The sequence below is a fragment of the Curtobacterium oceanosedimentum genome (genome assembly GCF_020297365.1).
Classification (GTDB): Bacteria; Actinomycetota; Actinomycetes; order Actinomycetales; family Microbacteriaceae; genus Curtobacterium.
In genome coordinates this window covers 75823-133187 of the sequence record NZ_JAIXIG010000003.1, presented here as the reverse complement: position 1 = coordinate 133187, position 57365 = coordinate 75823, and the positions used below count along the sequence as shown (strand labels likewise).

Here is a 57365-nt window from a genome sequence, read left to right as displayed (position 1 = left end):
GCCTGGCAGTATACCGGCGCGCCGCCCGCTGCCGCTAGGCTTCTGCGCGTGCTGCTCTCCGACCGCGACATCACCGCCCAGCTGGCCGCAGGCCGCATCGGTCTCGACCCGTACGACGCGTCGCTCGTCCAGCCGTCGAGCATCGACGTCCGGCTCGACAAGTTCTTCCGGCTCTTCGACAACCACAAGTACCCGCACATCGACCCGGCGGTGGACCAGCCCGACCTGACCCGGTTGGTCGAGACGGACCCCGACGAGGCGTTCGTGCTGCACCCCGGTGAGTTCGTCCTCGGGTCCACGTTCGAGGTCGTGACCCTGCCGGACGACATCGCCGCGCGGCTCGAGGGCAAGAGCTCGCTCGGTCGCCTCGGCCTGCTGACGCACTCGACCGCCGGGTTCATCGACCCGGGCTTCTCGGGGCACGTCACGCTCGAGCTGTCGAACGTCGCGACACTGCCGATCAAGCTCTGGCCCGGCATGAAGATCGGGCAGCTCTGCTTCTTCCAGCTGTCGAGCCCGGCGGACAAGCCCTACGGCTCGGCCGAGTACCAGTCGCGCTACCAGGGGCAGCGCGGCCCGACGCCCTCGCGTTCGGCGCTGAACTTCCACCGGGCGGACGTGTCGGGGGAGCGCTGACGCCCGGAACCCGCAGACCGAACTGAAATGTTCAATGCTGTGTATCGTTGCAGCATGTCCGCGGTTCCTCCACGACCTGCACCGCCACTGTCGGCGGCAGCGCTCATCCGTGACGCGCGCGAGCGCGCCGAGCTGACCCAGGTCCAGCTCGCGCGCCGCGCCGGGGTCACGCAGAGCGTCATCAGCACGTACGAGAACGGTCGACGGGAGCCCTCGCTCGCCGCGTTGCAGCGGATGCTCCGGGCGGCGGGGTTCACGACCACCATCGACCTGCAGCCGGTCGAGGAGTCCCCGCCGCTCCGCGAGCGCGTCGCCGCGGCGCGCGACGACCTGGTCGCCGTCGTCGAACGGTTCGGCGGCAGGAACCCCCGCCTGTTCGGCAGCGTCGCCCGCGGCCAGGACGGCCCGGACAGCGACGTCGACCTGATGATCGACGTCGACGACGGGCTCGGCATCTTCGCGCTCATGCGCATCCAGGACGCCGCCGAACGGCTGCTCGGGGTGCGCGTCGACGTGGTGGACGCCGCGGGGATGCACCCCGAGGTCGTCCGGAGTGCGGTGCCGCTGTGATGGCGGAGGACGGATCGCGTCGCGCCGTCGGCGACCGCCTCGACGACGTGATCCGCGCCTGCGAGGCCATCCGCCGCTACGTCGGCGACCCACGGTTGCCGGAGGACCTGGTGCACGACGCGGTGCGGATGCGGTTGGTCGAGATCGGTGAGGCGGTCCGGGTGCTGCCCGCCGCCGTCACGGCCGGTGAGCCGGACATCCCGTGGTCACGGGTCTCGGACCTCGGGGAACGGCTCACCCGCCGGTACTTCGACACCACGCGCGCCGTCGTGTCCGGGACGGCGCGCACCGATGTCCCGCACCTGGCCGCCGCCGCGGCGCGGCTGCGCGCCACGCACGGGTGACCCCACGCCGGACGGGAGGCACGGATCACGACGTGCGCCGCGCCTCCCGTCCGCCGTGGGGCCGGCCCCGGACGACGCAGGACGGCCCCGTCTCGCCGAGGCGAGACGGGGCCGTCCGTGGTGCGGGGGAGATCAGCCCTTCTTGGCGAGCTCCTCGAGGGTGTCGTTGCCCTCGTAGGCCTCGACCGCGTTGTCCTTGGTGACGAGGACCGGGGTGAGCTCGATCGCGGGGACCGTCTTCACGCCGTTGTAGTTGTTCGTCTTGTCCATCTTGGTGTCCGGCTTGTCGCCCTTCGCCAGGGTGGAGACGAGGTCGACGGCCGCCTGGGCCTCTTCCGTGGTGTTCTTGTAGATCGTCGAGTACTGCGTGCCCTGCATGATGAGCGGGATCGACGCGGTCTCCGAGTCCTGCCCGGTCACGACGGGGGTGTCCTTGCCGGCGGCCTTGGTCGCGGTGAGGATCGCACGGGCGAGCGTGTCGTTCGGCGAGAGGACGCCGTCGAGCTCGGTGTCACCCGTGTAGTACTGCGCGAGCAGGTCGGTCATGCGCGACTGGGCCTTCTGCGCGAGCCAGCCCTGCGTGACGACCTTCTGGAAGGTGGTCTGACCGGAGACGACCTTGATCGTGCCGTCGTCGATCTTCGGCTGCAGGACGTCCATCGCACCGTTGAAGAACACGGTGGCGTTGGCGTCGTCCGGCGAACCGGCGAAGAGCTCGACGTTGTACGGCTTGTCGCCCTTCTTCTCCTCGAGGCCCTTGAGCAGCGCCTCGGCCTGGAGCTGGCCGACCTTGAAGTTGTTGAACGCCACGTAGTAGTCGACGTTCTTCGTGTTCAGGATGTTGCGGTCCCAGGCGATGACGACGGCGCCGCGGTCCTTGGCGGACTTGACCTGCGCGGTCAGCTGCGAACCGTCGGCGGCACCGATGATGACGGCCTTCGCGCCCTTGGTGATCATGCCCGAGATCTGCGACTGCTGGTCCGGGACCGGGTTGCCGGCGTTGGCGTACTGGATGTCGGCCTTGAAGCCGGCTTCCTCGATCGACTTCTCGAACGCGGCGCCCGCGAGGACCCAGTTCTGCGAGGTCTTGGCGGGGAGCGCGACGCCGATGAGGTCGCCCTTCTTGATGGTGCTGCCGCCATCGCTGCCGGAGTCACCGGAGGTGCCACGAGCCGAGCAGCCGCTGAGGGCCAGGCCCGCGATGAGCGCCAGGCTGAGGCCGGCGACGATCTTCTTGCGCATGTGATTGCTTTCTCTTCGTTGAGGAGGTGGGGCCGGAGCCCCGGTGTGGAGTGTGGGACTAGGGGAGGGTGATCTTGTCCGGTTGGTCCTCGATGGACCGCGGCTGCTGGGCGGCCACCGTGTTGTCCTCGGTGTCCTTCCGCTGGAACTGCCGCAGCATCCCACCGATCAGGGACGGACGACCCTGCGACTTCGAGTAGACGTCGAAGGCGACGGCGACGAGCAGGACCAGGCCGCGGATGATCTGCACCTGGTTCGACTCGAGGCCCATGAGCTGCAGACCGTTCGACAGCAGCGCCATCACGAGGCCACCGATGATCGAGCCGGAGATCGTGCCGACACCACCGGCGACGGCTGCACCACCGACGAACACGGCGGCGATCGCGTCGAGCTCCCAGCCGGTGCCGTCCGCGGGGCCGGAGGCACCCGAGTAGGCGACGAACACCATGCCGGCGATGGCGGCGAGGACGGACATGTTCATCATGACGAAGAAGTTGACCTTCTTCGCGGAGACACCGGACAGGACGGCGGCGTTCGCGTTGCCACCGACGGCGTAGACCTGGCGACCGAAGATGGTGTTCTTCGTGACGAAGCCGTAGACGATGGTCAGCACACCGAGGATGATCGCGACGATCGGGACCGAGGTGCCGATGGGGCCGGCGGCGAACAGGTAGGTCGCGACGAGGGTGACGGCGACCAGGATGCCGGTGCGGACGATCGAGACCCACAGCGGCGGGACCTCGGCCTGCATCTTCTTGCGGCGGGCACGGCCACGGGCCTCGATGATGATGAGGGCGAGGATCGTGACGAGCCCGATGAGCAGGGTGCCGTTGCTGAAGCCGAAGTCCGGGCCGAAGTCACCGAGGAAGCCGGCGCCGATCGGGATGAAGTCGTTCGGGACGGGGACCGAGGTCGAGTTGCCGATGATCTGGTTCACACCGCGGAAGATGAGCTGGCCGGCCAGGGTCACGATGAAGGCCGGGACCTTCACGAACGCCACCCAGAAGCCCTGCCACGCACCGATCGCGGCGCCGCAGGCGAGACCCAGCAGGATCGCTGCCCACACCGGGAAGTCCCACACGGCCATCGACTGCGCGACGACGATGCCGACGACCGCTGCGACCGAACCGACCGACAGGTCGATGTGCCCCGCGATGATCACCATGACCATGCCGAGCGCCAGGATCAGGATGTAGGAGTACTGCAGGAACAGGTTGATGACGTTGGTCGGCTCGAGGATGAGCCCGTTCGTCGTGATCGAGAAGAAGATCAGGATCGCGATGAGCGCGATGACCATGCCGTACTGGCCGATGCTGTTGCCCTTGCCGAAGAGCAGTTTCAGGTTGTTCATGAGGCGGTGGCGCCCTTCCGCGCGGAGGTCATGCTGCGCATGAGCGATTCGGGATCGGCCTTGTCGGCCGGGAGGTCAGCGGTGATCTGGCCCTCGAAGATGGTGTAGATGCGGTCGGACAGACCGAGCAGTTCGGGGAGCTCCGACGAGATGAGGATGATGCCCTTCCCCTCGGCCGCGAGCTGCTGGATGATCCCGTAGATCTCGAACTTGGCGCCGACGTCGATACCGCGGGTCGGCTCGTCGAGGATCAGGATGTCCGGGTCGGTGAACATCCACTTCGACAGGACGACCTTCTGCTGGTTGCCGCCGGACAGCTTGCCGACGTTGTCCTCGACGCTCGGCACCTTGGTGCGCAGCATCTTCCGGTACTTCTCGGCGACCGAGTACTCCTCGAGCGAGTCGACGACACCGGCCTTCGAGATCTTCGGCAGGTCGGCGGCGACGGTCGAGCGCTTCACGGTGTCGAGCAGGTTGAGCCCGAGCGCCTTGCGGTCCTCGGAGACGTAGCCGAGGCCGTTGTCGATGGCCTGCTGGACGTTCGTGACCTTGATCTCGCGGCCGTCCTTGATGATCTGGCCGTCGAGCCACGTGCCGTAGGAGCGACCGAACAGGCTCATCGCGAGCTCGGTGCGCCCCGCACCCATGAGCCCGGCGAAGCCGACGATCTCGCCGCGGCGGACGTGGAAGTTCGAGCCCTTGCAGACCAGCCGCGACGAGTCGAGCGGGTGCTGCACGGTCCAGTTGCGGACCTCGAAGAAGGTCTCGCCGATCTTCGGGGTGCGGTCCGGGAACCGCGACTCGAGCGAGCGACCGACCATGCCGCGGATGATGCGGTCCTCGTTGACGCCGTCCGCCTTGACGTTGAGCGTCTCGATGGCCTTGCCGTCACGGATGATCGTGATCTCGTCGGCGATCTGCTCGATCTCGTTGAGCTTGTGGCTGATGATGATGCTCGCGATGCCCTTGGCCTTCAGCCCGACGATCAGGTCGAGCAGGTGCTGCGAGTCGTTCTCGTTGAGCGCGGCGGTCGGCTCGTCGAGGATCAGGAGCTTGACGTCCTTGTGCAGGGCCTTCGCGATCTCGACGAGCTGCTGCTTGCCGACACCGATGTTCTTGATCTGCGTGTCGGGGTCGTCGGCCAGGCCGACGCGGGCGAGCAGGTCCTGCGCACGCAGCTGCGCGGCGGTCCAGTTGATGACGCCACCGCGGCTCGGCTCGTTGCCCAGGAACAGGTTCTCGGTGATCGAGAGCTCCGGGACGAGCGCCAGCTCCTGGTGGATGATGACGATGCCGGCCTGCTCGGACTGCTTGATGTTCGAGAAGCGGACCTCTTCGCCCTCGTAGACGATCTCACCGCTGTACGTGCCGTAGGGGTAGACGCCGGACAGGACCTTCATCAGGGTCGACTTGCCCGCGCCGTTCTCGCCGCAGATCGCGTGGATCTCGCCGGCGCGGACGCTGAGCGAGACGTCGGACAGCGCCTTGACACCAGGGAACTCCTTGGTGATCGAGCGCATCTCGAGGATCGTCTCGGGTGCGGTGATCGACCGGGTCTCGAGGCCGGTGTCGATCGGGGTTGACGCCACAGTGCATCTCCTTCTGCCGCTTCGACGCGGCAGTGTGTTCGGTGGTTCTGCTGCGGCAGCGAGTGCACAGGCGGGCCTGTGTGGACTTCGTTGTCGCGTCCGGATCCGGCTCGGTGCGACGCTCATGTGAACGGTCACATCGGCAGGACGGAGGCAATTTACGCACAGCCTCGGTGCGGCTGTCAATTCGGATTGGTCGCGTTTTCGTAACGGCCTGCGCGATCCGGCGGGAACGTCCCCCGGCCTGGGGGCAGGGCGGCGCGCAGCTGCCGTCCGTTGCGTGGTTCCGCACGTCGGACGGGAGGCCCGTGGCGGGCCCGCCACGCGCCTCCCGTCCGACGCCGGGCGCCTGCCGGGCCGCTCAGTGGCTGCCGGACCGCTCAGTACCTGTCGACCCGCTCAGCGCCGGTCGGACCCGCTCAGCGGCTGCGGGGCGCGGCCGACGAGGCGCGCACGACGAGCTGGGGGACGATGTCGATCGGCCGGAGCAGGTCGCCGTCGCCCGGCAGCAGCAGGTCGACGCAGCGGCGGCCGAGCTCGGCGAAGTCGACCTGCACGGTGGTGAGCGGGGGCCAGAAGTGCTTCGCCTCGGGGATGTCGTCGTACCCGACCACCGACAGGTCGCCGGGCACGTCGAGCCCGTAGGAGCGCGCGGCGTGCATCACCCCGAGCGCCATCTGGTCGTTCGAGCAGAAGATCGCGGTGCAGTCCCGCCACCGGAGCAGCTCGCGACCGGCGTGGTAGCCGAAGTCGGCGGTCCAGTCGCCCAGGATCGGCGGCACGACGGTCATGTCGCGGTCGGACATCTCGCGCAGGAACCCCTGCATGCGGGCGTCCGCCTCGATCCAGTCCCGCGGCCCCGCGATGTGCCGGACGTACTCGTGCCCCAGGTCGAGCAGGTGCGCCGTGGCGAGCCGGGCGCCCTCCATCTGGTCGACCCACAGCGCGGTCGGGTCCTCGCCGACGCTGGCGCGCATCGTGACGTACGGCGTCTTGATGCCGAGTTCGGCGATCAGGTCGAACACCCGTTGCTGCGGGGCGATCACCACGATGCCCTCGACGTCCAGGTCGAGCAGGTGTCCGAGTCCTTCGCGCACCGCCGTGTCGGTCGCCTCGGCGATGTTCGCCGTGGTGACCGAGTAGCCGCGGAGCATCGCCGCGTCCTCGATGGCCTGCAGGGCGACGGCGGGCCCGTAGTGGGCACGGCGTGCCGTCAGCACGCCGATGGTGTGCGTGCGGCTCGTCACCAGCGCCCGCGCGGCGCGGTTCGGCCGGTACTGCAGCTGCTCCATCGCCGCGACGACCTTGTCGCGCGTCTCCGCCCGGATCGCGTCCGAGTTGTTCAGCACGCGCGAAACGGTCTGGTGGGAGACCCCCGCCACCCGCGCGACGTCACGGATGCTGGGCGAACGCGGTTGCTGTGTCCGCGGTGACGCCATTGCTGCTCGTTTCCGCCCGGGGCCGTGGCACGTCGATGTGCACGTTCACATTCCGGGCCAGATCATTATGCACGTCCGGCGCACGGACGCCAGCTGTGCGTCGATCGACCGGACGCTCGGCACCGGTCGCGCCCACGGCGGTCGGGCGCGACCGTCGAGCGCGGCGGGGGTCAGCGGGTGACGTGCAACCCGGCGGTCTCGAGCTCGGCGAGCTGCCACCCGAGCCACGGGCTCCAGGCGAACGGCGCGCCGGCGACGGCGGACCTGAGAGCATCCTCCGACACCCACGCCCGCTCGGCGACCTCGTCGTCGGCGGGCGCCGGGGTGTCGTCGGTCACCGCGCGGAAGACCGGGCAGACCTCGTTCTCGACGATGCCGGAGGCGTCGACCGCGCGGTACCGGAACTCCGGCAGCACGACCTCGACGTCGCGCACGGTGATGCCCAGCTCACGCTCGGCACGGCGGGCGATGGCGTCCTCGAAGGACTCGTCCGGGCCGGGGTGGCCGCAGAAGGTGTTCGTCCAGACACCGGGCCAGGTCTTCTTCGACAGTGCGCGCCGGGTGACGAGAACGTCCCCGTCGACGTTGCGCACGTGGCAGGAGAACGCCAGGTGGAGTGGCGTGTGGTCGGTGTGCACCGTGAACTTGTCCGCCGTGCCGATCGGGGTACGGTCGTCGGCCAGCAGCACCACGGATTCAGGGAAAGAAGTCATCTGTGTCGATAGATTAGGCCAATGAGCGAGGAAGCGACCACTGTGCCGCACATCGACCTCGCGCTCGTCGACGACTGCCTCGAGCGCTTCTTCGCCGTGTCCTCGGCCCGCGCCGAGCGGTACGGCCGACCCTCCGAGGAACTCTGGCGGGTGCTCCGCAAGGCGAGCATGGGCGGCAAGCGCTTCCGACCGCGCATGGTCCTGACGGCCTACGCCGGCATGGGCGGCTCCGACGTGCACGCCGCGGCGAACGTCGCCGCCGCCTACGAGCTGCTGCACACGGCGCTCGTGGTGCACGACGACGTCATCGACCGCGACTGGTCGCGGCGGGGACAGCCGAACGTCGCCGGGTCCTTCCGTGACACGGGCACGACCGGCGGGCTCCCGCTGCCCACCGCCGAGCACCGCGGGATGAGCGCGGCCGTGATCGCCGGCGACCTCGCGCTCGCCGGTGCCCCGCGCTTCATCGAGGCGTCCGGCGTCGACGGCGACCGACGGCAGCGGCTGCTCGAACTGCTCGACGAGGCCGTGTTCGCCAGCGCCGCCGGCGAGATGACCGACGTCGACCTGGCCCTCGGGGTCATGCCGACGGTCGACGAGGTCCTGGCGATGGAGCGTGCGAAGACGAGCGTGTACTCGTTCGAGGCGCCGCTGCAGTCCGGTGCCGTGCTCGCGGGCGCCGACGAGGACGTCGTCGCCGCGCTCGGTTCCTTCGGTCGCGAGATCGGCATCGCGTACCAGATCGTCGACGACCTGCTCGGGGTGTTCGGCGACGAGACGATGACCGGCAAGAGCGTCCTCGGCGACCTCCGCGAGGGCAAGCGCACCATGCTCATCGCGTACGCGGCGACCACCGACTGCTGGCCCGACCTCGAGCCGTACCTGGGCGACCCGGACCTGACCGAGGCCCGGGCCGACGAGGTCCGTGCGACCCTGGTGACCTGCGGTGCCCGCGCAGCTGCCGAAGCGCGGGTCGCCGAGCACACCGCCCTGGCCCGGGCCGAACTCGCCCGGCTGCCGTACCACCTCGCCGACCACCTGGAGGCCCTCGTGACCGAACTCGTGGAGCGCGCTCGGTGACCCACAGCACCACCACGGCGCCCGGGTCCCGCCCGGGGCGCCTGCAGCTCTACGACGCCACGGCCGAGGCCGCTTCCGGCGTCGTCATCGACCGCTACTCCACCTCGTTCGGGCTCGCGAGCCGCCTGCTCACGCGCGACACCCGCGAGCACATCCGGAACGTGTACGCCCTGGTCCGGGTGGCGGACGAGGTCGTCGACGGTCCCGCCACCGAGGCCGGTCTCGACCGCGACCTCGCCCGCACCGTGCTCGACGAACTCGAGGCCGACACCGAGCGGGCGATCGCGCTCGGCTTCTCGGTGAACCCGGTCGTGCACGCCTTCGCCCGCAGCGCCCGCGTCACCGGCTTCGGTCCGGAGCTCACGCGGCCGTTCTTCGCCTCGATGCGGATGGACCTGGAGCGGACGGAGCACGACGACGCCTCGTTCGACGCGTACGTGTACGGCTCGGCCGAGGTCGTCGGGCTCATGTGCCTGCGCGCCTTCGTGTACCGCGCCGGCCGGCCGACGTTCGACCAGGCCGAACTCGTGGCCGGTGCGCGCGCGCTCGGTGCGGCCTTCCAGAAGGTGAACTTCCTGCGCGACCTGCACGCCGACTTCGAGGTGCTCGGTCGCTCGTACTTCCCGGGCGTCGACATCCGCTCGTTCGACGAGGCCACGAAGGACCGCCTGGTCGCCGACGTGCAGGCAGACCTCGACCACGCGGCGCGGACGATCCGGCTCCTGCCGGCCGACGCCCGCAACGCGGTCGGTCTCGCCCACGCCCTGTTCCAGGAACTCAACGACCGGCTCGCGCGCACACCGGCGAGCCGCCTGGTGACGACGCGCGTGCGCGTCCCCAACACCGTGAAGGCCCGCCTCGCCGCGCAGGTCCTCGCCGGACGCGCACCGCTCCGGTCGCGCGCCACCACCCACCGGCCGGGAGGCCCGTCATGACCCCGCCCCGCGCCTCCCGACCCGAGACGGTCGCCCCCACCACCCGGCGCGCGGTCCCCGCGCGCCGTGCCGTCGTCGTCGGCGGCGGCATCAGCGGCCTCGCCGCCGCCGCGCTGCTCGCGCGCGACGGCTTCTCGGTGACCGTGCTCGAGCAGCGCACCCAGCTCGGCGGCCGCGCCGGCTCCTGGGAGCGCGACGGGTTCCGGTTCGACACCGGCCCCTCGTGGTACCTCATGCCCGAGGTCTTCGACCACTTCTTCCAGCTGCTCGGCACCTCCGCCGACGCCGAGCTCGACCTGGTCCGGCTCGACCCGGGCTACCGCGTCTACAGCGAGGGCCACGACGAGCCCATCGACCTGCGGGCCGACCGCGAGGCCAACATCGCCCTGTTCGAGTCCGTCGAGCCCGGTGCCGGTGCCCGGATGCGGAAGTACCTCGCCTCGGCCGAGGACACCTACGCGATGGCCATCCGCCGGTTCCTGTACACGACGTTCCAGGACCTCACGAAGCTCGCCGCCCCGGACGTGCTCCGACGCCTGCCCAAGCTCGCACGGCTCCTGCTGCAGCCGCTGTCCTCGCGTGCCGCGTCGGCGGTGCGGGACCGTCGCCTGTGGCAGGTCCTCGGGTACCCGGCGGTCTTCCTCGGCACGAGCCCGTACGCCGCGCCGAGCATGTACCACCTGATGAGCCACCTCGACCTGGCCGACGGGGTGCTCTACCCCAAGGGCGGCCTGACCGAGGTGATCTCCGCCGTCGAGCGGGTGGCACGTGCCGAGGGCGTGACGATCACCTCGGGTGCGACGGTCGAACGGATCCTCGTCGAGGACGGCGTCGCCACGGGCGTCGTGCACCGCGACCGCGACGGGGTGCAGCACACCGTGCCGGCCGACCTCGTCGTGAGCGCCGCCGACCTGCAGCACACCGAGATGCAGCTCCTGGCGCCCGAGCACCGCACGCACGGCGCCGACCACTGGAAGCGGCGCGACCCGGGGCCGAGCGCCGTGCTCGTGTACCTCGGCATCGACGGTCCGACGCCCGGCCTGCTGCACCACACGCTGGTGTTCACCGCCGACTGGAAGGCGAACTTCGGCGCGATCTTCGGCAAGGACCGGCACGTGCCGGACCCCGCCTCGATCTACGTGTGTGCCCCCTCGGAGACCGACCCGTCGGTCGCGCCCGAGGGGTCGAGCAACCTGTTCGTCCTGGTGCCCCTGCCCGCCGACCTGTCGATCGGCAAGGGCGGCATCGACGGTGCCGGCGACGCACTGGTCGAGCAGATCGCCGACCGTGCCATCGACGTCGTCGCGGAGCGGGCCGGTGTGCCGGACCTGCGCGACCGGATCCGTGTGCGCCGCACGATCGGGCCCCGGGACTTCGCCGACGACCTGAACGCCTGGAACGGCTCCATGCTCGGGCCGGCGCACACCCTGCGGCAGAGCGCGTTCTTCCGCGAGAAGAACGCGTCGAAGAAGGTCGAGGGGCTGTACTACGTCGGTGCCTCGACGATCCCCGGCATCGGTCTGCCCATGTGCCTGATCAGCGCCGAGGTCCTGCTCAAGCGGATCCACGGCGACACCAGCACCGAACCGCTGCCGACGCCGCTGCGTGCTCCGCGGGACCGGGCCGAGCAGGCCTGATGCCCGGGCTCTACCTCGCCGGCCTCGTGGTGTCGCTGGTCGGCATGGCCGTGCTCGACGCGCGCTTCCGGCTGTTCTTCTGGCGGGCACCGTGGCGGGCCGCGGCCGTGACGGTGGTCGGCGTCGCGTTCTTCCTGGTGTGGGACGTCGCCGGGGTCGCCGCCGGGATCTTCTTCATCGGGCCGCAGAACCTGCTGACCGGCGTGCTGCTCGCGCCGGAGGTCCCGCTCGAGGAACTCTTCTTCCTGCTGCTGCTCTGCTACTCGACGATGAACCTGGTCGGGTTCGTGCGGCCCCTCGTCGCGCGCTCGGCCGGACGGCGGCGGTCGTGAACGGCTCCGGCGCCTACGCGCTCCTCGCCGTGCCGTTCTTCGCTGTCACCGCGGTCGTCGCGGTCGTCGCCGGGATCGTCGCGGCCCGGCGGGCACGCGCGGCCGGGCGGGCACCGGCGAACGGGCGTCGCGTCGCGGTGCTGACGTCGGTGATCGCCGGCGTCGCGCTCCTGCTGATGACGGTCGTGTTCGACAACGTCATCGTCACGCTGCGCATCGTCGCCTACGACCCCGCACTCATCAGCGGTGCGAAGATCGGGGCGATCCCGGTCGAGGACCTCGCCTACGCGGTGTCCGCCATCGTGCTGCTGCCCAGCCTCTGGGTCCTGTTCGACCGGACCGGCGGACACGGCCGGACGGGCGCACGCGACCGGTCCGGCGCGCGCCCCGCGCCCGACCCGACCACAGCACCAGCGGAGGACCCGAAGTGAACGCCAGCACCGCCTCCAGGCCGTCGACCGCGCGCGCCCTGTTCGTGTCGTCGCGACCGATCAGCTGGGTGAACACCGCGTACCCGTTCGGTGCCGCGTACCTGCTCGGCAGCGGGGTGGGGGTCGACGGCGGTGGTGAGTTCTCGCTCGTCGCGTTCCTGGTCGGCGTCGTGTACTTCCTGGTGCCCTACAACCTGGCGATGTACGGCATCAACGACGTCTTCGACTACGAGTCCGACCTGCGGAACCCGCGCAAGGGCGGGGTCGAGGGAGCGCTGCTCGACAAGAGCGTGCACCGCACGACGCTGTGGGCCGTCGTCGTCACGAACGTGCCGTTCCTCGTCGCCCTCGTGGTGCTCGGGGCGGTGTCCGGCAACGGTCCGTGGTCGTGGCTCGTCCTGGCGATCAGCGTCTTCGCGGTCATCGCGTACTCGGCGCCGGGGCTGCGCTTCAAGGAGAAGCCGTTCCTCGACTCGCTGACCTCGTCGACGCACTTCGTCTCGCCCGCGGTCTACGGGCTGGCGCTGGCCGGGCCGCACTGGACGGGTCAGCTCGTCGCGGTGTGCGTCGCGTTCTTCCTGTGGGGCGTGGCCTCGCACGCGTTCGGCGCGGTACAGGACGTCCTGGCCGACCGGGCCGGGGGCATCGGCTCGGTCGCCACGGTGATCGGCGCGCGGGCCACGGTGCGCCTGGCCTTCGTCGCGTACCTGGTCGCCGGGGTCGCACTGCTGTTCTCGGCGTTCCCGGGGCCGATCGCCGCGGTCGTCGTGGTGCCGTACGCGCTCAACGTGCTGCCGTGGTGGAACGTGACGGACGACGGTGCCGAGGCGGCGAACGCCGGGTGGAAGCGGTTCCTCTGGATCAACTACCTGGCGGGGTTCATCGTGACGATGGCCCTCATCACGTACACCTTCGCGCACTGAGGCGGGAGGCGTCGGGGCGCCGGTCGCGTGACTCGCGGCATGCGCCGTCCGCGCCCCGCGGCGGGCATCGCGCCCCGACTCTCCGGGGCGCGATGCCCGTGGCCGGGCGCGAACGCCCGGGGCGCGATGGGGCGCGTGCCGTCCGCGCCCCGCACCGCCCCCGCCTGACAGACTGGACGGACGCACCGCGGCGCCCGTGGTGCGACACCAGCCACGAAGGAGTGCACGCATGACGGTCCGGATCATCCACGTCGGTCTCGGAGGGTGGGGCGGCAACTGGGCCCGCACCGCCATCCCAGAGGTCTCCGAAGTGGAGGTGGTCGGGCTCGTCGACCCGGTCCCGGCGACGCTGGAGGCCGTCCGGGAGGACCTCGACCTGCCCGGGGCTGCCGCGTTCTCGTCGCTGACCGAGGCCCTCGCCGGGGTCGAGGCCGACGCCGTCGTCATCACCGCCCCCGCCGTCACACACGTGCCGCTCGCGCTCGAGGCCCTGGACGCCGGCAAGCACGTGCTGGTCGAGAAGCCGTTCGCGAACACCACGGACGAGGCCGTCACCGCGGTCCGCCGTGCCGAGGAACTCGGCCTCGTGCTGCAGGTCAGCCAGAACTACCGCTGGTACCCGGCGCCCCGGGTCGTGCAGGACCTGCTGGCGTCGGGCACGGTCGGCGAGCTCTCCGCGATCACCGTCGACTTCCGGCAGTGGGACAACGACCAGCCCGCCGAGACGTACCCGCACTACCGGTTCCCGCACGCGATGATCAACGACATGGCGATCCACCACTTCGACCTGCTGCGGATGATCACCGGGCAGGAGGCCGTCCGGGTCTTCGCCAAGGCCAGCTACCCCGCCCACAGCAAGTACCAGGACGAAGCGGTCGCGTCGATGATCATCGAACTCGACGGCGGCACCGTGGTGAGCTACCGCGGCAGCTGGCTGAGCCGCGCCCCGCGCACGGCCTGGGCCGGCGAGTGGAGCATCCAGGGCGAGGACGGCGAGGTCTGGTTCACGAGCCGCAGCGGTGCGCCGAACGCGGTCGAGGGCGACCGGGTCACCGTGCGCAGCACGCAGGACGACGACGCCGTGCCCGTCGAGCTGCCCGTGCTCGAGCACACCGACCGGCAGGGCGGGCTGCAGGCGTTCGCGCGCTCCGTCGAGGGCGGTCCGGCCCCGGCGACGAGCGGCCGCGACAACCTGCGGAGCCTCGCGCTCATGGAGGCGGCCACCCGCTCGGCCGCGTCCGGTCTGCCCGAGGACGTCGTCGTCCCGTCCTGACCGCGGCCTGGAGGCGCGGGGCGGGCCCGCCCCGCGCCTCCCGTCCGGCGGTGGTCGCGCCGGCTAACGCCGGTGACGGTTCGCGCTCACCGACAGTCCACGCGTCGGAGCGTCCGTGAGGTGTCGCCGAGCCCGTGGACCTGCGAGCAGGTCGCTGCGTCAGGCGGCTCCGGCCGCCCGCCGCGCCTGCGCGACGGCCCGCCGCGCGCCGAGCGACCACGCCGGGCCGTGGCCCGGCAGCACGTGCTCGGCCTCGGTGTCCGCCAGCCGGTCGAGCGACGCGACCGCGGTGTCGACGTCGGCGGTCGCGGCGGGGGCCACGATGCGCGGTCCGATGCCGCCCGTGTACGGGTCGAAGGTGACGAGCGCGTCGCCCGCGATCACGGCGTCGCGGTCGGCGAAGTGCAGCGCCACGTGCCCGTCGGTGTGTCCCGGTGTCTCGATGATCCACGGGGAGCCCGGGACCTCTGCTCGGGACTCGAGCGGCTGCGTGTCGGCGATGCCCTCGACGGTGGCGGCGCCGGCCAGCAGCATGCGTCCGAGCGGCCCGAGGCCGCCGGGGTGCAGCGTCACGAAGCCGAACCGGTTCGTCTGCGGCCGGTACGAGTACGGGTGCTCGGCGAGGTGCCGGTCGCCCGGGTGCACGTACACCGGGGTGCCCCACTCCCGGTGCATCCGCGCCGCGGTGCCGACGTGGTCGAAGTGCCCGTGGGTGAGCAGGAGCGCCTCGACCCGGTCGGGTGTGTACCCGAGGTCGTGCACGGCGAGCAGCAGGTGCGGCCAGACGGCGGGCAGCCCCGCGTCGACCACGAGCAGGCGGTCGCCCGTCTCGACGAGGTAGGTGTTGGTGTGTGCGATCTCGAGGCGGTGGATCCCCTCGGCGACGTCCCGGAAGAGCATGACGCGCACGCTAGCCGCGACTGGCTGAGCACCCCCGCGGCCCCGGACTGGTAGGCAGAGAGCATGCCGAAGGACAGCATCCCCGAGCTCGAACTCGCGAACGTGCGCACGCGCGAACGCCTGACGGACAGCGTCTCCGAGATCCGACGCCGCTCGGACGTGCCCGCCCGCACCCGGCTCGCCGTCGCGAAGGCACGCCAGCGGTGGCACCGCGACCCGACGCCCCTCGTGGCGATGGGCGTGACGGCCGCGACCGGCCTGGCCGCGATCATCCTCGGCGCGCGCATCGGCCGGAGCCCGGCGGGACACCTGGCCCAGCCGCCGGCATCGTCGGCGTTCACCGCCCTGCTGCCGTTCGGCGCACGTGGTGGACTCGACCTCGACCAGACCCGCTCGGACCGGAAGGGTCGGAAGGCTCGGAGCAAGGCGGCCGAGGAGGCGCTCGAACGCGACCCCGCGCACAAGCTGCGCAACAAGCAGCGCATCGGCATCGCCGCGGTGCAGCGCCAGGCGACGAAGAACCGCAAGAAGGCAGCGAAGCGCGCCAAGGCGGCCGCGAGGGTGAAGGGCTAGACCGATGGCACGCGACGCGCAGAAGCCCGCACCCGACGACCCCCGCAAGCCGGACAGCCCGACCGACCTGACGAAGCCGTCGTTCACGTACACGCTCAAGAAGACGCTGCGCGAGTTCACCGGTGACCAGTGCACCGACCTCGCCGCGAGCCTGACGTACTACACCGTCCTCGCGCTCTTCCCCGGGCTGCTGGCGGTCGTCTCGATCCTCGGCCTGGTGTCGAACCCGAAGGACACCATCGACACCCTGCTCGACGTCGTGACGAACGTCGGTGGCGGACAGGTGGCTGAACTCCTCCGCGACCCGGTCGAGGGGCTCGTCCGCTCGCCGGCCGCCCCGATCACGTTCATCGTCGGTGTGCTCGGTGCCCTCTGGTCGGCCTCCGGCTACGTCGGCGCCTTCGGCCGCGCGATGAACCGCATCTACAACGTCCGCGAGGGTCGTCCGATCTGGAAGCTCCGCCCGACCATGCTCGGCGTCACCGTCGCGACCGTCGTGCTGCTCGTCCTCGGGCTGCTCGTGCTCGTCTCCGGCCCCCTGGCGCGGAGCTTCGGCGACGTGATCGGGCTCGGCGATGCCGCGGCCCTGGTCGTGTCCATCGTGCAGTGGCCGATCCTGCTCGTCATCATGATCGCCGTCGTCGCGATCCTGTACTACTGGTCGCCGAACGTGCGGCAGTCGAAGTTCAAGTGGGTCAGCGGCGGCGCGGTCCTGGCGATCGTCATCTGGATCGTCGCGAGCGTCGGGTTCGGGTTCTACGTCGGCAACTTCTCGAACTACAACGCGACGTACGGCTCCCTCGGCGGGGTCATCGTCTTCCTGCTGTGGATCTGGATCACGAACAACGCGCTGCTCTTCGGCGCCGAGTTCGACGCCGAGCTCGAGCGCGGCCGCCAGCTGCAGGCCGGCATCAGGGCGGAGGAGGACATCCAGCTGCCCGAGCGCGACACCCGCCAGATCGAGAAGCAGGACGAGCAGCACGCCAAGGACGTCCTCGAGGGGATCAAGATCCGCGAGAGCGCCGGGCGCACGAAGGACTGACGGGGCCCTCCCGGGCGGGGGCGTTACGGTTCCGCCGTGCCGTCCTTCCTCGAGGGGCTCCCGTTCCGGTGGCTCGTCCTCGCACTCTTCGCGATCGTGTTCTGCCGTGCACAGGCGACGTACTGGGTCGCACGGCTCGCGGTCACGGGCGCCTCGAGATCGCGGTGGGGCGGGTGGCTGCGGTCGCCCGCCGTCCGTCGAGGCTCGGCGTTGCTCGAGCGCTGGGGACTCCCGGTCGTCACGGTGAGCTTCGTCGTGGTCGGCCTGCAGACGGTGATGAACGCCGCGGCGGGTCTGGCCCGGATCGCCTGGTGGCGGTACACGGTCGCCATGGTGCCGGGCTGCGTCGCGTGGGCGCTCCTGTACGCGACCGTCGGCCTGGCGGTGTTCTGGGCCGTGGTCGCGGCGCTGGCCGGGTCGCCGTGGGGCATCGCGGCGCTCGGGGGACTGGTGGTCACCGCCGCCGTCGCGCTGACGGTCGTCCACAGGCGTCGCAACCGCTCAGGAGGCCCGGCCCGGCTTCCGTAGGCTGGCCCGCGTGACGACAGAACCGCTCCAGAACCGTCCGGTCGCCCTGGTGACCGGAGCCACCCGCGGCATCGGCCGCGCGATCGCCGCCGACCTCGGCCGCACCCACCACGTGCTCGTGGGCGGGCGCTCCGCCAGCGCCGTGGACGCCCTGGTCGCGGAGCTGCCGAGCGCGGCGCCCTTCGTCGGCGACCTCGGTGCGGGTGACCTCCCGCCGCTGCCGGAGCGGCTCGACGTGCTCGTGCACTCCGCCGGCGTCGAGCAGGGGACGACCGTCGCCGAGACCCCGCGCGCCGTGTGGGAGCAGGTCTTCGCGACGAACGTGTTCGCGGTCGCCGAGCTCACCCGGGTGGCGCTGCCGGCGCTCCGGGCGGCCCGGGGCATCGTCGTGCCGATCAACAGCGGCTCCGGCTTCCACTCCGGCCCCGGCGGTGGCGTGTACGCCGCGTCGAAGTTCGCGCTGCGGGCCTTCGCCGACGCCCTGCGCGAAGAGGAACGGGCGGACGGCGTCCGGGTGTCGAGCGTGCACCCGGGCCGCACCGACTCGGACATGCAGCGGCAGCTCGTGGCGAAGCTCGGGGAGTCCTACGACACCGACTACTACCTGGCGCCGGAGGACGTGGCCGCCGCGGTCCGCACCGTCGTCGACCTGCCGGAGCGCGGCACCGTCGAGTCGCTCGCGATCCGACCGACCCGACGGCGCTGAGGACCTCGCCGCCGTCGGGCTACCGAAGCTCGATCCGCTCGTCGAGGTCGAGCCGGTCCAGGAACGTCTCGTCGTGGCTGACCACGATGAGCGCTCCGCGGTAGGCCCGCAGCGCGTCGACGAGCTGGTCGACGCTCGTCAGGTCGAGGTCGTTCGTCGGTTCGTCGAGCACGAGCAGCTGCGGTGGCGGGTCGGCGAGCACCAGGGTCGCGAGCGCCACGCGGAACCGCTCCCCACCGGACAGATCTCCGGCCCGCCGGTCGACGGTGTCGCCACGCACCAGGAACCTCGCGAGTCGGTTCCGCACCTCGGCGACGGGGACGTGCGGGGCGTCCCGGCGCACGTTGTCGAGCACGGTCGCGGTGTCGTCGAGGGTGTCCTTCTGCTGCGGCAGGTACGCGATCCGGTCGACGTGCGCGACGGCGGTGGTGTCCGGCAGCGGGTGCGCACGGGCCGCGGGGTCGCCGACGAGCTGCTCGAGCAGGGTGGACTTCCCGACGCCGTTGTCCCCGGTGACCGCGATCCGCTCCGGCCCCTGCACGATCGTCCCGCGTCCGCGCAGGGTGATGGTGGCGATGCGGCGCGATGCCGGCACCTCGGGGTCGGGCAGGGCGACGTGGATCGACTCGTCGTCGCGCAGACGGAGCTCGGCCGCGCGCACGGTCGCGAGTGCCTGCTGCTCGGCGGAACCGTGCGCGACCCGGAGGCGTCCGGCGGTCTCCTGCGCTTTCTTCCGCTGTTCGTTGGCCAGGATCTTCGGCATCGACCGGCCCGCCTCGGCACCGGCCTTCGCGCGGCGGGCGATCTTCGTCTCCGCCTCGATGCGCTGCCGCTTCTCGGCACGGTGCCGCTGCTCGGCGACCCGCACCTCGCGTTCGACGGCGGCCTGCTGCACGGCCAGGTGGTCCTGGAACGCACTGAACGTGCCACCGAACACGGTCATCGAACCGGCGCGGAGCTCCACGGTCTCGTCGACGTGCTCGAGCAGCTCACGGTCGTGACTCACCACCACGAGCGTCCCGCGCCAGTCGTCGACGACGTCGAGGAGCAGCCCGCGGGCCCGTCGGTCCAGGTTGTTCGTCGGTTCGTCCAGGAACGCGATCGGCCGACCGCGCAGCCGGACCCCGGCGACGGCGACGAGCACGCCCTGCCCGCCGGACAGCGTCGACAGCGGCCGGTCGAGGTCGCTGCCGTCGAGTCCGACGCGTTCGAGCACCGCGGCGGCACGCTCCTCGAGGTCCCAGTCGTCACCGACCGCGTCGAGCTGCGCGGGGTCGGCGTCGCCGGCGAGGACGGCACGCAGCGCGGTGAGCGTGGGGCGGACGCCGAGCAGGTCCGCCACCGTGGCGGCCTGGCCCGGGGTCGACGGCGGCGACAGCCGCTGTGGCAGGTGGTCGACGGGACCCGACGTCGAGATGGTGCCCGACGTGGGGTGGAGCCGGCCGGTCGCGAGCCGGACCAGCGTGGATTTGCCGGCCCCGTTCCTCCCGACCAGGCCGGTGCGACCGCGCCCGAAGGCGGCGGACAGGTGGTCGAGCGCGACGGTGCCGTCGGGCCAGGCGAAGGTGACGTCGTGCAGGACGACGGACGGACTGGTGGGCATGGAGGTGTCTCCCCGGTGTCGGTGCTGGGCGCACGACACCGAGCCCACCCGAGCGGGCGAGGAGCGCCCGACGGGGCGCGCGATCACGGTGTCAGCGCGTGGGCTGAGCGGTACCGGTGATCGACAGCAATCCGTCTGCTTCCGTCGGGGACCCCCGTGACCGCCATCCGATCCGCCGGTCGGTCTCCCGCCCCGGGGGCCTCGCGATGACGACGAGGTGGCACCCACGGTAATCCCGCACGCACGCACCCGCAAGGGATGACAGGCTGGGGGCATGCCGGAGAACCTGTTGCCGACCCCGTCGTCGAACCCCGAGACCCTGCTGCCCGCCGAACCGGAGGTGACCGCCGCGCTCGCCGCGGACGCCCCCGTCGCCAGCGTGGTGGTGTCGCACCCGTCGTCGAGCCTGGCGTGGGCGCTGCTCGCCGACGAGGCGTGGGAGCGCGGCGCGAGCCTGGAGTCCTACGCGTACGCCAGGGTCGGGTACCACCGGGGGCTCGACGCCCTGCGCAAGGCGGGGTGGCGCGGTGCCGGTCCGGTGCCGTGGTCGCACGAGCCGAACCGCGGTGTGCTGCGCGCGCTGTTCGCCCTGCGCCGCGCGGCCGAGGCGATCGACGAGCCCGGCGAGCCGGAGCGCCTGACCGAGTTCCTGAACGCGAGCGACCCCGAGGCGCTGCGGGCCCTGGGCGCGTAGCGCGCGGGCGCCCGGCGCGGCGCAACCGCCCCGCGCCCCGCCACGGTCGTCGCGCCCCGGAGAGACGGGGCGCGAAGACCGCAGCGGGGCGCAGCTCGCGCGCCGCGCGCAGCCGCGCCTACCCCAGCAGCACGCTCCACGAGAACGCCTGCGGCCACAGCTGGTGCTCCGGCAGCACGTCGAGCCCGCACGCGCGTGACCCGAGCCCGTGCTGCGCGGCGTCGAGGTACAGGTACAGGTGGTCCGACACGGGCAGCTCGTAGGGGTGCGCGGCCCGGTCGACCTGCTGCGCGGTCCACGGCGACAGGGTGAACCCGGCACGGTGCGCCCCGATGGTCGACACCGTGAACGGCCCGACCGACAGCGACCGCAGTGCAGGCCGGTGCCCGGTCTCTTGCGGCCGCGAGTACTCCACACCGAGCGACCGCACCGGCGCGGTGAACCGGCCGACGCGGGCGGCGTGCGACGAGTCGGCGTACGACTCGAGCGGCCCCGTGCCGAACCAGGTCGCCTCCGCATCGGCCAGCGACGCGGGCAGGTCGAACCGCACCCCGATCCGCGGCCAGGTCACGTCCCACGCGCCGAACGGCACGGCGTCGGTCTGCAGCTGCAGCCCGTCGGTCGTCAGGGTCCAGCGGTGCGTGACCTCGAGGCCCGACCCGCTGTTCGCCGCCGCCACGCGCACGCGCTGCTCCAGGCCGGACGCGGTGCGGGTCACCGACACCAGCCGGTGCGTCAGGCGGTCCAGCCCCCGGTCGCGCCAGCGCGTCGCCGACGGGGGAGCGTCCGGATCACCGACCCCGTGCGTGAGCACCGGGTCCGCCGTCTCGTAGCCACCCTGCGAGGCCAGTCGGTCGTTGTCGGTCGGCGCGCGCCAGAGCTCCAGGCGCGGCCCCGCGACCTCGTGGCCCTTCCAGGACACCAGGTCACCCCGCGCGCTGAAGGTCCCGTCACCGAGCTGGTCACCGTCCCAGGTCTGCCGGGAGGCCCGTGGTGCGTCCGCCGCGCGGCTCGCGACGAGCCGCTGGGTGCGTGCGACGACGTGGCCGGTGTCCCCCCACGCGGTCGGGCCCGCCAGTTCCACGGTCAGGTCGAACCAGAGCTCGTCGCCGGGGGCGAGCTCCGACGTGGCCGCGTCGAGCACCTCGGCGGGCACCGGGACCGTCGCCGACTCACGTGCGGCGACGATGCCCGTGGACAGCCGTCCCGCGGACTCGACCACGCCGTTCCGCGACAGGGTCCAGCACAGCCGGAGCCCGGCGGTCGAGGCCGAGTGGTACCGGTTCTCGACCAGGATCGTGGTGTCGGACACCGCCAGGCGGATCGGGGCCACGACGGCAGCGAACTCGGCGAGCCCCGGCGTCGGGGTGTCGTCGGGCAGCACCAGGCCGTCCATCACGAAGTTGCCGTCGTGCACGACCTCGCCGAAGTCGCCGCCGTACGCGTAGTAGTCCTCGCCGGCGGGCGTCGTCGCCAGCAGGCCGTGGTCCCGCCACTCCCACACGAACCCGCCGTGCAGGCGCGGGTACCGGTCGACCAGGGCCTCGTACTCGGCGATCTGCCCGGGGCCGTTGCCCATCGCGTGCACGTACTCGCAGTGGATGAACGGCTTCGACCGCTGTCGTGCGGCCTCGGCGGGACCGCAGCCCAGCAGGGGCGTGGGCGTGCCGCCGCCGATCGACTCGGTCTCCTGCAGCGTCGGGTACATCCGGGAGTACACGTCGGTGTACTCGCCCGTGTAGTCGCCCTCGTAGTGCACGGGACGCTCCGGGTCGCGGTCGTGCACCCACTGCGACATCGCCGCCAGGTTCCGCCCGGTGCCGGACTCGTTGCCGAGCGACCACATCACGATCGACGCGTGGTTCTTGTCGCGCTCGACGGTCCGGGCCATGCGGTCGACGTAGGCCTCGGCCCACGCCGGGTCGTCGGAGGGGTTGCCGACCCAGCCGGTGAAGATGAACCCGTGCGTCTCGAGGTCGCACTCCAGGATCACCCAGAACCCGAGCTCGTCGGCCAGGTCGAGCACGCGGGGGTGCGGCGGGTAGTGCGAGGTGCGGATGGCGTTGACGTTGTTCCGCTTCATGAGCGCCATGTCGGCGCGCGCGTGCTCCTCGTCGAAGACCCGGCCGCGCACGGGGTGGGTCTCGTGTCGGTTCACGCCGTGGAACACCACGCGCTCACCGTTCACCAGGAACCGGTCGCCGACGATCGACACCGTGCGGAAGCCGAGCCGGAGCGAGACGGTCTCGCCCTCGGACGACAGGGTGGCGTCGTACAGCCGCGGCAGCTCGGCGCTCCACGGCTCGACCCCCTCGACCTCGATCGGCGCGACGTCCTCCGCCGAGGCCCAGGTCACGTCGACCCCCAGGTCGGGCACCGCGAACCGCACCGGGAACGCCGCGTCGAGCGTCGGGAAGGTGATCGTGCCGGTGCCCGTCGCGGGGCGACCCGACGCCGCGGTGCCCGCCGACGCAGCGGTGCCGAGGGTCGCGCGCCACCCGGCCCGCACGAACACGTCGTCGATCGGCGCCGTCGGACGGGCGAGCAGGGTGACGTCGCGGAAGATCCCGGGCAGCCACCACTGGTCCTGGTCCTCCAGGTAGGACGCCGCCGACCACTGGTGCACCCGGACGAGCAGCTCGTTCGTCCCCGCGACGAGCAGCGAGGTGACGTCGAACTCGGTCGCCAGTCGCGACCCGGTCGACCAGCCCACGAGCTCGCCGTTCAGCCACAACCGGAAGTGCGACTCGACCCCGTCGAACCGCAGCAGCACGCGCCCCGCGGCGTCGAACGACGACGGCACCGAGAAGGTGCGGCGGTGGTCGCCGGTGGGGTTCTCCTCCGGCGGGTGCGGCGGATCGATCGGGAACGGGTACTGCAGGTTCGTGTAGCTCGGCGCACCGTGCCCGTGCAGCACCCAGTGCGACGGGACGGGGATGCTGCCCCACTCCGCCTCCGCCCCGGGGAGGGGGACGTCGGCGACCGGCGACCACCGGAAGTCCCACTCCCCGTTCAGCGACAGGGCCGGGGCGTCGGTGTGCAACCAGGCCCGCGGTGCGAGCCGCGTGTCGGAACCCGGGGTGGTGGAGGAGAGTGCGGCGATGGTCAACCCTTGACCGATCCTTCCGTGAGGCCCCCGCGCCAGAAGCGCTGCAGGACGATGATGGCGATGACGAGCGGGATGACCGAGACGAGCACCCCGCCGGTGGTGAGCTGGTAGAACTCCGGCAGCCGGTCCACCTGGGCACGCCAGTTGTTGAGTCCCAGTGTGATCGGGTACAGCTTCTGGTCTGCCAGCATGATGAGCGGCAGGAAGAAGTTGTTCCAGATGCCGACGACCTGGAACAGGAACACCGTGACGAGCGCCGGGGTCATCTGCCGCAGCACGATCGTGTGGAAGATCCGCAGCTCACCGGCACCGTCGATGCGTGCCTGTTCGAGCAGCGCGGTGTCGACGGAGGCCGAGGCGTAGACCCGGCAGAGGAACAGCCCGAACGGCGAGACGAGGCTCGGGATGAGCACGCTCCAGTACGTGTCGGTCAGCCCCAGCGTCGAGAACAGCAGGAACAGCGGCAGTGCGGTCGCGGTGCCCGGTACGAGCACGCCGCCGAGGATCGTCCCGAACACGAGCTGCCGACCGCGGAACTCGTACTTCGCCAGGGCGTACCCGCCGGCCGCGGCGAAGTAGGTCGCGAGCACCGCTCCGACGCCGGAGTACAGGACGCTGTTCGCGATCCAGCGGACGAAGATGCCGCCGTCGTACGAGAACACCTGCTGGATGTTGCTGAAGAGCGCGAACTCGCCGCCGAACCAGAACCCGGGCGTCGAGAACAGCGCGCCGGTGGTCTTCGTGGCGGCGATGACCACCCAGTACAGCGGCACGAGGAAGTACAGCGCCGCGATGACGAGGATCCCCGTCACGACGATCTGCGACCTGCCCGAGCGGTCGAGTTTGCGACGCTGGTGCGCGGTGATCGACGTGGTGTCGACGGGGACGGCGGTCTTCGCCGTGGCCGGCGCTTCGATGGCTTCGCTGGTCATGCGTCCGTCCCCTTCGTCCCGTTCTGCAGTCCGGTCCTGGCCGGGAGGCCCGGCTCGGCCGTGGTGGTGACCGTGCTGCCCGCCGCAGCGCGCGTCTGGAGCGCGGTGCGGGCCTCCAGACCGTCCCGCTTCGCCCGCTTGCGGCGGTCGCGTTCGTCCTTCGGCGGTCGGTTCGTCAACGCGAGGAACGCGAACGACAGGATGAACGCGGCCAGGGCGATGATGACGGCCTGCGCGCTCGCGACGCCGTACTCGTTGAACGCGAACGCGTTCGTGTAGGCGGCGTAGTTCGGCGTGTACTCGGTGTCGATGGCCGGGGCCACGGTCGACAGGATCTGCGGCTCCGCGAAGAGCTGCAGCGTGCCGATGATCGAGAACACGGTCGTCAGCACCAGGGCCGGGGCGATGAGCGGGATCTGGATGCGCCAGGCGACCTGGAACGCGTTGGCGCCGTCGACCTTCGCGGCCTCGTAGACCTCGCCGGGGATCGACTTCAGCTGCGCCACGATGATGAGCATGTTGTAGCCGGTGTAGGTCCACGTGACGATGTTCGCGATCGACCACAGCACGCTGTTCGCGCCGAGGAAGTCCGGCTGCAACCCGATCGACTGCAGGCCCGCGACGATCGGCGAAAGCCCCGGCACGTACAGGAACGACCAGAGGATCGTCGCGATGACCCCGGGGACGCCGTAGGGCATGAAGTAGATCGCGCGGAAGAACCCCGGCCACCGGGCGCTCGCCGACTCGAGCAGCAGCGCCAGGATCGTGCAGGCGATGATCATCACCGGGACCTGCACGATGCCGAAGAGCAGCATCCGCCCGATCGAGGCGACGAAGCCGCTGTCCTGCAGGGCGATGACGTAGTTGTCGAAGCCGGCGAACCGGCCGACGACACCGTCCTCGCCGAACAGTCCCTCGCGGTCGACGGTCGTGAACGACTGGAACAGGGCGCTGATGATCGGGATGACGAACGTCAGCAGGAACAGTGCCAGGAACGGCGCGAGGAGGATCCACGGGGCGCGCTTCTGGGCGCTCGTGGCCTTCGTGCTCGTGCGGAAGGCGGGGGCGCCGGCGGCCGGTCGACCGGCGGACTGCCTGGTGGTGGTCTGCTGGGTCATCGTGCCGTCCTGACGCTGAGGCCCTTGTCCTTGAAGGACTGGACGATCTCCCGCTGGGCGAGCTCCACGGCGTCGCTGAGCTTGAGGCCGGAGGTGAGCTTGCGGCGGAACTGGTTCTGCAGGCTCGTGAACGCCGACTGGGTCACGGGGGACCACGACCACTCGACGTTCTGCGCCTGCGCCGCGGGGACGAACACCTCTTCGTTGTAGTTCTGCCCGGAGAACCACTCGGACGGCTGCTGGCGGGCGGCGCCGATGTAGTCGACCGCCGGCGACCAGCCGATGCCGCAGTACTTGATCATCGCGTCGATGCCCTCCTTCGACGTGGTCATCCACGTGATGAACTCGAGCGCCTCCTTCGGGTGCTTCGCGTTCGCCAGCACGGCAGCGGTCGAACCGCCGATCGCGCTCGAACCGAACCCGTCGGCGCCCCACTTCTGCATCGGGGCGACCTTCCACTTGCCCTCGCCGCCCTGCACCGACTGGATCAGGGCGTCACCCCAGCTCGCGCTCGTGACGGCCGCGATCCTGCCGCTGGCCGCCGCGGCGTACCACCCGGGCGAGTACGCGCCGGCGCTCGTGTCGACCAACTTCTCGTCGATGACGCCGTCGAAGAAGTCGGCGACCATCATCGTCTTGTCATCGGTCATGTCGACGACCCACTGGTCGCCGTCGATCTTGAACCACCGCGCCCCCGCCTGCTGCGCGTACGCGGCGAAGGGCGACGCGTCGGCCACCGGGAACACCTCGAGGTAGTTCTGCTTGCCGGTGCCGCGGACCTTCTCGGCCAGGTCGCGCCACTCGTCCCACGTCGTCGGTGGTTCGCCGCCGGCCTGCTCCAGGATCGCCGTCTGGTAGTAGAAGCCCATCGGGCCGGTGTCCTGCGGGATGCCGTAGATGCCGTCGACGAACGACACCTGGGCCCACGCGGCCTCGTCGTACTTCGACTCGAAGTCCTTCGCGCCGTACCGGGCCAGGTCGACCAGGCCGTTCGCGAGCATGAACTCGGGGATCTGCCGGAGCTCGACCTGCCCGATGTCCGGGCCGCCGCCGGCTGCGAGCGCGGAGTACATCTTCTGGTAACCGCCGCTGTTGCCGCCGGGGATCCAGTTCGCGGTGACCTGGATGTCCGGGTGCGTCTCGTTCCAGACGTCGCACACCTTCTGCAGGTCCTTCAACCAGGCCCAGTAGGTGAGTTGGACGGTCTCGCCCGAGGCCGCGGCGGGCACCAGGGCCGCCTTGTTGACGTTGGTCGAGCCCGGGACGGCGCAGCCGGCGAGGAGTCCCGCCGCCGCCGTGCCGAGGCCGAAGCCCAACAGGTGTCGTCTCGTGATGGGTCGTGGTCGTGGCGCCATTGCCGCACTCCGTTCGCCGTTGATCGGGGTTGCCCACACCCAACCACAGAACCGAACGACGGTGTGGTTTCGTGACCGTCTCGTTGCTGTGGGGTCGCCGGGAACCCTCCGCCTGGGTGTTCGCTGGCGACTGTGGACGGCCCCGGTCGGGCGGGTGGAGTGTGGTCGCACGTGAGAGCGCCGGGGCTCGTCGGCTCCGGCCCGTCCGAGAGGAGCTGCCATGACGTCGACCAACGCGACGAGCGAACTGCACCGGATCCTGGGGGAGCGACTGGAGGGCGGAGGCACCTGGGCCTGGGCCTACGGCGACGTCTCCGGCAACGTCGAGGACCCGCGACGGCAGGCGGCACTCCGACTGCGCGGGATCGAGGAGACCCTCCGTGCGCAGGGCGCGTCCGACGCGGTCGTCGACCTGGTCGCCGCCGAGTTCGAGCAGGAGCCGGGCGTCCCGTCGCCGGTCGCGCGCTACGTCCTGGTGCACGACGACGTCGTGGTGCTGAGCGAGGTCCTGCCCGGGCACCTGCACGGACCGGAGTCCGTGGGGGTCGGTGCCGTGCCGGACCTGGTGCCGCTCGTCGCCCACCGCCCGGTCGACCTGCCGTTCCTGGTCGTGCACGCCGGCAAGGAGGGCGGGGCGTTCCGCGCCTACCGTCTGGGACACGCCGCGGTCGCCGTCGAGCAGCAGGTCGAGGGGCGCAACGACACGTTGCACTACGCCAAGGCCGGCACCGGCTGGAAGCAGCCGCACTGGCAGCAGCACACCGAGGAGATCTGGAAGCAGAACCAGTCCGAGGTCGCGAGCGCCCTCGACGCAGCCGTCCGCGACCTGCGGCCCGGGCTCGTGGTGGTGGCCGGCGACGTCACGGCCCGTGAGCTCCTGGTGAAGTCGCTGTCGAACGAGGCGAAGGCGCTCGTCTCGGTCTTCCCCGGCGACCCGCGGGCAGACACCGCGTCGAAGCAGGCGTTCGTGGAGCACGTCGAGACCGCGCTCGCCCGGGTCGTCGCGACGCATCGGCACGACCTCGAGGACCTGCTCCGCACGCACACCGGCCGCGGCGACAACCAGGTCGTGACCGGGATCGGGTCCGTGGTCGAGGCCCTGCAGCAAGCCCAGGGCGCGACGGTGGCGGTGGACGCGCAGGCGGTCGGGGACCGCACGCTGCTCGCCCTGGCGGGTGCGCCGTGGGTGGCGACCGCGCCCGAGCAGGCCGCGGGCACCCCGGTGATCGGTGCGGTGCCGGCGGTGTGCGCGCTCGTGCGGGCCGCGGTGCTGACCGACGCCGACCTCGTGCTCGTGAACGCGGCGTCCCTGCCCGGTGGCGCACCGGCCGCCGCCCTGCTCCGCTGGCCGGTCGGGCCGACCGTCCCCGCGTGAGGCTCCGGACGCCGTCGCTGTGCTGAGCCGGTGACGGACGGGAGGCCCGTGGCGACCCCGCCTCGGGCCTCCCGTCCGTCGCTCCGCCGGTGCCGCCCGTCAGTCGGACGAGCGGTCGACGCGGGGGACCAGGGGCAGTGCCAGCAGCGGCAGGACGGCGACGATGCCGAACGACGCCGCGAAGCCGACCGTCGTGACCAACGCACCGACACCGGGGCCGACGGCGCTCGCCGCGATGAACTGACCGGTGTTCTGCGCGCCGAGAGCCCTGCCGGACCAGTACGGCCCTGCCGCCTCGGCGACGGACGTGTAGGCCAGGCCGTTGTCGGCGACCGTGACGCTCGTCGCGATGACCAGGAACACGGCTCCGGCTGCCAGGTGCGTGACGTCGACGAGCGCGAGCAGCCCCATCACGGCGGCGGCACCGACCGCGACGACCCGCAGCGGCCCGACCCGCGACCCGACCCGGTCGCTCCAGACGCCCACGAGGATCCGGCCGACGGCCCCGACGAACTGCGAGGCGCCGACGAGCAGCCCGGCCGCTGGCGTCGACCAGCCGAGGCCCACGAGCCAGACGAGGCCGTAGGTCGACAGCGTGAACTGTGGCACCACGAGCAGGACCGACACGGCGTGCACCCGCCACAGGAAGCCGTCGGATCGGTAGGGGTTGGCCGGCACCGTCGCCACGGCGGCACAGGCCGGACGCGGCGGGTCCGTGATCCCGACCGCACAGCAGGCGGCGAGCACCGCGCACAGGACGACCGGCAGCACCAGGGCGGCCCGGATGCTCGACGCCTCGGCGAGCTGCGGGACCGTGAGGGCGGCGAGCGTCACGCCGAGGGGCTGGGACATCTGCCGGATCCCCATCGCCAGGCCGCGCCGCTCCTTCGGGAACCAGCCGACCACGACCCGCCCGCTCGCCGCGTTGGTCGATGCACTCGTCATGCCCCCGGCCAGGAACGCGAGGCCGAGCAGGACCGGGTCGCCCGCCGCCGCCCACGCCCCGACGGCCGCGATCGTGGTGAGGGCGAGCCCACCGGCGATGACGACACGTTCGCCGATGCGGTCGGTGATCGCACCCCACGCGATGAGCGTCAGCACCATGCCGAAGGTGGGCGCGGCGGCGAGCAGGCCGGCCACGGGCAGCGGGGTCCCGTCCGCGTGCAGGGAGGGGATGAGCAGGGCGGGAGCGGTCACCACGAGCGTGCCCGCGGCCTGGGCACCGACGCCGAGGGCCAGCATCGTCCAGGCGCGCGGGCTGGTAGGAGTGGGAGGAGTGGTCGCGGTCATGCCATCGTTTCACCCTGGAACGGATTGGTATACCATGACGGTATACCATTCCCGCCCACTCGCCACTAGGCTTGTCCGCCGTGACCGACACGACCGACGCCGCGCCCGTGTCGCAGACGGCCCAGCTCTACGACAACCTGCGCGCAGCCATCCTGACCCTCGACATCGCGCCGGGGGAGCGCATCTCCGAGCGCGGACTCGAAGCCCGGTTCCACGCTTCACGCACCCCCGTCCGCGCCGCACTGTCGCGGCTCGAGCGCGAGGGGCTCATCCTGCACGAGGGGCGCTCGTGGACGGTCACCCCGATCGACCTCGACGAGATCGCCTCGCTCGCCGAGCTGCGCGGCATCCTCGAACCCGCCGCCGTCCGGCTCGCGGTCGAGCGCGCCGACGCCGAGCAGCTGGCCGAGGTCCGCGGGCACCTCGACGACCTCCGGCCCTCGCCGGACCAGCAGGCCGGCATCCGGATGGGGTCGACGTTCCACCTCGAGCTCGCCGCGCTCGGTGGCAACCGGTTCGTCACCGACGCGATCGCCGACGCCCTGACGCGGTTGGAGCGGACCCGCTGGATCGAGGTCCGGACGCCCGAGGCGCGCGACGCCGCATGGCAGGAGCACAGCGCGATCATCGACGCCGTCCGGGACGGTGACGCCGACCGCGCGGCGCAGCTCGTCTCGGCACACGTCGCCGGCACGAACGACCGCCTGCTCAGCTGGATCGCCCAGGAGCGTCGTCGCCTGCGCGGTGCGGGCATGACGATCGTCGGCACGACCGAGCGCTGACGGACCGTCCACGCCGTGGACGGGACCGCTCGCGGTCGCACTCCGTCGGTGCGTGCCGGACGCGCGGGCGTGCGCCGCGCCTCCCGACCGCTCGTCGGTGCGGTGAGGGCCCGACGAGCCGCCGCTACGGCCGGTCGACCGGCTCCTGGGTCGGATCGACGTCGTCGAACGTCGTGCCCTCCGTGCGTTCGAGCAGTGCAGCACGCACCTCGGCCTCGTCGTGGCTCGCGCGGTTGGCGAGCTTGCTCCCGGAACGTGTCGACTGCGACATGTCGGTGTCCTTCCCTGCGTGTGTGGGCAACCAGAACGGTGCGGGCAGGCGGCCCGCTGGTGCGCTTCCTCACGGGACGTACTGAGGTCGCAACAGTGTCGCGCGGACGGTACGGTCCCGCAAGCACCCGCCGTGCCCCTGTGGAGAAACCGCGCTCCGGGTCGTGCCTAGGATGGTCCGGCCGCGCAGACGAGGCGCGGCTCCAGCGGACGGCGGACGGGAGGCACGGCTTGGCCGACCAGCGCACCGCACCGCCCACCGTCTACGACGTCGCGTCCGCCGCCGGTGTCTCCATCGCGACCGTCTCCCGCGTGCTCCGCACGCCGGACGCCGTCCGCGAGGGCACCCGGGACCGCGTCCAGGCGGCGATCCGGACCCTCGGCTACGTCCCCTCCGGCAACGCCCGCGGTCTCGCCGGCAAGCGGACGGGTGTCGTCGGGCTGCTGCTGCCCGGGTTCGACGTGGTGCCCGACGAGCGACCGGACCTGGTGACCGACGGCGGCGTCCGCGTGGTGGACGACCGCCGGCACGTCACCCAGCCGTTCTCGTCGAACCTGTACTTCGACGAGGTCCTGCGCGGCGCCGAGACCGAGGCCTGGCAGCGGGGCCTCGCGCTGATGGTCGCAGCCGGGCGCGGGTCGTCCCGTGACGTCATCGTCAACGACGTCGCCGGCCGGGTCGACGGTCTCGCCGTGCTGGCGCAGACCGTGCCGGACGACCTGCTCGACCACGTCGCCCGACGCATCCCGGTCGTGGTGCTCGCCGACGACCGGCGCTCGCACGGCTTCGACTCGGTGAGCGTCGACAACGCCGCCGGCATGCGCACGCTCGCGTCGCACGTGATCGGGCGTCTGGGCATCCGGTCGCTCGCGTACGTCGCCGGTCCGATCGACTCGCCGGACGACATGGAGCGGTCCGCCGGGTTCCGGGCCGCGTTGGCCGACCACGGCGTGCCGGCATCGGCGGTGCGGGTGGTGCACGGCGACTTCGGGCGGGCCCGGGCGCGGGAGCTCGCCGACCAGCTGCTCGCCGGGGACGTCCCGCGGGCCGTCGTGTGCTCGAACGACCAGTCGGCGCTCGGGGTGCTCGACGCGGCGGCGGCCCGGGGGCTGCGGGTGCCCGAGGACGTCGTCGTCACCGGGTTCGACGGCATCGACGCTGCGCGGTTCTCGTCACCGCCGCTGACCACGGTGCACCAGCCGATGGGTGCGCTCGGCCGTGCCGCCGTGCTGGCGATCGTGGACCGCCTGGAGCGCCGCGAGGGTCCGCCGCGTGCGGTGCGCCTGCCCGTCGAGGTGCTGCTGCGCGAGAGCTGCCCGCCGTCGCTGTAGCGGGCCGGGCCAGCGCGCCGCGCCCTCCCCGGCCGCTCGGGCCGCCCCGAGTCCCCGAGCGGTCCAGGACGTGCCGCCCCGGTACGGAACCACCCGTGTTGCGCGCCGCCATGTAAGCGCATACATTGAGCACGTACCGAATCGACATGGAGGTCGACCGAGCAATGACGCTTCCCCCACAGCGCACGCGCGGCACGCGCGACCCCGGGACCCGCGCTCCCGGAACGCGCACCGGCACCCGAGCCGGCACACGACGGCGTGGACGGCTCGTCGCCGCCATCGCCGGGCTCGCCGCGGTGGCCCTGGTCGCCACCGGCTGCAGCATCCAGGTCCGCTCCGAACCCGATCCCACGATCGGCAAGGACACGATGCTCATCAACGCGGACCGCGGCAATCCGCTGTTCGACCGCAACTTCAACCCGTACATCCCGAACGCCCGCACCGCGAGCAAGTGGATGTACGAGCCGCTCATCGAGATCAACCCGCTCGACGGCAAGGGCACCCCGTGGCTCGCGAGCTCGTGGGAGCTGCCCGACGCGCGGACGATCGACATGACGATCCGGAAGGGTGTCGAGTGGTCCGACGGCACGCCGTTCACCCCCGAGGACGTCCTCTTCACGTTCGACCTGCTCAAGAAGTTCCCGGCGATGGACGTCAAGGGCGCGTGGCAGCACATCGACCGCATCGAGCGGGACGGCGACCACCTGGTCTTCCACCTCAACGGCGAGGACGTCCCGAGCCTCAACATCATCGGCGCGACCTACATCCTCCCCGAGCACCACTACGGGAAGGTGAAGGACCCGGTCACCTGGCGCGACCCGGACCCGGTCGGCACCGGCCCGTTCGTGCTCGGCAACTACTCCGACCAGCAGTACTCGATGGACAAGAACCCGACGTACTGGCAGGCCGACAAGATCGCGATCAAGCACCTCGTGCTCCCCGCGACGAACACGCAGCTCGACACCGTCACGCGCGGCTACGACTGGGCGTACTCGTTCATCTCGGACGTCAAGGGCACGTGGGGGGCCGCGTCCGACACGAACCAGTGGTGGTTCCCCGCCGGCGGCGTGATCGGTCTCATCCCGAACCTGACGAAGGCGCCGTACAACGACGTCAACGTGCGCAAGGGCATCTCCTACGCGCTGGACCGCGATGGCATCGCCGAGACCGCCTCCGAGGGCAACCTCAGCGCCGCGGGCCAGACCGGCCTGATCCTGCCGAACCAGGAGCAGTACCTCGACCCGTCGATCCCCGACGAGGGGATGATCACGCAGGACACCGACCGTGCCCTCGCCGAGTTCGCGAAGTCCGGCTACGAGCAGCAGGGCGGCAAGCTCGTCAAGGACGGCAAGCAGCTCGAGATCAACCTCATGACCGCGAACGGCTACTCGGACTGGCTCCGTGCCGCGCAGCAGGTGCAGCGTGACCTCGGGAAGATCGGCGTGAAGGTGCAGATCCAGGCGCCGCAGCCCGCCGGCTACCAGCAGAACATCAACAACGGCAAGTTCGACATGGCGATGGGCGGCATGGGGAACGGCGACGTCTTCCAGGCGTACAACTCCCTGCTGTCGAGCGACTTCTACCAGCCGGTCGGCAAGTCGACGGTGAACAACTTCGAGCGCTACAAGAACGCGGACACTCAGAAGCTCCTCGACGAGTACCGCGGTACGACCGACCGCGCCGAGCAGCAGCGGATCCTGGACCAGCTGCAGGCCATCGTGTACGACGACCTGCCCGTGATCGGCATGTACTACGGCGGGCTCTGGGGCCTGTTCAACACCGGCAAGTTCGTCGGGTGGCCGAGCGCCGAGGACCCGTACATGGCACCGCAGAACTACGACTCCGCACCGCTGCTCATCTTCACGAAGCTCCGGCTCCGCGACAGCGCCGCGGGCAAGGCGATCCTCCAGGAGCAGAAGACGCAGCAGAAGGAGGCAGGCAAGTGAAGTACATCCTCCAGAAACTCGTCCTCTTCGTCCTCACCCTCTGGGCCGCGGTCACGCTGAACTTCGTGCTCCCGCGCCTCATGCCGGGCAGCCCGTCCGACGCCGCGCTCGCGAAGCTCAGCCAGAACGGTCCGGTGACCGACGCCACGAAGAAGGCCATCGAGGCCCAGCTCGGCGTCCCCAGCGGCAACCTCTGGGACCAGTACGTCAGCTACCTGCACCAGGTCATCACCCTCGACTTCGGCACGAGCTACACGTTCTACCCGCAGCCGGTCGGTGACCTGGTCGGCCGCGCACTGCCGTACACGCTCGTGCTCGTCGGCACGGTGACGGTCCTGGCGTTCGTCATCGGAACGCTGATCGGTGTCGCGGCGGCGTGGAAGCGCGGCACGTGGCTCGACTCGCTCCCGACCCTGTCCGGCAGCTTCATGTCGACGTTCCCGTACTTCTGGACGGCGCTCCTGCTGCTGTTCTTCCTCGGCTACGTCCTGCACTGGTTCCCGACCACCGGGGCGTCGTCCGCGACGAGCGTCCCGGGCTGGAACGGCACCTACATCGGCGACGTCCTGCGGCACGCGGTCCTGCCGGCCGTGACGATCCTCGTGACGAGCCTCGGAGGCTGGATCATCGGCATGCGCAACGCGATGATCAACACCCTCGGCGACGACTACGTCACCTTCGCCGAGGCCAACGGCCTCCGCGGTCGCACGGTCGCCGTCCGGTACGCCGCGCGCAACGCGATCCTGCCGAACCTGACCGGCTTCGGCCTGGCGCTCGGTGGCGTGGTCGGCGGCTCGGTGCTGGTCGAGCAGGTGTTCGGCTACCCGGGCATCGGCTACCTGCTCTTCAACGCCGTGATCGGGCAGGACTACCCGCTCATGCAGGCCCTCTTCCTGATGATCACCGTGTCGGTGCTCATCGCCAACTTCATCGTGGACGTCCTGTACGGCGTCCTGGACCCGAGGACGCGTCGATGACCACGATCGCAGTACGTACCCAAGACGAAGCCCAAGCGCCCTCCAAGTGGCGCGCCGCCGCCCGCCAGTTCGGCGTCGTCTGGAGCAACACGAAGGCCCGCATCGGCCTGTGCATCCTCGGCTTCTTCGTCCTCGTGGCGATCGCCGCCCCGCTCCTCGCCCCCTACGGCGCCAGCCAGAACGGCTTCGAGCGCAACGCCGACGCCACCTGGGCGCACTGGATGGGCACCACCGCCGCCGGCGAGGACGTCCTCTCCCAGTTGATCTACGGCGCCCGGGTCTCCGTGCTCGTCGGTGCGGTCGCCGGCCTGCTCTCCACCCTCGTCGCCGTTGCGATCGGTCTGAGCTGGGGCTACATCCGCGGCTGGATCGCCGAGGTCATCGGGTTCATCGTCAACCTGTTCCTCGTCATCCCGGGTCTGCCCCTGATGATCGTCATCGCCGCCTACCTGCAGAACGGCGGCATCGCGGTGATCATCGCGGTCATCGTGGTGACCGGGTGGGCGTGGGGTGCTCGCGTGCTCCGCAGCCAGACCCAGTCGCTGCGTGGCCGGGACTTCGTCACCGCCGCCCAGTTCTCCGGGGACGGCGCGACCCGCATCGTCTTCCGCGAGATCCTGCCGAACATGACGAGCCTGATCGTCGGCAGCTTCTTCGGGGCAGCGACGAGCGCGATCCTCGCCGAGGCGGGGCTCGAGTTCCTGGGCCTCGGCGACTCGTCGATCGTCAGCTGGGGCACGATCCTGTACTGGGCGCAGAACTCGAACGCGCTCCTCACCGGCCAGTGGATCCTGCTGTTCGCCCCGGGCCTCTGCATCGCCCTGCTCGCGATGAGCCTCACCCTGATCAACTTCGGCGTCGACGCCGTGTCCAACCCGCGGCTGCGCGAGGGCGCGCGGCCCCGTAAGGAGAAGCGCGCATGAGCGGCTCGCCAGAAACGCACCCGGCAGACGGCCTGGAGGCGCCCACCGGCGCCGCCACGCGCCTCCCCTCCGACGCCACGCGCGCCACGCAGGACGTCCTGCTCGACGTCCGCGACCTGTCGGTCGTCTACGAGTCGGCCGGCCAGCAGGCCGTCCAGGCCGTCGACCACGTGTCGTTCCAGCTCGCGAAGGGCGAGTTCGTCGGCCTGGTCGGCGAGTCCGGTTCCGGCAAGTCGACGCTCGGCTACGCGCTGACCCGGCTGCAGAAGCCGCCGGCGCGCACGAACGGCGGCAGCATCGTGTTCAACGGACACGACATCCGCGACCTCGACGACGAAGCACTCCGCCAGCAGCGGCAGGGCGGCTTCGCCATGGTGCTGCAGTCCGGCATGAACGCGCTCAACCCGGTGCGCACCATCCGCAACCACTTCATCGACGTCTTCACGGCGCACGGCCACGTGCCGCGCGACCGCTGGGACGCCCGCATGCAGGAGCTCATCGGCAAGGTCAAGCTGCCGACGTCGATGCTCGCCCGCTTCCCCGGTGAGCTGTCCGGCGGCATGCGGCAGCGCGTCTCGATCGCGCTCGCCCTGTCGCTCGAGCCGCAGCTCATGGTGTTCGACGAGCCGACGACCGCCCTCGACGTGCTCGTGCAGCACGCCGTCATGGACACGATCATCGAGCTCCAGCGATCCGAGGGCTTCACGGCGATCCTCATCAGCCACGACCTCGGCATCGTGCTCGAGGCCACCGAGCGCGTCCTCGTCATGCACGAGGGCCGCATCGTCGAGGACGGCGGCTCGAAGGACATCCTGCGCGACCCGCAGGACGAGTACACGCAGATGCTCCTGTCGCACTACGCCGACCCCCGTGCCGAGGTGGTGTCGCTGCCGGGCTTCCCGGACCGGTCGCTCCGTGACCCGTCGGCCACGCGGCAGGAGACCACCAGCTCGTTCAGCACCGTCGGCTCCCGCGAGCGCAGTGCCGCCCGCAACCCGATCGTCGTCGACCACATCGTCAAGACCTACCCGGCGCCGCGCCGTGGTGAGCAGCCGGTGCAGGCCGTGCGCGACGTGTCGTTCACCCTCGAGCCCGGGCAGTCACTCGCCCTGGTCGGCCAGTCCGGTTCGGGCAAGTCCACCATCGCGAAGCTGCTCACCGGGGTCGAGAAGCCCACGACGGGCACCGTCCGGTTCGGTGACCTCGACGTCGCCCGGCTCGGCAAGCGCGGTCTGCGCGACCTGCGCCGCGAGGTGCAGATGGTGTTCCAGGACCCGTACTCGGCGCTCAACCCGCTGCACACGGTCGAGTACACGCTGTCCCGACCGATCGCGAACTACACCGGGCTGCGCGGCCGCGACGCCCGACGCCGGGTGCTCGAGCTGCTCGAGACCGTCGGGCTCACCCCGGTGGAGCAGTTCGCGCAGAAGCTCCCGCACCAGCTCTCCGGCGGGCAGCGGCAGCGCGTCGTCATCGCCCGGGCACTGGCGAGCGACCCGCAGGTGATCATCGCCGACGAGCCGGTCTCGATGCTCGACGTCACGCTCCGTGCGGGTGTGCTCGCCCTGCTCGAGGACCTGCGCGAGCAGTGGGGCGTCTCGCTCCTCTACATCACGCACGACCTGCTGAGCGCGCGGCTCATCACCGACGACATCATGGTGCTGCACGACGGCGCGGTGGTGGAGCGGGGCCGGACCGCCGATGTCCTGCAGCACCCGCAGGACGACTACACGGTCGCCCTGCTGGACGCCGTGCCGAACCCGCGGCGGACACTGCTCGCATGACCACGTTGCTCGACTTCCCGTCCGTCCCGTCCTTCGGCCACCTGCCCACCCCGGACGGTGTCGATGTCGTCGGCATCGACCTGCCCGTCGGCCGACTCACCGCCTACCGCGTCGTGCCCGCGGGGGAGTCGAAGGGCGCGGTCCTGATCGTCCCCGGGTACACCGGCTCGAAGGAGGACTGGCGCACCTTCATGCCCGTCCTCCGCGACGCCGGGTGGACCGCGGTGGCGATCAGCCGGCGCGGGCAGGCGGACTCGGCAGCGCCGACCTCGCCGTCGGACTACTCCCTCGACCAGGAGGCCGCCGACGTCGTCCGGGTCGCCGCCCTGCTCGACGACGGCGCCCCCGTGCACCTGATCGGCCACTCGCTCGGCGGCGTGATCGTCCGCGCCGCCGCGATCGCCTCGCCGTCGTCGTTCCGCGACGTCGTGCAGTTCTGCTCCGGCCCGTACGGCTGGCCGTACCGCAAGGTCGCCGAGCTGACGATCCTGCACGACACCGGTGGGAACCTGCGGCAGCTGTTCGACTCGACCAACCCGCTCTGGGCGTACCGCCCCGACGAGGAGCTCCCCGACGACGTCCGGATGGTCCGCGACCGCTTCGACGCCACGAGCCCGCTCAGCGTCGTCGCCGGCGGGCACATCCTCGAGGACCACACCGACTCGTCCGCCGAGCTCCGGGCCACCGGGCTCCCGGTCCTCGTCACGCACGGTGAGTGGGACGGCGCCTGGCCGATCCCCTGGCAGCGGCAGATGGCCGAGGACACGGGGGCGGCGTACGAGGTGATTCCGGCGAGCTACCACGGCCCCCAGGTCGAGAACCCCCTCGGCACGGTCGCCGTGTTCGACGCATTCCTCAGCCAGCACTGACCCGAACCCGCACGAAAGGCACCATCATCTCCACCCTGCAGTTCCCCGACGGCTTCCTCTGGGGTGCCGCCACCGCCGCCCACCAGATCGAGGGCAACAACGTCAACAGCAACTGGTGGGTGCACGAGCACGAGCCTGACACCACCATCGTCGAACCCTCGGGCGACGCGGCCGACAGCTACCACCGCTACCGCGACGACATCCGCATCGCCGCCGACCTCGGGCTGAACTCGTACCGGTTCAGCGTCGAGTGGGCCCGCATCGAACCGGAGCGCGGGTTCGTCAGCCGTGCCGAGGTCGACCACTACCGCCGCATGGTCGACGCCTGCCACGAGTTCGGCATCGAGCCGATCGTCACCCTCATGCACTTCACGGTGCCGCGGTGGTTCGAGCGCGACGGCTTCTGGCGCGCACCCGACGCGGCCGACCTGTTCGCCCGCTACACCGAGGCGGCGCTGCCGATCGTGCAGGACGGCGTCCGCTACGTCTGCACGATCAACGAGCCGAACATCGCGGCGATGCTCGCCGGAGGCGAGGACGCCGCGAACCTGGTCGCCTACGGTCTGCCGAACCCCGACCTGGGTGTCGCCGACGCCCTGCTGGCCAGCCACCGGCGGTCGCGCGAGGTCCTGGGACAGGTGTCGGGCCTCCAGTCCGGGTGGACCGTCGCGACGCAGGCGTTCAAGTCCAACGGCGAGCCCGGGGCGGACGCGATGCTCCGCGAGTACGGGTACCCGCGCGACGACTGGTACCTCGAGCAGGCCGCCGGCGACGACTTCCTCGGCGTGCAGGCCTACACCCGCACGTTCATCGGACCGGACGGGCCCCTGCCCGTCGCCGAGACGGAAGAGACGACCCTGACCGGCTGGGAGTTCTACCCCGAGGCCTCGGCCGACGGGCTCCGCAGCGCGTGGGAGCTCTCCGGCGGCGTCCCGCTGATGATCACCGAGAACGGCATCGCCACCGCCGACGACTCCCGTCGTGTCGCCTACACGCAGGGCGCCCTCGAGGGGATCCACCGCTGCATCGAGGACGGCATCCAGGTGCTCGGCTACCAGCACTGGTCGCTGCTCGACAACTACGAGTGGGCCTCCGGGTTCCGCCCGACCTTCGGGCTCGTGGCGTGGGACCCGGAGACCTTCGAGCGCACGCCGAAGGACTCCGCCCGCTGGTACGGGCGGGTCGCGCAGGCGAACGCCCTCGAGCCGGTCGCCGTCTAGGACGGTCGACCCCGCAGACGCGCGGCGGACGGGAGGCCCTGCTCCCGTCCGCCGCGCCCCGTCACGCCCGCCTCGTGGTGCGTCCCGGGCGCACCACGCGAGCGGCCCGCCGGCGCACGGCCCTCGGACCCGTGCGCGCTGCGCTCTGAGCGGCTGAGGACGGGTCCGCAGGATCAGCCGTCGGCGGCGAGCAGGTCGGCGACCGCGGTCTCGCGGAGCAACGCCGCACGATCCGCGGCCGTGGACCCCTCGTCATCCTCGGCACCGCGGTCGACGTCGAGTCCGAGCACCGCGCGGACCGTGTCGACGTCGCCCGAGTCGACCGCCGCGATGAGCAGCGTGACGCCCCGCGACCCACGGACGCCGGTGTCCGCACCCGCGTCGGCGAGGGCACGGACGATCGCGGCGTGCCCACCCCACGCGGCGCGGACGATCGGGGAGTTACCGTCGCCGTCCCGGGCCTCCAGGTCGGCACCCGCGGCGACCAGCACGTCGACCGCCCGCCGTGCATCACGGTCGATCGCCAGCGTCAGCGGCGTGCGTCCCTCGGTGTCCGTGAGCTGGACCGACGCCCCGCGACGCAGGAGTTCCTCGAGCATCTCGGGGCGGTCGAACCACGCGGCGGCGTGCAGCGGCGCGAAGCCCCACCGTTGGTCGACGTCGTCGACGTCGCTCGCGTCGTCGGCCAGGTGCAGACCACCCAGGTCGCCGTACGCCGCGGCCCGCACGACCTCGGTCGCGTACTCCACCCAGCCGTCCGGCACCGGACCGTGCCAGCCCCGCGCTGGACGCTCGCCGAGGCCTGCGTACACCGACTCGGCGACGCTCCGGATCGACACCCGCACGCCCCGGAACCGGATCGCGACCTCGCCGACGGGGGAGACGAGCAGGCGGAGCTCCCAGGCGTCGTGTTCGTTGACGTACTCGAGCTCGCCCCGGGCGACGTGCGCGTCACCGGCGAGCAGCGCCGCGGGGTCGATGCCCGGCGGGTCGATGACGGCGTCGCGCAGGCGGAGCGACACCCTGGCGTGGTTCCACCGGCGCCACAGGCCGTCCGGGGTGTCGAGGACCTCGTCGTTCCGGACCACGACGTCGGCGTGCACCACGACCGGGTCGGGCACACCGTGGCCGGGCAGGTCGACGGGGGTCGTCGCGTCGTCGTCGTCCGGGTCCACGACGGCGTCCGCCGACTCCACGGTCCAGCCTTCGACCCGCGCGTCGGTCCACGTGACGGTCAGCAGCGCGGCGACGGTGGGCGGGGCGTCCTCGAGCAGTCGGCTCACGTGGTCGCGCTGGCCGTCGAAGTCCTCGAGGGAGACGTAGCCAACGGAGGGCCAGTTCACTCGACTCCATCGCACGGGTCGACTGTAGCGCCTCGAGGCCTGACCACCGGAATGTGATACTGGTATTCTGAACACATGCCTTCGACTGCGTCCGCTCCTCGCACTGTCCTCGTCACCGGGGCGGCCGGCTACATCGGCTCGCACGTCGCTCGGGTCCTGCGGCAGCGCGGCGAGACCGTCGTCACGCTGGACGACCTCTCCACCGGATCTGCGGCGCGGCTCGACGGACCACTCGACCTCCGCCTCGACCTCGCCGGACCGGGTGCCCTCGAGTCGCTCGAGGCGTTCCTGTCCGGCCGCAGGGTGACCGACGTCGTGCACCTCGCAGCGATGAAGCAGGTCGGCGAGTCCGTGGAGCGGCCCACCCACTACATGGACCGCAACGTCGGGGGCCTGGTCCACCTGCTCACCGCGATGGAGCGATGCCGGGTCGAGCAGCTGGTCTTCTCGTCGTCGGCGGCCGTCTACGGTCCGACCAGCGTGCCGCTCGTCGCCGAGGAACACGCGCTCGCACCGGCGAACCCGTACGGGCAGTCGAAGCTCATCGGTGAGTGGATGACGGAGAACGCCGCGCGCTCGTGGGGACTCCGCGCAGCCAACCTCCGGTACTTCAACGTCGCCGGCACCGGATGGCCGGACCTCGCCGACGACGGTGTCGCGAACCTCATCCCGATCGTGCTCCGCGCCGCACAGCAGGGCGACCCCGTCCGGGTCTTCGGCACCGACCTGCCGACACCGGACGGTTCGTGCGTCCGCGACTTCGTGCACGTGCTCGACCTGGCGCACGCTCACGTCGCAGCGCTCGACCACGTCCGGACCGTCCCCGGAGCGCGTGCGTTCAACATCGGGACCGGTACGGGCACCTCCGTCCGCTCGGTCGTCGAGGCTGCCGAAGTCGTGACCGGCCGACGGATCGAGGTGGTCAATGGTGCTCCCCGCGCCGGTGACCCGGCGATCGTCGTCGCGGATCCGACTCGCGCCCACCGAGAACTCGGCTGGTCCGCGCAGCACGCGGTCGCCGACGCCGTGGAGTCCGCGTGGCGCGCATCCACGGCGCGGCACTGCTCACGACCTGACGACGGCGGGGCACGCGACGGCCCGCTCGGTCACCCAAGGACCGAGCGGGCCGTCCTCGTTCACCGGTCGGAGCCACCCGTGCGGGCGCGCTGACGTGGACGGGCGTCGAGGAAGTAGCGGGCGCAGCGCTCCCACACGCCCGGACGGTCGAAGTGCTCGTCGACCTCAGCGCGGGCGGCGCGGCAGATCCTGTCCCGCAGCGCCGCGTCATCGAGCACGCGCTGCAGGGCCTCGGCCAGCGCGCGGTCGTCGCCGGTCTCGACCAACAGTCCGGTCGAGCCGTCCTGGACGAGGTCGGCGATCCCCGTGCACGACGTCGCGACCACCGGGATGCCCGTCGCCCACGCTTCGAGGACGACGGTCGGCAGGCCCTCGCGGTGGGACGGCAGGCAGAAGACGTCGAAGGCCGCGAAGACCTCGGCCGGGTCCGACAGGTTGCCCGTCCGGGTGACCCACGGGGCGTCCAGCGCAGCGCGGACGTCGACCGCGAGGTGTTCAGCGCCCTCGTCCGGGCCGATCAGCGCCAGGCGAGCGGCGACGCCCCGTTCGCGGAGTGCCCCGACAGCCCGGACGAGTTCCTCGATGCCCTTGTCGCGCGTGACCCTTCCGACGAACCCGACGACGACCTCGTCCTCCGCCGCCCTGAGACGCTCCCGCTGGGAGGTCCGGAGGGACCGATCGGCACCGATGCGGCGGGCGCGGGCGCCGTCCACGCCGACGACCGACCCCTTCCCGATGACGTCGATGCCGGACACGTCGACCCCCAGCTCCCCGAGACGGTCGCGGAGCCCGACGCTGACCGCGACGGTGTGCGTCGCGAGCCGGAGCGCCAGGCGTTCGGTCTCGAGCAGGAACCGCCGGAAGACGCCGGTCGTGGTCTCGAGCCGGAGGCAGTGCAGGACCTGGATGCGGACCGGGACCCGGCAGACCCTCGCAGCGATGCCGGCGAGGAGGGTGGCCTTGGGGGTCCCGTAGACGACCCGGTACGGCCGGAGTCGGCGCATGAGTCGGACGAGTCGGACGAGACTCCGGAGATCGTTCAGCGGGGCGGGATCCCGCTCGAGGGGGAGGACGTGCATGTCGATCCCTTCGCGCTCGCGGATGCGGTCCACACGGCCGGTGTCGTCCGAAGCGGTCCGGACGGGGGCGAGCGGCGTCGTCGCGAGGTAGCGGAGCTGGTCGCGCAGCATCACGTCGAGGGCGATGTCCGTCTTGACGATGAGGGTGCCGGAGCGTGGGCGGGACATGGGTTCTCCTGGGGTGCTGTCGAGGGGATGGGGTGTCAGCGGAGGTGGCCGGGGCGGCGGAGGCCCCAGTGCCGAGCAGCCTGCGATGCCGTCCACACGGCGTCGCGCACGAGCTGCACGACCGGGTGCACGCCGAGGTGTCGTGCAAGCGCCCGGCGGGAGGCGCGGATCCGAGCGGCAGAGGGGCTGAAGGGGTTCGTGTTCCGACTGTGCTGGGTCGGGTGCGCGCGGTAGCACGTCAGTCGTTCCGGCAGGTTCGCGACCTTCCCCACGGTGGCGAGCCGCAGCCACAGGTCGTAGTCCTGCATGCGGACGCACCTCGTGTCGTACCCGCCGACGGCTTCGAGGGCCGATCGCCGCATCAGGACACTGGAGTGCACGAGCACGTTCCTCCGCAGGAGCTCGGCTCCGATGTCCTCGCCCGCAGGGTGGTCGACGGCACCGAGCTCGGCGCCGTCCGGTCCGATGACGGTTGCCGCCGTCCCGACGACCGCGATGTCGGCGCGACGGTCGAGCACGGCGACCTGCGACCGGATCCGTCCGGCAACGGCGAGGTCGTCCGCGTCGACTCGCGCGATGTAGGTCCCGCTCGCGATGCGGACACCGGCGTTGATCGCCGCCGCCGAACCGACGCGCTCTCGCAGCCGCACGACCCGCACGAGCGGATGCGTCGGCACCGTCGCGTCGGCCGGAGCGCCGTCGAGGACGACGACCACCTCGAGCACGTCGACGGCGTCGTCAGCCGCAGTGGGGAGGACCGACTCGACGGCGGCGACCAACCACTCGTCGACCCCGATGGTCGGGATGATCACGGAGACCTTCGCACTGGCGTTCACCACTCAAGTATGACATATCACGTGATATGCTCAGGTGGACGACGACGGAAGGGGCCCGGTGGCCGAGCCGAACGCAGCAGCCCTGACGAGGCGATCCGTGCACCTCGCGATCGTCACCGCACCCGCCCTGCTCGGCCGGGGCGCACAGTTCGCGGTCCTCGCGTGGCTGGCGCTCCTGGTCACGCCCGCGGACTACGGTCGGTTCGCCTCGCTCCAGGTGCTCGTCCTGGGCGTCGCCAGCATCACCGCGTCGACCATGGGGGCGTCCGCGAACGCGAGCACCGCCCGCGCCGTCCGGAACGGCGTCGAGAGCTTCCCGGTGCTCGTGCTCATGCTCCTCCGCGCCCGTCGGAGAGCGCTGCTCGGAAACCTGCTCGTCTCTGCGGTCGCGGTCCCGGTGGGAGCACGGCTCGTCGTCGGGAACCAGGACGGTGCGCTCCCCGTCCTGGTGCTCACGGGTGTGATGAGCGCCGCGCTCCCGCTCGGCGAGATGGTCGTCGCCGTCCTCGCCGGGTCCGGCCGCTACCGGACGGCGTCCTGGGTCGACGCCGGCCGGGCGGTGGCAGGGGCCACCCTGGCCCTCCTCCTCGGCACGACCGCCGGGCCCTGGTGGGCCGTCGTCGGCCTCCTCGCCGTGGACGCCGTGGTCGCCGTCCTGCTGCTCGGGCTCGCAGCGTCCCGGTCCTGGACCGCAGGCGTCGAGTTGCAGGAGGACGTCTCCGGCTCCATCGCGGCGAGGGAGGGCCTCGCCGCCGGGTTGACGGCCAACCTGCTCGGTCAGGCCGCGAACTGGTCCGTGCTCTGGGCCATCGGGATCCTCGGCGGTCCGGTCGGCCTCGGTGTGTACGGCGTCGCGCTGCGCTTCGCCTCGGTCGTCACCCTCGCGCCGCAGTACTTCGGGAAGACGGTCATCGGTCAACTCGCTGCACCCGACCCCGGACGGAACCACTGGACCCCGCGTTCGTTCGTCGGCATGCTCGCCGTCCTGTCGGTCGTCGGCTCCGGTGCAGCGGCGGTGGTGTTGGTCACCGCGTTCCCGGGGCTCGTGGCGCGCTACGACGGGCTGTGGGGCACGCTCGCCGTCGTCCTCACCGCTGCGTCCCTGCGCGCAGTGCTGATCGGACTCGGGCAGGTGTGCGTCGCTCGTCGGCTGTGGCGGACCTGGGTCGTGGCCGACGGAGTCAGCTTCGTCGTGACCGTGGTGGGGGTGCTCCTCGTCGTCGTCGGGACAGCCGGGGACACGGGGACCGCCGGGGTCGTCGCCGTCGTGCTCGTGACGGTCGTCGCGAACCTCGCGGGCATCACCGCGCGGCTCGTCGGGGTCGTCAGGCGTCTGCAGGCTCCGGAGCCTGTCGCGTGAGTGCCGTGGATCGCGAACTCGACCTCGTGCGCAGCAGCCGCGCGACGCTGCACTGGCTCCTGCGGGGTACAGCCGTCGTCTGTGCCGTGCTCTCGCTCGCGCAGGCAGCCACGGTCGGTGGCCCGGTCGGCGCCTTCGCGCTCCCCGTGCTGCTCCACGCACTGGTCGTGCTCGTCGGGGTCGAGGTCTCCCGCGCCACCAGGACCGGTCTGCGGGTCGACGGCCTCACCCTGTTCCTGGGGTGGGAGGTCCTCCGCGGGGACGTGGCTCCCGTCATCATCCAGTGGTTCGGATCGGGTACCAACTTCTTCTGGCGGCCCGGGACGCACGGCGACGCCACGCTCGTCCTCTTCCTCGGTCTCGCCTTCGCAGTGTCCGTGGTCGTCACGCGCGCGGCGGTCGGCGGACTCGCACACGCTGCCCGACGTGGCCGTGCAGGTGGCCGTGCCGCCGGTGCGGCCGGACTGGTCCGGGTGCCCGCACTGGTCACGGGGTCCGCTCCGGTCCGCGTGTTCATCGTCCTCGGTCTGGTCGGGCTCGTCCTCCGCTTCCCGGACGTCGCGTCGGTGCAGTCCTTCCTCTCCGGCGACATCGACGGGCTCCAGGGGAACGACGTCGTGCCGAAGGGGCCCATCACCTTCCTCGGTGAACTGACGCGTCCGCTGCTCTTCCTCGGGCTGGCGATGGCGATCCGCGCGCGACACCGCGCGGCCCGGACGTGGTGGTGGATCGTGCCGCTCCTGCTCGGCTCCATCGTGTTCGCCCTCGGTTCGTACGGGCTCCGCCGCGCTCCCATGGCGTTCGCCGTGATCGCCCTCGCGCTGCTCCTCGCCGATCGCGGCACGAAGCGGCTCCGACTCGGGCCGTCGGTACTCGTCGTCGCACTCCTCGGCGCCTTCTTCGTCACGGCGGGCACCCTGCGGTCGACACTGTGGCTCGAACGGACCGGCCTCGAAGCGCCCGAGGTCGGGCTGGTCCCGATGATGCAGTCCGCGCTCGTCTACGCGGCCGATCCGATGCAGTTGTCCGGTGCCATGCCCTGGGCCGACGCGAACGCGGCGTTCGGCCTCCGGACGTTCGTCCTCACGCTGCTCGGCCCGGTCCCCGGCATCCCGGACGCCTGGCGCCTCGAGTCGGGCGTCGCGCTCTTCAACCACGCCGTCTACCACAGCTTCGTCGGTCGCGACCAGCTCGTCCCGCCGTGGTTCGAGGGCTACCTGTCCTTCGGCCTTACCGGTGTCCTCGTGGTCGGTCTCGTCTCCGGCGTCCTCATCGCGTGCAGTGACGGGCTCCGCACCCGCAACCGGACCGTTCCCGGATCGTACGCCGCGGCGACCATCGCGTTGTGGGTCACCCAGCCGGGGATCGTCGGTTCGTACTCGATCCTGCAGAACGTCCTCTACTACGCGCTCCCGCCGCTGGTCGTCGTCGGTGTCGCGGGACTCTTCCGTCGGCAGGGTCCCGGCGCACCGATCGGTGCGAGCGTGCCGGTCTCCGACGTCGACCACGCCCCCACGCCCACACCCATGCCCACGCACCAGCTCGAACACCCCCTCCCCGAAAGGTCCATCCGATGAAGGTCCTCATGCTCAGCGGCATCTTCGCCCAGACCCCCGAGTACCGGGCGACCCACATGGCCGAGACGCCGGACTCGCTCCTCGCGGACGGGCTGCGACGTGCCGGTGTCGACGTGACCACCGCTGCGCCGCACTTCCGCGGTGACTGGAGTGGCTACGACGTCGTGCACCTCAACCACCTCATGAACGCCTGTGCGCGATCGCTCGTCACCCCGCGGGCACGAGTCGTGTTCACGCCGCACTTCAGTGGATGGAAGCCGCTGCACCACCGCATCGCCCTGCGAGCGACCGAGCGCCGGGCGGACCGTGTGGTCGTCTTCACCGAGGACGAACGGCGGCGACTCGGCGGGCGGATCCCGGAGCGGAAGGTCGCCGTCATCCGCAACGCCCTCGACGTGCAGCACTTCTCCGCAGCACAGCGGGTGGCCCCGCAGCCCGGTGAGCCGTGGGAGCTGCTGTACGTCGGGCAGCTCGTCGAGTTCAAGCGCGTCCATCTGGCGCTCCGACTCCTCCAGGCGCTCCGGCACGGCGGCCAGCGCGCGGTGCTCCGAGTCGTCTCGCACCGTGAGACCCTCCGTCCGGAGCTCGAGGCCGAGGCCGAGCGCCTCGGGGTCGACGACGCCGTCGAGTACCTCGGGGCACGAGACCGGGCAGGGGTGGGAGCGGAGATGCGTCGAGCGCACCTGCTCGTCCTCCCCTCCTACCGCGAGGGGCAGTCGACGGTCGCGGGCGAGGCGATCATCAGCGCCCTGCCGGTCCACATGTTCGACGTCGCTGCTGCCTGTGAGCAGGTCCCCGCCGGCTACGAACTCCCCGCGACGGACGAGGTCGACCGGTGGATCGACCTCGGGGTCGAACGGCTCGCGCGCTACGGGGCGGTCGCCGAGGCCTTCGAACGGCATGCTCCCGTCGAGCGCGAACTCCTGTCCCTCGACCGCGCTGTCCGGGAGCACATCGACCTCTACCGCTCGCTGCTCTGATCCACTAGCATGTGTTATATCAACCGCACACCTGGTCACGAGTGACGAAAGAGGCCTGATGGACTTCGAATCGATCCTGCGCATCCTCCGCCGGGGGTGGCTGGTGGTCCTGCTCGCCACCGTCGCCGGTGGCGGGGCGGGTTGGGGCCTCGCCGCGCTGCAGCAGCCGACCTACGAGGCGACGACGTCGCTCTACGTCGCGGTCCCTGGGGCATCGAACTCGTCGGAGGTCGCCCAGGGCGGGTCCGCAGCCGAACAGCGCGTGCAGTCCTTCGCCAACGTCGCCGTGAGTTCGCGCGTCCTCCAGTCGGTGATCGACGACCTCCGGCTCGACACCACGCCGAAGCAGCTGGCGGAACACGTCGCGGCGACGACACCGATCGACAGTGTCCTCGTGAACGTCACCGTGACCGATGCCGATCCCCGGCTCGCAGCGGACATCGCGAACGGCATCGGTGCATCGCTCGCCAGTGTCGTGACGACCGAGCTCGAGGAACCGATCGGCGGCGAGAGCCCGTTCCGGATCTCGACGATCGAACCTGCGGTGACCCCGGACGCCCCGGCGTCACCGAACCTCCTGGTGAACGTCCTGGGCGGTGTGGCCGCCGGGCTGATCGCCGGGCTCGCCGGGGCCGCCCTCCGCGCGGCGCTCGACAACCGGCCGCAGGGGCGCGCTGACGTCGAGACCCTGACCGGTGCCGCGACCGTGGGCGAGATACCCTTCGAGAAGGCCGTGCGGGAAGACCCACTCGTCCTGCGCAGTCGGCCGGAGAGCCCCAGCTCGGAGGCGTTCCGACGCTTCCGCATGAACCTGCAGTTCCTCGAGATCGGGCGCGCGAGCCGCAGCTTCGTCGTGACGTCGTCGATCCCCGGCGAGGGCAAGACCACGACCGTGGCGAACCTGGCACTGAGCCTCGCCGAGAGCGGTCTCAACGTGGCGCTGGTGGACGCCGATCTCCGCCGGCCCCGCATCGCCGAGGTGATGGGAGTCGAAGGCGGCGCAGGGCTGACCGATGTGCTGATCGGCCGGCTCGAACTCGAGGACGCCGTCCAGCCGTGGGGGCGTGACGGACTCGTCGTCCTGCCGTCCGGATCGCTGCCGCCCAACGCGACCGAACTGGTCGGGAGCGAAGCCATGCGTGCGGTCGTCCAGGAGCTCGAGCGTCGCCACGAGGTCGTGCTCATCGATGCGCCGCCACTGCTCCCCGTGACAGATGCAGCCGCGCTCACGAAGCTGACGGGCGGCGCACTCCTCGTCGTGTCCATGCGTCGGACGACCCGCCGTCAGATCGAGCAGGCGCGCGCGGTCCTCGCCGATGTCGGGTGTGCTCCGGTGGGCTTCGTGATGACGATGCTGTCCGGGCGGAAGAAGTCCGCCTACGACTACCGCTACGACCCCAGGTCCGACCGGCCGGAGTCAGCACCGGTGGAGCGTGGCCGCCGTTCGGCGTCGGACACGACCGATCGGTCGGCGCTGGTCCGCTGACGGCTGCGAGCGTGAGCGGTCCTGCGGCTCCGGTCGCCGATCACGATCAGACCGGACGAACGGTCAGCGTGGCCCGCGGTACAGCACGATCTGCGTGTTCCGCTGCGGCCGCGACCCCGCCTTGAGCGAGATGGCCGCACCGCTCGCGGTTGCCGCGAACACCCGTGCGCCAGGCCGGTTGATGAGCTGGTCCGCCAACGCAGACTCGAGTTCGCGCACCCGGTCGCGCAGCGCCCTGTTCTCGTTCTCCAGGTCGAGCACGCGCCGGATCCCCTCCAGCGACACCCCCTCGGAGCCGAGCCGCGCGATCTCGCGCAGCTGCACGACGTCGCGCATGGAGTAGCGGCGGGACCCTCCACGGGTCCGCCCCGGCACGACCAGGCCGAGCCGGTCGTACTGGCGCAGCGTCTGCGGGTGCATCTCGGCGAGCTCCGCCGCCACCGCGATCGCGAAGACGGGCGAGTTCTCGTCCATGTCGGTCATGGCGCGTTCCTTTCCGTCGTCCGCGGGGTCCTGGAACCAGTCTGGAGGAACGGTGCGGCTTCCTGACGGAGCCGCACCGCTCCTCTCCCCACCGGCACGGCCGGCCCGCCGCTTCGCGACGGGCCGGTACCGGCGGCGTGGGCCCAGAACGGGTCTACTGCTGTGCTGGCGTGACGCTAGTCACGCGCTTTCGCGAGGAGGTCCTCGCGAGGGTTCTCGTCGGGCAGAGCGGCCGCGAGCGCCTCGACGGCCTCGCGCTGCTTGTCCGACAGGTGGGACGGCACCGCGACCTGGACGGTCGCGAGCAGGTCACCCGTGCCGTTCTTGGTCGTGACGCCGCGGCCCTTGACGCGCAGGACGCGGCCCGACGGTGTGCCGGGAGCGACCTTGAGCTTCACGGGCGAGCCACCGAGCGTCGGCACCTCGATCGTCGCACCGAGCGCCGCTTCGGTGAACGTCACCGGGACGTCCACACGCAGGTTCAGCCCGTCGCGCTCGAACACCGGGTGTTTGCGGACCGACACCTGGACGACCAGGTCACCGGCCTCGCCACCGTCGGGAGAAGGCTCCCCTCGACCGCGCAACCGGATCTTCTGGCCGTCCGCGACCCCCGCGGGGATGCGCACGTTGACCGGCCGGCCGTTGCCCTGCGAGAGCTTGACGGTGTCGCCGGCGATCGCGGTGCCGAAGTCGAGCGTCGTCGACGCCGTGACGTCGCGGCCCTTCGTCGGTCCGCCGAACCCGCGGTACCCGCCGGAGGACTGCCCGAAGGCACCCCCACCGCCGAACATCCCGCCGAGGATGTCCTCGAACCCACCGGCTCCACCGGCGCCGCCCTGGCCGAAGCGGACGCGCTGCCCGCCGCCCTGCTGGCCGAACATGCCACCGAAGACGTCCTCGAAGCCGCCGCCCTGGCCCGGGCCACCCGCGGTGAAGCGGGCGCCCGACCCCATGGCGCGGACCTGGTCGTACTCCTGGCGCTGCTCCTTGTCGGACAGCACCGAGTACGCCTCGCTGATCTCCTTGAAGCGGCTCTCGGCGGCAGCGTCACCCGGGTTGGAGTCCGGGTGGAACTGCCGTGCGAGCTTCCGGTAGGTCTTCTTCAGCTCGGCGTCGGAGGCGTCCTTGGACACGCCGAGGACCTTGTAGAAGTCCTTGTCGAACCAATCCTGACTGGCCATGGATCACCTGCCTCCTTCTGTCATCGCCACGGTGCCCCGGCTCAGGCCGGGACCGCCACCGCGACCTTGGCCGCGCGGAGGACACGCTCGCCGAGCTTGTAGCCCGGCTCGACGACGTCCGCGACGGTCTGTCCGGTGGCACCCGGGGTGGGGAGCTGGACGATCGCCTCGTGCACGTTCGGGTCGAACGCCTCGCCCTTCTCGCCGATCTGCACGAGCTTGAACTTCTCGAAGCCCCCGCGGATCTTCTGGCCGATGACCTGCATCGGCCCCTCGGCGAGGTCACCGTGGGCCTCGGCACGGGTGAGGTCGTCGAGCGCCGGGAGCAGTGCCCGGACGACCTCGGCGATGGCGACCTCGCGGTTGGCCTCGCGGTCACGCTCGACGCGCTTCCGGAAGTTCACCAGCTCGGCCTGCGCACGGAGCATGTCCGCACGCATCTCAGCGATCAGGTCGCGGTCCTCGGTGCTCAGCTTGTCCTCGGCGATGCCCCGGGCGGCGTCGGCGAGCAGGGCCTCGTCCTCCGGGGAGAGGTCGTTGGCCGCGTCCGCAGCCGGGCCCCCGGCGGCGGGGCCGTCCGTCGGCACTTCGACGTCGGGCCCCTCCGCCTCGATGAGGTCCTCGGGCTCCTGCGCGTTGGTGGCGTCGCCCTCGACCTGGGGCTCGCCCTCCTCGGGCACGTTGTCCTTGGGATCCGTCATCGTTACTTCTTGTCCTTGTCGTCCTCGTCGTCCACGACCTCGGCGTCGACGATGTCCTCGTCGTCCGCCTGGGCCTGGCCGTCAGCGGTGGGCTGCTCGCCACCGGCCGCGGCGCCCGCGTCCTGCTGGCTGTAGATGGCCTGGCCGAGCTTGCCCTGCGACTCGTTGAGCTTGTCGAAGGCGGTCTTCACGGCGTCGTCGTCCTCGCCCGCGAGTGCGGACTTGAGCGCGTCGACGTCGGCCTGCACTTCGGACTTGACGTCCGCGGGGAGCTTCTCGTCGTTCTCCTTGATGAGCTTCTCGATCGAGTAGACGAGCTGCTCGGCCTGGTTGCGACGCTCGTTGGCCTCGCGACGGGCCTTGTCCTCGGCGGCGTGCTCCTCGGCTTCGCGGACCATGCGCTCGATGTCCTCCTTCGGCAGCGACGAGCCGCCGGAGATGACCATCGACTGCTCCTTGCCCGTGCCCTTGTCCTTCGCGGACACGTGCACGATGCCGTTGGCGTCGATGTCGAACGTGACCTCGACCTGCGGCACGCCACGGGGAGCCGGCGCGATGCCGGTGAGCTCGAAGGTGCCGAGCGGCTTGTTGTCGCGGGTGAACTCGCGCTCGCCCTGGAAGACCTGGATCGCGACCGACGGCTGGTTGTCGTCAGCGGTCGTGAAGGTCTCGCTCCGCTTGGTCGGGATCGCGGTGTTGCGGTCGATGAGCTTCGTCATCAGGCCGCCCTTGGTCTCGATGCCGAGCGACAGCGGCGTGACGTCGATGAGCAGGACGTCCTTGCGCTCGCCCTTCAGCACGCCGGCCTGCAGCGCGGCGCCCACGGCGACGACCTCGTCCGGGTTGACGCCCTGGTTCGGCGACTTGCCGCCGGTCAGCGACTTGACGACCTCGGCCACGGCGGGCATGCGGGTCGAGCCACCGACGAGCACGACGTGCGCGATGTCGTTGACCGAGACTCCGGCTTCCTTGATGACGTCGTTGAACGGCTTCTTCGTGCGGTCGAGCAGATCGGAGGTCATCTGCTCGAACTGGGCGCGCGAGATGGTCTCGTCGAGGTTCAGCGGGCCGTCGGCGGTGAGCGTCAGGTACGGGAGCTGGATGTTCGCCGACATCTGCGACGAGAGCTCCTTCTTGGCCTGCTCCGCCGCTTCCTTCAGGCGCTGCTTGGCGATCTTGTCCGTGGACAGGTCGACGCCGTGCTCGTCCTTGAACTTCTTGACCAGGTGGTCGACGATGCGCTGGTCCCAGTCGTCGCCGCCGAGGCGGTTGTCGCCGGAGGTCGCGCGGACCTGGATCGTCGAGAAGTCGTCGTCCTTGCCCACCTCGAGCAGGGAGACGTCGAACGTGCCGCCACCGAGGTCGAAGACCAGGATGAGCTCGTCTTCCTTGCCCTTGTCGAGGCCGTAGGCCAGCGCGGCCGCGGTCGGCTCGTTGATGATGCGCAGGACGTTGAGGCCGGCGATCTCACCGGCGTCCTTCGTGGCCTGGCGCTCGGCGTCGTTGAAGTACGCCGGCACGGTGATGACCGCGTCAGTGACGTCCTCGCCGAGGTACTGCTCGGCGTCGCGCTTGAGCTTGCCGAGGGTACGGGCCGAGATCTCCTGCGGCGTGTACTTCTTGCCGTCGATCTCGGTCGTCCAGTCGGTACCGACGTGACGCTTGACCGACGCGATGGTGCGGTCGACGTTGGTCACGGCCTGGCGCTTGGCGGTCTCGCCGACGAGCACCTCGCCGTCCTTCGTGAAGGCGACGATCGACGGCGTGGTGCGGAGGCCCTCGGCGTTCGCGATGACGGTGGGCTCACCGCCCTCGAGCACGCTGACGACCGAGTTGGTGGTTCCGAGGTCGATGCCTACTGCACGTCCCATGTGGTGATGCTCCTCTTGCTAGGGGTAAGTCGTTGGACTTGCGTCCGATGGACTCAACTCTACTCGGGACCACGGCGGCGTCAACTCAGGAAGGCAGAAGTTGCGTCGGTCCCACTCAACTCCCAGCGAGAGATGCCGAACGGACCTATGTATTTCACGTGATATTCTGCATACACATGCCGCGACGGTCGCCGTCGCCCGCGTGCTTCCCTCCCGCACAGCCGCCGATGCGCGGCTTGTCCTGAAAGATGCACATGTCTCACAAGAAGAGGGCCTCGACGGCCTTCAAGTCCATGGGCGCGGCCGGGCTGGCCGCCGCCACGATCGTCTCCGGTCTGTCCTTCGGAGCGCCCGCGGTCGCTGCGTCACCTGACGCTCCGAAGGCCTGGACGCAGTCATTCTCCGCGAAGTTCGTCATGCAGCGGGGCTCGTCCTACATCGCGTTGAAAAGTGATGGTCAGGCTGCGTCTTACTCCTCTCTATCCGCCGCCATGTCGGCAGCCTTGACTGGTACGTTTCCGACTCCTGGCACAACCGGGACCATCCAGATGTCGAACGGCAATTGCATTCGCGGGATCATCAGTAGTTACGACTGGGAATTCCTGAATGCAGGCCTGCGCACCACTTCTCCTTGTTCTTCCTTTGCCGTATCGGCCGACGGCCAAACACTGACCCCGAAGGACTACTCCACCTACCCCTACATCACTGGGATCGCAACGACGCCGGGCGGTGCCAGCTCGTTCAAGGCGTCCCGAAGTGCGAGCGAGGCCTACTCGTTCAAGCCAACTGCGGATCAGGTCAATAGAGCACTGACGGCGTCGGTCACGAAGACGAACAACATCGCGAAGACGGCGGTGGTTGCTGGGACGGCGACTCCGAAGGGGACGGTGACGATCGGAAGCAAGACGGTGAACGTCGCGGACAGTGGTGCGTGGTCGATGACGGTCGAGGGGCTGCGCACCGGTGCGAACTCGCTGACTGCGGTGCAGAAGGTTAATAACGCCGAGGTCGACCGGAAGCCCGTCACTGTGAACATCGTTGAGGGTGGCACCGTTGTGGGTGTCAATCAAGGCCCGATCGAGTTGACGCGTGGTCAGAGCACGCAGGTGCCGTTCTTGGTGCAGAACAACGAATCGCGCACGAACATGAAGGGCTCGGTCACGCTGACCGCGCCGGCGGGTACGACGTTCGCGGACGGGCAGGCGAAGGTCGCTGCCGGCTACCGTTCCGGAACGAGCGGTGACTTCCGCCCCTACACGCCGCTGGATCTGAAGAACGGTGTCCGTTCCGACGGGAACACCAAGATCACCTTCGACCTCGACACCGCTGGCGGAAACATGGTCGCCGGCGAGCAGTACCGATACATGCTCAGCGTCGCGACTCCGGCTGATGCCGCTGCGGGCTCCGGGCAGATGGGCTTCACCTACGCCGGTGACAGCTCGAAGGGTGACTACCGTGCCGAGGGGAAGACGACCACCAATCTCGAGGTAGCGCAGCGTGAGCTGACGGCTGCAGTCGACTCGATCGACCACGCCGCCGGCAGCGCGGTCCTCAAGGGCACGGCGACGCCGGGTGCAACGATCGTCATCGGTGAGCAGAGCGCGACCGCGAACGAGGACGGCGACTGGAGCCTCGAGGTCACCGGCCTGGAGTCGGGCCCGAACAGCCTGCTCGTGGAGCAGAAGATCGGCAACGACACGGTTGACTCGAAGCCGGTCACGGTCACGATCAACGACGCCGCGATCATCGGGCAGGACGGCCCCGCCGCCACGCTCGAGCGTGGTGAGCGCACCAAGGTGCAGGCACAGTTCGAGACCAAGGGCGACGTCTCGCGTCCGGACGCGCAGGTGACGTTCACCGCGCCTGAGGGCACCACGTTCGCTGAGGGGCAGAACACCATCGCGGGCTCCTACAAGCGGCCCGGCGAGGACTGGATGAACCGTTCCGCCACCCTCACCGACGGTGACCTGTCGATGGACGGCAAGACCTACACCTACACGTTCAAGCCGACCAGCAGCACCTGGACCCTGCCGGACGCGTCGCTGCTCCGTTGGAGCATCGACGTCGAGACGCCGGCGGAGATCGCTGACGGAACGCCCTCGATGACGACCAAGCTCGTCGGTACGGCCGTGGAGGGTTCGTTCGACGCGACGAGCACCACCGCGACCACGATCGAGTCGGCTGAAACCGCACTGACCGCCGAGGTCGAGTCGGTCGACAACGAGGCACTGACTGCCAAGCTCACCGGGACGGCCACCAAGGGCTCGAAGGTGTCGGTCGGGACCCAGTCCGTCGACGTCACCAACGACGACGGCTCGTGGGAGCTCACCGTGACCGGCTTGAAGTACGGGGAGAACACCCTCCGCGTGGTCCAGACGATCGACGGACGCGAGGTCGACGACAAGCAGCTGACGGTCCAGGTCGATGGTGTGAACCGTGAGTTCAAGGTCACCACGCCGGAGAACGAGTCAGTGCACAAGGGCGAGATGGTCACCTTCTCGGGTGAGGGTCGCGCCGGTGAGGAGGTCCGTCTCCACGTGACCAACTTCGCCAGCACCGACGTCACCACCAAGGTCGGGAACGACGGACGCTGGTCCGTGCAGCGCTTCCTCGGTGAGGGCACCTACGTCTTCGACATCACGCAGCAGAACGCCGCTGGCACGACCACGGGCGATGTCCGTGGGCTGACGATCAACAAGCCCGTCACCGAGGACCCGGTGAACAAGCCGTGGCAGGTGACGGCGCCGACTTCGGGGTCGCAGCACCGCGGTGAGATGGTGACCTGGACCGGGACCGGCAATGCCGGTGACACGGTGACGTTCACGCCGAAGAACCCGGAGCAGTCCGCGTGGTCCACGGTCGTGGACAACAAGGGCGACTGGAAGGTCGACCGGTTCGCCGGTGTCGGCGCGTACGACGTCGACGTCGCGATGAAGAACGCGGCCGGCACCGAGACGGGTGCGCCGATCAACATCCTGCTCAACCAGAACGTCAACCTGCCGTTCGCCGTCACCTCCCCGGAGAACAACTCCGAGCACAAAGGCGAACTGGTGACCTTCCGGGGCACCGGGAACGCCGGTGAGCAGATCGACCTGAAGGTGACGAACTTCGACAGCACCAATCCCCAGCCGGTCCGTGTCGACAGCACGGGGCACTGGAAGATCGAGAAGTTCCTCGGTACCGGCGCCTACACGATCGACATCACGCAGACGAACCTCTCCACCGGTCTCGTCACCGGTGCGGAGCGCGGCCTGCGCTTCAACACTCCGTCGACCGAGGACCCGGTGAACAAGCCGTGGCAGGTGACGGCGCCGACTTCGGGGTCGCAGCACCGCGGTGAGATGGTGACCTGGACCGGGACCGGCAATGCCGGTGACACGGTGACGTTCACGCCGAAGAA

At 70.8% G+C, this 57365-nt stretch carries 49 protein-coding genes and 1 pseudogene; 30 read left to right on the top strand and 20 right to left on the bottom strand.

Annotation, left to right across the window (positions count from 1 at the left end; translation table 11 throughout):
* Positions 1-48 precede the first annotated feature (48 nt).
* From dcd to LEL83_RS02210, 3 genes are read left to right on the top strand one after another with little or no spacing between them, the layout of a single operon-like run.
* Positions 49-636, top strand: coding sequence for a dCTP deaminase (dcd, locus tag LEL83_RS02220; protein WP_198657522.1), 588 nt, complete (start codon positions 49-51; stop codon positions 634-636).
* 54 nt (positions 637-690) lie between these two features.
* On the top strand, positions 691-1206 hold the full coding sequence (locus LEL83_RS02215) for a helix-turn-helix domain-containing protein (protein ID WP_225557590.1): 516 nt from the start codon (positions 691-693) through the stop codon (positions 1204-1206).
* On the top strand, positions 1206-1550 hold the full coding sequence (locus tag LEL83_RS02210; RefSeq protein ID WP_225557589.1) for a HepT-like ribonuclease domain-containing protein: 345 nt from the start codon (positions 1206-1208) through the stop codon (positions 1548-1550). The genes LEL83_RS02215 and LEL83_RS02210 overlap by 1 nt, the downstream gene beginning before the upstream one ends.
* Positions 1551-1682: 132 nt before the next feature.
* Here LEL83_RS02210 and LEL83_RS02205 read toward each other — a convergent pair whose 3' ends face one another.
* The 5 genes from LEL83_RS02205 to idi all read right to left on the bottom strand — a co-directional run bounded on the left by LEL83_RS02205 (position 1683) and on the right by idi (position 7884).
* Positions 1683-2792, bottom strand: coding sequence for a substrate-binding domain-containing protein (locus LEL83_RS02205; protein ID WP_225557588.1), 1110 nt, complete (start codon positions 2790-2792; stop codon positions 1683-1685).
* Positions 2793-2850: 58 nt separating this feature from the next.
* Positions 2851-4143, bottom strand: coding sequence for a multiple monosaccharide ABC transporter permease (gene mmsB, locus LEL83_RS02200; RefSeq protein ID WP_198657526.1), 1293 nt, complete (start codon positions 4141-4143; stop codon positions 2851-2853).
* Positions 4140-5663 carry a multiple monosaccharide ABC transporter ATP-binding protein gene (mmsA, locus tag LEL83_RS02195; RefSeq protein ID WP_198658576.1) on the bottom strand — a complete coding sequence of 508 codons (1524 nt, stop codon included), beginning with the start codon at positions 5661-5663 and terminating at the stop codon, positions 4140-4142. Before mmsA ends, mmsB begins: the two co-directional genes overlap by 4 nt.
* 488 nt (positions 5664-6151) lie before the next feature.
* The gene (locus LEL83_RS02190) at positions 6152-7171 is read right to left on the bottom strand and encodes a LacI family DNA-binding transcriptional regulator (RefSeq protein WP_198657527.1); all 1020 of its coding nucleotides are present in this window, start codon (positions 7169-7171) and stop codon (positions 6152-6154) included.
* A gap of 170 nt (positions 7172-7341) precedes the next feature.
* On the bottom strand, positions 7342-7884 hold the full coding sequence (gene idi, locus LEL83_RS02185) for an isopentenyl-diphosphate Delta-isomerase (RefSeq protein ID WP_225557587.1): 543 nt from the start codon (positions 7882-7884) through the stop codon (positions 7342-7344).
* Positions 7885-7905: 21 nt separating this feature from the next.
* On the opposite strand from idi, the gene LEL83_RS02180 reads away from it, so the two are divergent.
* From LEL83_RS02180 to LEL83_RS02150, 7 genes are all read left to right on the top strand, one after another.
* A complete protein-coding gene (locus tag LEL83_RS02180; RefSeq protein WP_225557586.1) occupies positions 7906-8964 on the top strand; it encodes a polyprenyl synthetase family protein in 1059 nt (352 codons plus the stop codon).
* Positions 8961-9899 (top strand): phytoene/squalene synthase family protein, encoded by a 939-nt coding sequence (locus tag LEL83_RS02175; RefSeq protein WP_225557585.1) that lies wholly within the window; start codon positions 8961-8963, stop codon positions 9897-9899. The genes LEL83_RS02180 and LEL83_RS02175 overlap by 4 nt, the downstream gene beginning before the upstream one ends.
* Positions 9896-11536, top strand: coding sequence for a phytoene desaturase family protein (crtI, locus tag LEL83_RS02170; protein ID WP_225557584.1), 1641 nt, complete (start codon positions 9896-9898; stop codon positions 11534-11536). The genes LEL83_RS02175 and crtI overlap by 4 nt, the downstream gene beginning before the upstream one ends.
* Positions 11536-11868 (top strand): lycopene cyclase domain-containing protein, encoded by a 333-nt coding sequence (locus LEL83_RS02165; RefSeq protein WP_225557583.1) that lies wholly within the window; start codon positions 11536-11538, stop codon positions 11866-11868. Before crtI ends, LEL83_RS02165 begins: the two co-directional genes overlap by 1 nt.
* Positions 11865-12299 carry a lycopene cyclase domain-containing protein gene (locus LEL83_RS02160; protein WP_198657532.1) on the top strand — a complete coding sequence of 145 codons (435 nt, stop codon included), beginning with the start codon at positions 11865-11867 and terminating at the stop codon, positions 12297-12299. Before LEL83_RS02165 ends, LEL83_RS02160 begins: the two co-directional genes overlap by 4 nt.
* Complete coding sequence (locus LEL83_RS02155) at positions 12296-13222, top strand: prenyltransferase (RefSeq protein WP_225557582.1); 927 nt, start codon at positions 12296-12298, stop codon at positions 13220-13222. The genes LEL83_RS02160 and LEL83_RS02155 overlap by 4 nt, the downstream gene beginning before the upstream one ends.
* A 229-nt stretch (positions 13223-13451) precedes the next feature.
* Positions 13452-14495 (top strand): Gfo/Idh/MocA family protein, encoded by a 1044-nt coding sequence (locus tag LEL83_RS02150; RefSeq protein WP_225557581.1) that lies wholly within the window; start codon positions 13452-13454, stop codon positions 14493-14495.
* Positions 14496-14654: 159 nt separating this feature from the next.
* Here LEL83_RS02150 and LEL83_RS02145 read toward each other — a convergent pair whose 3' ends face one another.
* Positions 14655-15395, bottom strand: coding sequence for an MBL fold metallo-hydrolase (locus LEL83_RS02145; RefSeq protein ID WP_225557580.1), 741 nt, complete (start codon positions 15393-15395; stop codon positions 14655-14657).
* A gap of 63 nt (positions 15396-15458) precedes the next feature.
* On the opposite strand from LEL83_RS02145, the gene LEL83_RS02140 reads away from it, so the two are divergent.
* From LEL83_RS02140 to LEL83_RS02125, 4 genes are read left to right on the top strand one after another with little or no spacing between them, the layout of a single operon-like run.
* The gene (locus LEL83_RS02140; protein ID WP_225557579.1) at positions 15459-15968 is read left to right on the top strand and encodes a hypothetical protein; all 510 of its coding nucleotides are present in this window, start codon (positions 15459-15461) and stop codon (positions 15966-15968) included.
* Between the two features lie 4 nt (positions 15969-15972).
* The gene (locus LEL83_RS02135) at positions 15973-17010 is read left to right on the top strand and encodes a YihY/virulence factor BrkB family protein (RefSeq protein ID WP_225557578.1); all 1038 of its coding nucleotides are present in this window, start codon (positions 15973-15975) and stop codon (positions 17008-17010) included.
* A gap of 36 nt (positions 17011-17046) precedes the next feature.
* Positions 17047-17538, top strand: a complete 492-nt coding sequence (locus LEL83_RS02130) for a DedA family protein (protein WP_198657538.1) — start codon at positions 17047-17049, stop codon at positions 17536-17538.
* Between the two features lie 10 nt (positions 17539-17548).
* Positions 17549-18244, top strand: coding sequence for an SDR family oxidoreductase (locus tag LEL83_RS02125; protein ID WP_225557577.1), 696 nt, complete (start codon positions 17549-17551; stop codon positions 18242-18244).
* A 19-nt stretch (positions 18245-18263) separates the two neighbouring features.
* Here the strand turns inward: LEL83_RS02125 and LEL83_RS02120 are convergent, their stop codons facing one another.
* Entirely contained in the window at positions 18264-19847 is a 1584-nt protein-coding gene (locus LEL83_RS02120; protein WP_225557576.1) for an ABC-F family ATP-binding cassette domain-containing protein, read from the bottom strand.
* A gap of 274 nt (positions 19848-20121) precedes the next feature.
* On the opposite strand from LEL83_RS02120, the gene LEL83_RS02115 reads away from it, so the two are divergent.
* Positions 20122-20541 (top strand): DUF3151 domain-containing protein, encoded by a 420-nt coding sequence (locus tag LEL83_RS02115; RefSeq protein ID WP_198657541.1) that lies wholly within the window; start codon positions 20122-20124, stop codon positions 20539-20541.
* Positions 20542-20659: 118 nt separating this feature from the next.
* Here LEL83_RS02115 and LEL83_RS02110 read toward each other — a convergent pair whose 3' ends face one another.
* The 4 genes and pseudogenes from LEL83_RS02110 to LEL83_RS02095 form a co-directional block, all read right to left on the bottom strand.
* A complete protein-coding gene (locus tag LEL83_RS02110) occupies positions 20660-23650 on the bottom strand; it encodes a glycoside hydrolase family 2 TIM barrel-domain containing protein (protein ID WP_225557575.1) in 2991 nt (996 codons plus the stop codon).
* Entirely contained in the window at positions 23647-24582 is a 936-nt protein-coding gene (locus LEL83_RS02105) for a carbohydrate ABC transporter permease (RefSeq protein ID WP_225557574.1), read from the bottom strand. Before LEL83_RS02105 ends, LEL83_RS02110 begins: the two co-directional genes overlap by 4 nt.
* 167 nt (positions 24583-24749) lie before the next feature.
* A pseudogene (locus LEL83_RS02100) lies at positions 24750-25700 on the bottom strand (carbohydrate ABC transporter permease); the annotation flags it as partial.
* A complete protein-coding gene (locus LEL83_RS02095; RefSeq protein ID WP_372454427.1) occupies positions 25697-27055 on the bottom strand; it encodes an extracellular solute-binding protein in 1359 nt (452 codons plus the stop codon). The pseudogene LEL83_RS02100 and the gene LEL83_RS02095, both read right to left, overlap by 4 nt.
* A gap of 220 nt (positions 27056-27275) precedes the next feature.
* On the opposite strand from LEL83_RS02095, the gene LEL83_RS02090 reads away from it, so the two are divergent.
* The gene (locus tag LEL83_RS02090; RefSeq protein ID WP_198657545.1) at positions 27276-28430 is read left to right on the top strand and encodes a baeRF2 domain-containing protein; all 1155 of its coding nucleotides are present in this window, start codon (positions 27276-27278) and stop codon (positions 28428-28430) included.
* A gap of 99 nt (positions 28431-28529) precedes the next feature.
* Here LEL83_RS02090 and LEL83_RS02085 read toward each other — a convergent pair whose 3' ends face one another.
* Entirely contained in the window at positions 28530-29720 is a 1191-nt protein-coding gene (locus LEL83_RS02085; RefSeq protein WP_225557571.1) for an MFS transporter, read from the bottom strand.
* Between the two features lie 80 nt (positions 29721-29800).
* Here LEL83_RS02085 and LEL83_RS02080 point away from each other — a divergent pair, with 80 nt between their 5' ends.
* Complete coding sequence (locus LEL83_RS02080; RefSeq protein ID WP_225557570.1) at positions 29801-30502, top strand: GntR family transcriptional regulator; 702 nt, start codon at positions 29801-29803, stop codon at positions 30500-30502.
* Positions 30503-30626: 124 nt separating this feature from the next.
* Here LEL83_RS02080 and LEL83_RS02075 read toward each other — a convergent pair whose 3' ends face one another.
* The gene (locus tag LEL83_RS02075; RefSeq protein ID WP_198657548.1) at positions 30627-30773 is read right to left on the bottom strand and encodes a hypothetical protein; all 147 of its coding nucleotides are present in this window, start codon (positions 30771-30773) and stop codon (positions 30627-30629) included.
* 230 nt (positions 30774-31003) lie between these two features.
* On the opposite strand from LEL83_RS02075, the gene LEL83_RS02070 reads away from it, so the two are divergent.
* The 7 genes from LEL83_RS02070 to LEL83_RS02040 all read left to right on the top strand — a co-directional run bounded on the left by LEL83_RS02070 (position 31004) and on the right by LEL83_RS02040 (position 39823).
* Positions 31004-32104 (top strand): LacI family DNA-binding transcriptional regulator, encoded by a 1101-nt coding sequence (locus LEL83_RS02070; protein WP_198657549.1) that lies wholly within the window; start codon positions 31004-31006, stop codon positions 32102-32104.
* A gap of 125 nt (positions 32105-32229) precedes the next feature.
* Positions 32230-34050, top strand: coding sequence for an ABC transporter substrate-binding protein (locus LEL83_RS02065; protein ID WP_225557569.1), 1821 nt, complete (start codon positions 32230-32232; stop codon positions 34048-34050).
* Entirely contained in the window at positions 34047-35027 is a 981-nt protein-coding gene (locus LEL83_RS02060) for an ABC transporter permease (RefSeq protein ID WP_225557568.1), read from the top strand. The genes LEL83_RS02065 and LEL83_RS02060 overlap by 4 nt, the downstream gene beginning before the upstream one ends.
* Positions 35024-35950 (top strand): ABC transporter permease, encoded by a 927-nt coding sequence (locus tag LEL83_RS02055; protein ID WP_198657550.1) that lies wholly within the window; start codon positions 35024-35026, stop codon positions 35948-35950. Before LEL83_RS02060 ends, LEL83_RS02055 begins: the two co-directional genes overlap by 4 nt.
* Positions 35947-37734: an ABC transporter ATP-binding protein gene (locus LEL83_RS02050; RefSeq protein WP_225557567.1), complete on the top strand. Its 1788-nt coding sequence runs from the start codon at positions 35947-35949 to the stop codon at positions 37732-37734. Before LEL83_RS02055 ends, LEL83_RS02050 begins: the two co-directional genes overlap by 4 nt.
* Positions 37731-38603, top strand: a complete 873-nt coding sequence (locus tag LEL83_RS02045) for an alpha/beta fold hydrolase (protein ID WP_225557566.1) — start codon at positions 37731-37733, stop codon at positions 38601-38603. Before LEL83_RS02050 ends, LEL83_RS02045 begins: the two co-directional genes overlap by 4 nt.
* Positions 38604-38626: 23 nt before the next feature.
* Positions 38627-39823, top strand: a complete 1197-nt coding sequence (locus LEL83_RS02040; protein ID WP_372454429.1) for a glycoside hydrolase family 1 protein — start codon at positions 38627-38629, stop codon at positions 39821-39823.
* A 173-nt stretch (positions 39824-39996) separates the two neighbouring features.
* Here LEL83_RS02040 and LEL83_RS16130 read toward each other — a convergent pair whose 3' ends face one another.
* Complete coding sequence (locus LEL83_RS16130; RefSeq protein ID WP_225557565.1) at positions 39997-41181, bottom strand: ankyrin repeat domain-containing protein; 1185 nt, start codon at positions 41179-41181, stop codon at positions 39997-39999.
* A 60-nt stretch (positions 41182-41241) separates the two neighbouring features.
* Between LEL83_RS16130 and galE the strand changes: the two genes are divergently transcribed.
* A complete protein-coding gene (gene galE / locus LEL83_RS02030; RefSeq protein WP_225557564.1) occupies positions 41242-42336 on the top strand; it encodes a UDP-glucose 4-epimerase GalE in 1095 nt (364 codons plus the stop codon).
* Here galE and LEL83_RS02025 read toward each other — a convergent pair.
* Positions 42303-43490: a glycosyltransferase gene (locus LEL83_RS02025; protein ID WP_225557563.1), complete on the bottom strand. Its 1188-nt coding sequence runs from the start codon at positions 43488-43490 to the stop codon at positions 42303-42305. The two genes, galE and LEL83_RS02025, sit on opposite strands and share 34 nt — an antisense overlap.
* A 35-nt stretch (positions 43491-43525) precedes the next feature.
* Positions 43526-44326, bottom strand: a complete 801-nt coding sequence (locus tag LEL83_RS02020; RefSeq protein ID WP_225557562.1) for a glycosyltransferase — start codon at positions 44324-44326, stop codon at positions 43526-43528.
* A 97-nt stretch (positions 44327-44423) separates the two neighbouring features.
* On the opposite strand from LEL83_RS02020, the gene LEL83_RS02015 reads away from it, so the two are divergent.
* The 4 genes from LEL83_RS02015 to LEL83_RS02000 are packed head-to-tail and all read left to right on the top strand — an operon-like array spanning position 44424 to position 49729.
* A complete protein-coding gene (locus tag LEL83_RS02015; RefSeq protein WP_225557561.1) occupies positions 44424-45686 on the top strand; it encodes a hypothetical protein in 1263 nt (420 codons plus the stop codon).
* Positions 45683-47263, top strand: coding sequence for a hypothetical protein (locus LEL83_RS02010; protein ID WP_225557560.1), 1581 nt, complete (start codon positions 45683-45685; stop codon positions 47261-47263). Before LEL83_RS02015 ends, LEL83_RS02010 begins: the two co-directional genes overlap by 4 nt.
* Positions 47260-48243, top strand: coding sequence for a glycosyltransferase family 4 protein (locus LEL83_RS02005; protein WP_225557559.1), 984 nt, complete (start codon positions 47260-47262; stop codon positions 48241-48243). The genes LEL83_RS02010 and LEL83_RS02005 overlap by 4 nt, the downstream gene beginning before the upstream one ends.
* 58 nt (positions 48244-48301) lie before the next feature.
* Positions 48302-49729 (top strand): tyrosine-protein kinase domain-containing protein, encoded by a 1428-nt coding sequence (locus tag LEL83_RS02000; RefSeq protein ID WP_225557558.1) that lies wholly within the window; start codon positions 48302-48304, stop codon positions 49727-49729.
* 63 nt (positions 49730-49792) lie between these two features.
* Here LEL83_RS02000 and LEL83_RS01995 read toward each other — a convergent pair whose 3' ends face one another.
* The 4 genes from LEL83_RS01995 to dnaK all read right to left on the bottom strand — a co-directional run bounded on the left by LEL83_RS01995 (position 49793) and on the right by dnaK (position 53965).
* Positions 49793-50203, bottom strand: coding sequence for a heat shock protein transcriptional repressor HspR (locus tag LEL83_RS01995; protein ID WP_111039442.1), 411 nt, complete (start codon positions 50201-50203; stop codon positions 49793-49795).
* A 185-nt stretch (positions 50204-50388) separates the two neighbouring features.
* Positions 50389-51393: a DnaJ C-terminal domain-containing protein gene (locus LEL83_RS01990; protein WP_198657566.1), complete on the bottom strand. Its 1005-nt coding sequence runs from the start codon at positions 51391-51393 to the stop codon at positions 50389-50391.
* A 41-nt stretch (positions 51394-51434) separates the two neighbouring features.
* The gene (locus LEL83_RS01985; protein WP_198657565.1) at positions 51435-52094 is read right to left on the bottom strand and encodes a nucleotide exchange factor GrpE; all 660 of its coding nucleotides are present in this window, start codon (positions 52092-52094) and stop codon (positions 51435-51437) included.
* A 2-nt stretch (positions 52095-52096) separates the two neighbouring features.
* Entirely contained in the window at positions 52097-53965 is a 1869-nt protein-coding gene (gene dnaK / locus LEL83_RS01980) for a molecular chaperone DnaK (RefSeq protein WP_225557557.1), read from the bottom strand.
* Positions 53966-54219: 254 nt separating this feature from the next.
* Here dnaK and LEL83_RS01975 point away from each other — a divergent pair.
* A partial coding sequence (locus LEL83_RS01975; RefSeq protein ID WP_225557556.1) for a hypothetical protein occupies positions 54220-57365 on the top strand: 3146 nt, incomplete at its 3' end.

Excerpts from the sequence above, each read along its gene's own strand:
- LEL83_RS02215 (WP_225557590.1), top strand. The coding sequence starts at position 691 with ATGTCCGCGGTTCCTCCACGACCTGCACCGCCACTGTCGGCGGCAGCG.
- LEL83_RS02210 (WP_225557589.1), top strand. The coding sequence starts at position 1,206 with ATGGCGGAGGACGGATCGCGTCGCGCCGTCGGCGACCGCCTCGACGAC.
- LEL83_RS02205 (WP_225557588.1), bottom strand. The coding sequence starts at position 2,792 with ATGCGCAAGAAGATCGTCGCCGGCCTCAGCCTGGCGCTCATCGCGGGC.
- mmsB (WP_198657526.1), bottom strand. The coding sequence starts at position 4,143 with ATGAACAACCTGAAACTGCTCTTCGGCAAGGGCAACAGCATCGGCCAG.
- mmsA (WP_198658576.1), bottom strand. The coding sequence starts at position 5,663 with ATGCGCTCGATCACCAAGGAGTTCCCTGGTGTCAAGGCGCTGTCCGAC.
- LEL83_RS02190 (WP_198657527.1), bottom strand. The coding sequence starts at position 7,171 with ATGGCGTCACCGCGGACACAGCAACCGCGTTCGCCCAGCATCCGTGAC.
- idi (WP_225557587.1), bottom strand. The coding sequence starts at position 7,884 with ATGACTTCTTTCCCTGAATCCGTGGTGCTGCTGGCCGACGACCGTACC.
- LEL83_RS02180 (WP_225557586.1), top strand. The coding sequence starts at position 7,906 with ATGAGCGAGGAAGCGACCACTGTGCCGCACATCGACCTCGCGCTCGTC.
- crtI (WP_225557584.1), top strand. The coding sequence starts at position 9,896 with ATGACCCCGCCCCGCGCCTCCCGACCCGAGACGGTCGCCCCCACCACC.
- LEL83_RS02165 (WP_225557583.1), top strand. The coding sequence starts at position 11,536 with ATGCCCGGGCTCTACCTCGCCGGCCTCGTGGTGTCGCTGGTCGGCATG.
- LEL83_RS02150 (WP_225557581.1), top strand. The coding sequence starts at position 13,452 with ATGACGGTCCGGATCATCCACGTCGGTCTCGGAGGGTGGGGCGGCAAC.
- LEL83_RS02145 (WP_225557580.1), bottom strand. The coding sequence starts at position 15,395 with ATGCTCTTCCGGGACGTCGCCGAGGGGATCCACCGCCTCGAGATCGCA.
- LEL83_RS02140 (WP_225557579.1), top strand. The coding sequence starts at position 15,459 with ATGCCGAAGGACAGCATCCCCGAGCTCGAACTCGCGAACGTGCGCACG.
- LEL83_RS02135 (WP_225557578.1), top strand. The coding sequence starts at position 15,973 with ATGGCACGCGACGCGCAGAAGCCCGCACCCGACGACCCCCGCAAGCCG.
- LEL83_RS02120 (WP_225557576.1), bottom strand. The coding sequence starts at position 19,847 with ATGCCCACCAGTCCGTCCGTCGTCCTGCACGACGTCACCTTCGCCTGG.
- LEL83_RS02115 (WP_198657541.1), top strand. The coding sequence starts at position 20,122 with ATGCCGGAGAACCTGTTGCCGACCCCGTCGTCGAACCCCGAGACCCTG.
- LEL83_RS02105 (WP_225557574.1), bottom strand. The coding sequence starts at position 24,582 with ATGACCAGCGAAGCCATCGAAGCGCCGGCCACGGCGAAGACCGCCGTC.
- LEL83_RS02095 (WP_372454427.1), bottom strand. The coding sequence starts at position 27,055 with ATGGCGCCACGACCACGACCCATCACGAGACGACACCTGTTGGGCTTC.
- LEL83_RS02090 (WP_198657545.1), top strand. The coding sequence starts at position 27,276 with ATGACGTCGACCAACGCGACGAGCGAACTGCACCGGATCCTGGGGGAG.
- LEL83_RS02085 (WP_225557571.1), bottom strand. The coding sequence starts at position 29,720 with ATGACCGCGACCACTCCTCCCACTCCTACCAGCCCGCGCGCCTGGACG.
- LEL83_RS02075 (WP_198657548.1), bottom strand. The coding sequence starts at position 30,773 with ATGTCGCAGTCGACACGTTCCGGGAGCAAGCTCGCCAACCGCGCGAGC.
- LEL83_RS02055 (WP_198657550.1), top strand. The coding sequence starts at position 35,024 with ATGACCACGATCGCAGTACGTACCCAAGACGAAGCCCAAGCGCCCTCC.
- LEL83_RS02050 (WP_225557567.1), top strand. The coding sequence starts at position 35,947 with ATGAGCGGCTCGCCAGAAACGCACCCGGCAGACGGCCTGGAGGCGCCC.
- LEL83_RS02045 (WP_225557566.1), top strand. The coding sequence starts at position 37,731 with ATGACCACGTTGCTCGACTTCCCGTCCGTCCCGTCCTTCGGCCACCTG.
- galE (WP_225557564.1), top strand. The coding sequence starts at position 41,242 with ATGCCTTCGACTGCGTCCGCTCCTCGCACTGTCCTCGTCACCGGGGCG.
- LEL83_RS02025 (WP_225557563.1), bottom strand. The coding sequence starts at position 43,490 with ATGTCCCGCCCACGCTCCGGCACCCTCATCGTCAAGACGGACATCGCC.
- LEL83_RS02005 (WP_225557559.1), top strand. The coding sequence starts at position 47,260 with ATGAAGGTCCTCATGCTCAGCGGCATCTTCGCCCAGACCCCCGAGTAC.
- LEL83_RS02000 (WP_225557558.1), top strand. The coding sequence starts at position 48,302 with ATGGACTTCGAATCGATCCTGCGCATCCTCCGCCGGGGGTGGCTGGTG.
- LEL83_RS01995 (WP_111039442.1), bottom strand. The coding sequence starts at position 50,203 with ATGGACGAGAACTCGCCCGTCTTCGCGATCGCGGTGGCGGCGGAGCTC.
- LEL83_RS01990 (WP_198657566.1), bottom strand. The coding sequence starts at position 51,393 with ATGGCCAGTCAGGATTGGTTCGACAAGGACTTCTACAAGGTCCTCGGC.
- LEL83_RS01985 (WP_198657565.1), bottom strand. The coding sequence starts at position 52,094 with ATGACGGATCCCAAGGACAACGTGCCCGAGGAGGGCGAGCCCCAGGTC.
- dnaK (WP_225557557.1), bottom strand. The coding sequence starts at position 53,965 with ATGGGACGTGCAGTAGGCATCGACCTCGGAACCACCAACTCGGTCGTC.